Source organism: Actinoplanes sp. DH11, assembly GCF_020873875.1.
In the GTDB taxonomy this organism is placed as follows: domain Bacteria; phylum Actinomycetota; class Actinomycetes; order Mycobacteriales; family Micromonosporaceae; genus Actinoplanes.
The window spans coordinates 57,055-114,565 of the sequence record NZ_JAHWGU010000012.1; the positions used below are offsets into that span (position 1 = coordinate 57,055).

Sequence of the window (57,511 nt, forward strand, 5' to 3'; positions counted from 1 at the left end):
CCAGTCAGCTGTCAGTGGTCTCGCCGCCGGGCTGATCGCCTACGCCCTGCTGCGCCGGGCCCGCCGCCACGCCGACGGCACCGACGTGCGGTGGCCGCTCTACGCGCTCGCCGGCGCCGGCCCCGGCCTGGTCACGGTGATCGGCGAGATCCTGTCCCGGACCGCCGGGTCCGAGGTCCTCGAACTGGCCGGCAAGGTCAGCCCGCTCGACCAGCTGGCGCAGCAGATCCTCAGCACCGCGCGGCTCAACAGTGGTCTCGTCGTGATCTTCGTCGGCGCCATGACCGCGATGCTCGCCGTCGGGCGCACCATCACCCCCAAGCCGACCGAGCACGAGGACGACGAGGACGAGCCCGCCGAGGAGGGCGAACCTCAGGTCAGCTCGTCCAACTCCGAGACGGCGTACCACTCCAACTCGTGATCCTCGGCGCTGTCGACGGTGAACTGGGCGTCCGGGTCACCGGCCAGCGCCTCCTCCACCACGTCGGCGGCGGCCGCGACCACCTCGGCCGCGTCGGTGCCGTCCACATGGATGCTGGCGACGTCCTTCAACGCGATCGGCGCAGGCAGCCGGACCGTGCTGGACCCCAGCTCGGTGTCCTCCCGGACCAGCGTGGAGCCGGGCACGTCGGCCGAGACCACGACACGGCGGCGGGGCGCGGCCGGGTCGTGCCGCAGCAGTTGCAGGGCACCCTGTGCGGCGCGGGTGAAGGCGACGTACTCCAGCTCCTCCTCGTCGCCCTCCGCGTACCACTCCCGCAGCCCCGGCGTCACCGCGTGCGCGACCACCGCTGACTCCCCCAGCTGCCCGGTGCTCCGCAGGGCCGCCAGCAGCGGCACGGTGGCCGGCACGTAAACCCGGACCAGGTCGGTGATCGCCACGTCTTCCTCCTGCGTTCGCGTCCCGGTCAGTACACCGCCGCCGCGGTCCGGGAAGGCCCCATTTCACCAGGCGTCTCCGAATCGTGGCGACCCGGGACCGCCAACGGCCGCAAACGGTGGCAAACTCAGGCCATGGAGCCCCGATTCCTCCTGCTGGGCGACGTCGCATCCGAACTGAACGTGTCGGACTCGCAGGTCTACCACATGGTGCGCAGCGGCGAGCTGCCCGCGATCAAGATCGGTGGGCGCGGTCAGTGGCGCGTGGAACGCACCAAGCTCGAGGAATACATCAAGCACAAGTACGACGAGACGGCCGCCTGGGTCAAGGACAACCCACTCACGGAGCGCGAGCCGGACTGACGGTTTTGCCCCTTCCCCCGCATCGCAGCCGGGACATTGACCCCAGCGTCGCCGTTGACGAACACTGTCGAAGGCAAACGGAGGCAAACGCAACGAGCGGGGGGTTCGCGATGCAGTCCACCATCCATCTACGCCCGGTGCCCCGTTACGAGCCACCGTTCGACGACGAACTCGAGCCTCAGGTGTGGAGCCCGCCGCGGCAGCTGGCTCTGGACTGGAGCGTCCCCGCGCTCCCTTCGCCGGCCTCGTCCGCGCCCTCCCCGCCCTCTACCTCCTCTCCCGCTTCGTCCCCCGGTTCACCTTCGTCCCCCGGTTCGCCTCCGCCCCCTGGTTCGCCGCCTTCCACGGAGCGGCCCGCGGTCGCCGGCGCCTCCGGTGACGCACGGCTGGCCGTCCGGCGCTTCGTGCACCTCTGCGTCGAAGTGCTCAACGGCTTCCGCCCGGCCGGCCACCTCCGCCGGCTCAGCCGCCCCACCGACGCCGCCGACGTGGTGAACGCCGGCCTGGCCGGCGCCCGCTGGGTCACCGCCCTGCGCAAAACCCACCGCGAGGGCGGCCGCCGCCCCCGCCGCCCCGCCGCCGTCGCCGTGCTCCGCGTCAGGTTGTGCGAGCCCCGCCCCGGCGCCGTCGAGGCCGCCGTGGTGCTGGTGACCGGCGAGCGGACGTGGGCGCTGGCCCTCCGCATGGAGCTGCACCAGCAGAGCTGGGTGGTGACCACCCTGCGCATAATCTGAGCCACCCGCCAGCCGTCCTTGCCCGGGCAGCACCACAAACCTTGAGCACGCCACACCCGGGCGCGGAGTTTCCGAGCACGCCACACCCGGGCGCGGAGTTTCCGAGCACGCCACATCGGCGCGAACTCCAAGCTCACCGCGTCCCAGTGTCGCGGCGAACCCGGCACGCCCAGTGCTGCGGCGAACCCGGCGCGGGTAAGCCCAGCACGGCGGCAAATCCCCCGGGGCGCCCGGTGAGCAGCACAGGCGGCGGGCGTCCCGGGCTTTGCATCGCGGCCGCGAGCCTCCGACGCCACCTTGCAGTCGTCCCAGGCCCTGCGGGCAACTACGACGGCGGCCCTTCAGCGCCTGGTGGTCGGCACACATCCGGCGGTCGACCGGGGCCGGCCCTCCCTCGCCCGGCACGCTGCCGGAGCCTTGCCAGCCTGCTTCCGGCACTCACCCGGCTTCCGAGGTGCCGTAGCCCTCCCAACCTGCTTCTGGCACTCACCCGGCTTCCGAGGTGCCGTAGCCCTCCCAACCTGCTTCCGGCACTCACCCGGCTTCCGAGGTGCCGTAGCCCTCTTCCCGGCTTGGGCCAGGACGTCCGGGCACTACTCAAGCGTGCAGGTGCCTGACACCGCTTCAGAGATCGCCGGACCGAACCCGAACTGGCTTACGCCTGTGATCGCTGAAACGGCTGTCGGACGCCCACAAGCACAAACCGGCGCTGACGCCCCCAGCCGATATCGCCCACGCGCCAACTCGTGCCCTTACCAGCCCGGAGACGCCGAAAACGCCGCCTGCGCCCAGATGTTGATCTGCTAGCGCTACGAAATCGCTGTGATCATGGACCTGAAACCGCGATTTCGCATCGCTAGCAGATCAACAACGCCACGCGGGCCCACCGCAGCGGGTCGCGGCTGCTCACTCACTGACCACCAAGGCACCTGGGGGCGGCTTGACTGCACCACGGGGACGCCCTTCACCGGCCGCCCGGCGGTCACAAGCAGCGAAGCCGAGCGGTCGAATACAACCCGAACGCGCCGAGTCGCGGCCCGCCAGGCCGATCGCTGGCGCGAATAGGGAATCTGACGAGCAGACCGGCCTGGTGAACGTTCGCGATCGAAGTACTGGATGGCCACGCGGGCGCAGGCGCAGCGGCCAGCCGGCGGCGGCGGCGCAGCCTGTATCACGCAGTGGCCCACCGCGTCCCCACCCGGTGGCCGCCGGATCCCCACGAGTGGCATGCCGCGTCCCCCAGCGGTGACATGCCGCGTCCCCAAGCGGTGACACGCCGCGTCCCCCAGCGGTGACATGCCGCGTCCTCCACAGGGTGGACGCCGCGCTTCCCGCACCATGGACGCCGCGCCCGGGCGAGGGCGGGCGAGCGCTGGAACGGGAACGGCCCGCAGCCGGCTTGTGCCGGGCTGCGGGCCGCGTGGAGCCATTCCCTATTGCCTGTGGCCCTGGAGGGCCGTGAGGGCTCTGTCAGGCGGCGCCGGGGGCGCCGTGGCAGCGCTTGTACTTCTTGCCTGAGCCGCAGTAGCAGGGGGCGTTCCGGGACGGGCCGGCTGATTCCTGCTGGCCGGTGCCGCGGCCGCGCGGGGCGCTGTGTGCCGGGTTTGCCGGGACCGGGCTGCCGCCCGGGCCGATGTTGACCGGCGGGGCGGGCTGCTGGACGACCGGGCGGCCGTCGCCGGCCTCGCCGTCGATGGCGGGGGCCGTGTATTGCAGGTTCTGCTGGCGGCCGGGACCGCCGAGGCCCTTGGCGTGGACCTCGACGCGCTCCGGCTCGTCGTCGTCGGGGACGTTCGTGTCGTCGCCGCCGACCTTGGGCAGGGCGAACGCCTGGGACGGGTCGACCGTGACGGTGGGCTGTTCCTCGACCTGGACCTCGAGGTTGAAGACGAAGCCGACGGCTTCCTCCTTGATGCCCTCCATCATCTGGTTGAACATGTCGAAGCCTTCGCGCTGGTACTCCACGACCGGGTCGCGCTGCGCGTAGGCCCGCAGGCTGATGCCCTCCTGCAGGTAGTCCATCTCGTAGAGGTGCTCACGCCACTTGCGGTCGATGACCGCGAGCAGCACCTGACGCTCCAGCTCGCGCAGCCCCTCCTCGCCCAGTTCTTCCTCGCGGGCCCGGTAGGCCGCCTGCGCGTCCTGCTTGAGCTGCTCGGTGAGGAACTCCTGGTCGATGGTGTTGCGCTCGCCGCCGGACTCCTCGATGACGTCCTCGACGGTCAGTGCGACCGGGTAGAGGCGCTTCAGGTTGGTCCAGAGCTGGTCGAGGTCCCAGTCCTCGGCGAAGCCGTCGGAGGTGGCGGCCAGCACGTAGTCGGCGACGACGTCGTCGATCATGTGGGTGACCTGGTCGTGCATGTCCTCGCCGGCGAGGACCCGGCGGCGCTCGGCGTAGACGACCTGGCGCTGCTTGTTGAGCACCTCGTCGTACTTCAGCACGTTCTTCCGGATCTCGGCGTTCTGTGCCTCGATCTGGGTCTGCGCGCTGCGGATCTGCCGGGTCACCATCTTGGACTCGATCGGCACGTCCTCGGGGATGTTGAAGCGCTCCATCACCGCTTCGACGGCACCGGCCCGGAACCGCTTCATCAGGTCGTCCTGCAGCGACAGGTAGAACCGGGACTCGCCGGGGTCGCCCTGCCGGCCGGAGCGGCCGCGCAGCTGGTTGTCGATGCGGCGGGAGTCGTGCCGCTCGGTGCCGAGCACGTAGAGACCGCCGGCGGCCTGCACCTCGGCCGCTTCGGCCTCGCAGGCCTCCTTGACGACCGGCAGCACCTCTTCGAGGGCCTTCGCGTACTCCTCCGGGTTCTCCACCGGGTCGAGGCCGCGCTGACGCAGCTCGGCCGCCGCCAGGAAGTCGGGGTTGCCGCCGAGCAGGATGTCGGTGCCTCGGCCGGCCATGTTGGTGGCGACCGTGACGCCGCCCTTGCGGCCGGCCTGCGCGATGATCGTGGCTTCCTGCGCGTGGAATTTCGCGTTGAGCACGCTGTGCGGGATGCCGCGCTTGCGCAGCAGGGTGGAGAGGATCTCGGAGTTCTCCACGGAGACCGTGCCGACCAGGACCGGCTGACCGGTCGCGTGGCGCTCGGCGATGTCCTCGATGACCGCGTTGAACTTGGCCCGCTCGGTCTTGTAGATGACGTCCGGGTGGTCGATGCGGACCATCGGCCGGTGGGTCGGGATGCTCACGACGCCGACCTTGTAGACGCTGTTGAACTCGCCGGCCTCGGTCTGCGCGGTACCGGTCATGCCGCCGAGCTTGTTGTAGAGGCGGAAGTAGTTCTGCAGCGTGATGGTCGCCAGGGTCTGGTTCTCCTGCTTGACCTCCACGCCCTCCTTCGCCTCGATGGCCTGGTGCATGCCCTCGTTGTAGCGGCGGCCGGCGAGGATGCGGCCGGTGAACTCGTCGACGATCAGGACTTCGCCCTCGGCGCTGACGATGTAGTCCTTGTCGCGCTTGTAGAGCTCCTTGGCCTTGATCGCGTTGTTCAGGTAACCGACGAGCGGCGTGTTGACCGACTCGTACAGGTTGTCGATGCCGAGGCGGTCCTCGACCTTGCTGACGCCGCGCTCGGTGATGGCGACGGTGCGCTTGGCGTGGTCGACCTCGTAGTCGCCCTCGCCGTCCTTGCCGGGCTGGAGCCGGTTGACGATCTGGGAGAACTCGCCGTACCACCGGGCGGAGTGCTCGGCCGGGCCGGAGATGATCAGCGGGGTCCGCGCCTCGTCGATGAGGATCGAGTCGACCTCGTCGACGATCGCGAAGTTGTGCCCGCGCTGCACCAGCTCCGTCTTCGACCACGCCATGTTGTCGCGCAGGTAGTCGAAGCCGAACTCGTTGTTCGTCCCGTACGTGATGTCGCACTGGTACGCCGCGCGGTGCTCGGCGGCCGGCCGGTTCGGCAGGATCACGCCGACGGTCAGGCCGAGGAAGACGTGCACCCGGCCGACCCACTCGGCGTCACGCTGGGCGAGGTAGTCGTTCACCGTGATGATGTGCACCCCCTCGCCGCTGAGCGCGTTGAGGTAGGCCGGGAAGACACCGGTCAGGGTCTTGCCCTCACCGGTCTTCATCTCCGGGATGTTGCCGAAGTGCAGCGCGGCGCCGCCCATCAGCTGGACGTCGTAGGCTCGCTGGCCCAGCACCCGCTTGGCGCCCTCCCGGGCGACCGCGAACGCTTCGGGAAGCAGCGAGTCGAGTGACTCGCCGTCCGCGTAGCGCTCCTTGAACTGCTGGGTGCACTCGCGCAGCTCGTCGTCGGAGAGGTCGACATAGTCGTCCTCGATCGAGTTGACCGCGTCCGCGATCGCCTTGAGCCGTCGCACCATGCGGCCTTCGCCGGCGCGGAGGATCTTTTCCAATATCGACACGGGTCAACGCTCCCCTAGACAGTCTGCCGAACCATCGTAGGCACCTTCGCCCGAGACCTGTGACCCGAGCCTCCGGTGAAACTCGCAATCCGGGCGAAACGTGTCGGTAAGTTCGCTGACAGCGTCATTTCAAACCGGTTTGGTGTCCGGGCGCGTCACGGCAAGGATGGCTGAGTGGATCAGGACGAGGTACTGCTGCGGGAATGCCGGCCCGAGGACGCCCCGAAGATCGCCGAGGGCGAGGCGGACCCGGCGTTCCGGCGATTCCTCGGCGGCCGGAGATCCGGCGGGGCGCACGTGGAGCGCCGCGTGATCGCGAACGAGGCCACCGGCGAGTTCCTCGGCATGATCACGAAGAGAACGATCACGACAGGGATCATCACCGCAGGCATGATCACGGCGAAAATGATCACAGAAGAAACGATCACGCCCGGGGTGATCACGACTGAGGTGACCTTCTGGGTCCTGCCCGCCCACCGGCGCCGCGGCACGGCAACCGCCGCCCTGCGGAAGATGCGCGGCGAGCGGCTCGAAATGCTGATCGACGCGGACAACCCGGTGGCCCAGCGGGCCGCGCTGGCCGCCGGTTTCACCCGTGAGGGGGTCCGCCGCCTACCCGGTGGCGAGGTGCAGGCCTGGTCGCGGCTGGCCGGTGACCGGCTCGAGCCGGCCCCGCGGCTCCTGCCCGACCTGCCCGGCGGCGAGCTCAGCGACGGTGTGGTGACGCTGCGCCCGCTGGGCGAGCAGGACGTCGCGTTCTACGCCGAGTTGCATTCGCTGCCCGAGGTGGTGAACACCAGCGTGCCGCCGGTGCCACCGACGCCCGAGGAGGTGCACCGGCGCTGCTTCCACTCGGACGCGAACTGGCTCGCCGGCAATCGCGCCGACATGATCATCTTGGACGCGGTGACCGGCGCGGCGGCCGGTGAGATCGCGCTGCACTACCAGGAACCCCCGACCGGTCAGGCGATGATCGGTTACAGCATGCTGCCCGCCCACCGCGGCCGTGGCTTCGCGACCCGGGCGGCGCAGCTGGTCGGGCTCTGGGCCTTCGCCGAGACCGACGTGGCGCGCCTGATCGCGGGGGCGGCGCCGGACAACATCGGCTCGCAGCGGGTGCTGGAGAAGGCCGGTTTCCGGCGGGAGGCGTTCCTCCGGTCGCGGCTGCCCGGGCCGGGCGGGGTCCGGATCGACGACGTGCAGTACGTCCTTCTCGCTGGAGACCTGCTCGCGCAGGCCTCCAGCGACGCTTGACCACGAACGCAGGCCTCCGACGAAGCTTGTCCACGGACGCCAGCGTCCAGCGACGCTTGGCCACGGACGCCAGCGTCCAGCGAATCCTGACCACGGAGGCAGCCTCCGACGACGCGGCGGCGCGTGACCGGAAAGGCTCAGCGACCGGCGGTCACATGGCCAGGCTGAGAATCCCGTAGTCGTAGCCTCGGCGCCGGTAGACGACGCTGGGCCGGCCGCTCTCCTTGTCCTGGAACAGATAGAAGTCGTGGCCGACGAGCTCCATCTGGAAGAGCGCGTCGTCGACGGTCATCGGCTCGGCCGAGTGCTCCTTCTCACGGACGATGCGCCACGGCTGGTCCTCGTTGTGCTCGGCCAGGTCGGTCTCGACCTCCGGCTCGGCGACCAGCGTGGCGGTCCGGCCCGGGCTCACGTCGGTGGGGAGGTTGGCGGTGGCGGCGGCCACGGAGACCGGCGCATGACGGCCGCGGTGCACCCGGCGCCGGTCGGCGGAACGCCGCAGCCGGCCGTCGAGTTTGTTGATGGCGCAGTCCAGAGCTGCGTAGAAGTCTTGTGCCTGTGCCTCGGCGCGAACGACCGGGCCTCTCGTCATGACGGTGATCTCGACCCGCTGGCAGGTGTCCGCCTGGCGGGGATTGCGTTCGTGGAAGAGCTCCACGTCCACTCGCATCAGTTTCGAGTCGTAACGCTCGACCTTGCTCAGCTTTTCGGCGACGTGCTCTCGGTAATGATCGGGAACCTCTACGTTGCGGCCCTTGACGACAATGTCCACTCGTGACCTCCCCAACGTTGTGCTTTGCGGGCGCCGACGCACGGCGCTTCGTGCTCAGAGAAGTTGCCGCGTGACTAACCACCGCCGCGGCCTACGTGGGTGAGACGACTCCTTTCCGGCGCGGGGAACGGGGCCCATCCGGCGCTCCGGTGGCGGGTGATGCTTGCGCTTCACCCTCGTCACCTAGACGCTAACCTGCCGCTGCCTGTCCGTCACCACTCGTTGGGGATAACGAAAGGCTGACCTTCGCCTCTATCGGCAGCTCAGGACGGCATGGGAGTCAAATACCGGGAGTGATTTTCCGCAGTTGTGTCGCTGCCAGCACCGCGGCGCCTGTGACCTGCATGTCCGCCTCCTCAAGACGGCGTGCCACCGCGGCCAGAGTGGCACCGGTGGTGACGATGTCGTCCGTCACCACCAGCGTGCCCCTCATCGGGCCGCCGCGTCGGAGAACGCTGATTCGGGAATTGATTCGCAGGGAATTGACAGCTACCGCGTGCCGTGCGGCAGTGTCCAGTGACGTTGAGTCAGGCCGGGGCAGCGCACGCAGCGGTCGTACCATCACCGCGGTCCACCCCGCCGACCTCAGCCGCCGCACCGCGTGACCGGTCAGCCGCGCCATGTGGTCGCCGTGCCGCGCGCGCCGGGCGGCCGCCGTGGAGGGGACCGGGACCAGCACCACCGGGCGGTCGCGCGGCGCGACCGCCGCGACCGCGCCGGCCAGGAGGATGCCCAGCGGCGGGGCGAGGCGGTGGCGGCCCTTTTCCTTGTACGCGAGAAGCGTGCCCCGAAGAGCGCCCGAATAGGCACCCACCGTCACGCAGGCCGGAAAACCGGGCGGGGGCGGGGTTGGTGCCGCCGGATGCGGCCGCAACCCTTCCAGCTCCGCCACACAGACCTGGCACGTCCCGTACCGCAGGCGCACCCGCTCCGCGCCGCATCCGGCGCAGGCGCCCGGCAGGACCAGGTCGGCCAGCTCGCCCAGGAGCGCGGAGAGCATCTCAGTTCAGGAACAGGGGTGCCGTCGGCACGGTGCCGGCGGGCTGCTCCCCGGGCGGCTGGGCCAGGTCGGCCGCGTCGATCCGGACCGCGGTGGACAGCGCGTCCCAGGCGGCGTCGGCGGTCGTGTAGGACACCGAGTCGGAGTTGCCCAGCTCGCTCGGGCTCTGGTTGACCGGGTTCGCCGGGTAGGCGGTCACGTAGTTGACCGTGTCGTCGCCCAGGTCGTCCAGCCGCGGGTCGGACAGCGCACCGTCGATGGTGACGTCCAGCACGGCGACCCGCTTGCTGACACCGACGCCGGCCACGGTGAGCCAGCCCTCCCCGCTGAACGCGGCCGCGGTGACCGTGACCAGCGGCGCCTGGAGCAGTTCCGGCTCGCTGAGCGACACGCCGTCGCTGCTGACGGCGAGCACGGCCCGGTAGAGCCGGCCGCCCGCGACGATCGCCACCCGGTGCCCGTCGGGCGCCACGGTAATCGCACTGAGCTTGCCGGCGGCCCCGGACACCTGCACCGGCCGGGCCGGGCCGCCCTCCGGGTTGAAACTGAACAGCCCGCCGTTGCCGATGATCAGCCCGACGGCTCCGCCGGCCGTACGGTTCGGGGTGATCGCCCAGACCGGGTATCCGAGGCCCGCCGGCAGACCGCTCACCGTGCGCAGCGTGGCGTCCTGCCCGCTGGCGGTGGGTGTCGCACCGACCCGCAGCGTCTCACCGCGGCCGGAGCCGGTGACGAGCGCGGCGTAGGTGTGCGTGCCGGACGTGCTCAGCGCCGCGGTCCGGATGTCCTTGTTCGCCTGCGGCGGGATGGCCGGGATCGCCTCCACCGCGTGCGGGAAGCCGGACAGCCGCACGATCTTGCCGCCGTAGACCGCGAACCGCTCCGGGGAACGCTCCAGCCGGAACGAGGCGTTGCTGGTGAAGAAGTCGGTCCCGTAGTAGTTCTTCGTCTCCTGGTGCCCGATCTTCAGCGCCAGGTTCTCCGGGAGCAGCGGCCGCAGCGACCATTGGAGCTGCCGGCGCAGCCGTTCCAGCGCGTCCGCGGCGTTGTCGGTCGGCACGGCCTGGGCGCTCAGGTTGATGGCGAGCGTCTGATCCTGGATGGCGGGCACCTTGCCGAGCAGCGAGGTGCCCTCGGGCAGCAGCTCCACCACGCTCTTGAGCCACGGCGCCGGGCCCTCGATGAGCCAGCTGATCACGGTGGTCGGCACCTGCTCGATCGGCAGGTCGCGCAGCATGTAGCGGACGTCCGGGACGAGACCGCTGTGCTCGGTGTTCCAGAAGTAGATGGTCCGCTGCACGTAGTTCGCGTTCAGCGCGGTATCGCTGATCAGCAGGAACGGCGGGGCGCTCAGCACGTAGAGAGAGATGCCGTCCTCGGCCGTGCCGAGAGTCATCTCGTAGGTGCCCTCGACCGGCTCCTTCGGCGGCTCCAGCACGCCGTTGCGGCCGAGCGTGCCGACCAGCTCGTAGTCCAGCTCGATGACCGGCTGGCTCGGCGAGACCAGGGGCTTCTCGGTCAGCCGGATCACCCGCGGGATGGTCACCGGCTTGAAGGTGGACTTCGCCTCCGGCGACATGAACTCCTTGACCCGGTCCAGGGCGCCGTCGTAGTCACCGGCCGCCGCGGCCAGGTAGTTGTCGACGAACTCGGTGCGGTCACTCGTCGTGGTCCGGGTGGCCTGGTCGGGGGTGTTCTCGCTGCCCGACGTGATGCCGGTGGACGGACCGGGACCGATGACCGTGACGCCCGACTCGTCCGGGATGCCGCAGCCGCCCAGCACCAGCGCGGTGAGTGCCACCACGACGGGAAGGGTGTGTCGCCTCAACCTGCCACCTCCGCGGGCTCGCCGGTGGCCGCCGCGGGGCGGTCCCGGGGGATGAGCGTGAGCGGTGCCGCGACCAGCCGGTCGCCGGCACGGACCGGCAGCGTCAGGCGGAACTGGGAGCCCTCGCCGGGTGCGCCCCAGGCCTCCAGCCAGCCGCCGTGCAGCCGGGCGTCCTCCACGCTGATGGAGAGTCCCAGGCCGGTGCCGCCGGTCTGCCGGGCCCGGGACGGGTCGGCACGCCAGAACCGGTTGAAGACCAGCCGCTCCTCCCCCGGCTTCAACCCGATCCCGTGGTCGCGCACGGTGATCGCCACAGCCGCCTCGTCGGTCGCCATGGTCACCACCACCGGCTTGGCCTCGGCGTGCTCGATGGCGTTGCCGACCAGGTTGCGCAGCACCCGCTCGACCCGGCGCGGATCCACCTCGGCGATCACCGGGGTCTCCGGCAGGCGCAGCTCGATGTCGACGCCGGCCCGCCCGGCCAGGCCGGTGAGCCGGTCGGTCACCCGCCGCACTATCGGCACCAGGTCGGTGTGCTCGGCGTCCAGCGCGGCGAACCCGGCGTCGAACCGGCTGATCTCCAGCAGGTCGGTGAGCAGGCCCTCGAACCGGTCCAGCTCGGCCTGGAGCAGCTCGGCGCTGCGGGCCACCGCGGGGTCGAACTCCTCGCGCTCCGAGAAGATCAGGTCAGCGGCCATCCGGACGGTGGTGAGTGGGGTGCGCAGCTCGTGCGAGACGTCCGAGGTGAACCGCCGCTGGAGCCGGGACATCTCCTCCAGCCGGACGATCTGGCGCTGCAGGTTCGCCGCCATCTGGTTGAACGCCGCCGCCAGCAGCGCCAGGTCGTCCTCGCCGTCGACCTTCATCCGCTGGTCGAGCAGGCCGGCCGAGAGCCGCTGCGCGGTCCGCGCGGCCACCCGCACCGGGGTCACCACCATGCGGGTGACCAGGCCGGCCACCACGCCGAGCAGGATCACCAGGGCGATCCCGGTGACCAGGACAGTGGTCCGGATCTGGTCGGCGGCGCGATCCTCGGTGGTGAGCGGCACCATGTAGTAGAGCTCGACGCGCCCGAACTTGGTCGGCACCGGAGACCCGTACACCAGGTATTTCGTGGTTGTGCCCTCGACCTCGGCGGTCCGGATCTGCTGGGCCACCCGGCCCTGCTCGGCCACCGACCGGATCATGTCCGGCGTGATCAGGTCGCGGGTGTCCACGTTCGGCAGGGTGACCGCGGGCAACTCCCGGTGGTGCTCGGCCCGGATCGACACCACCGAGCCGCCGTCCTCGGCCTGATCACCGTCGAACAGCTCGTTGACCGTGTCGTTGATGGTGCTCGGCAGCTCCGGGTCGCGCGCTTGCGGGTGCACGGTGAGCTGCCGGTACGCATAGGCGACCTTGCCGTCCATGGACGACGAGATCTCCTCCTGCGTCCGGTGGAGCAGGATGTTGGCGCTCTGTGCCGCGATGAACCAGCCGAACGTGCCGACCAGCAGGCTGGAGCCGACCAAGGTCAGCGTCACCACCCGCAGGTGCAGCGAACGGCGCCAGGCCCGCCGGGCCGGCGCCGTGTAGTGCTTGCCGTGCCGGACGACCACGCGCCAGTAGCGCCGCACCACTCGCAGGGCACGGCGCACGGGCATGGGAAGCCAGGAAGGAGCACGCATCTCGCGGCAACATTAACCGCTCGTACGGCCTAGCCGGTCCCCGCCTTGTAGCCGACGCCGCGCACCGTGAGGATGATCTCGGGCCGTTCGGGGTCCGGCTCTATCTTGGCGCGCAGCCGCTGGACGTGCACGTTCACCAGCCGGGTGTCGGCCGCGTGCCGGTAACCCCAGACCTGCTCGAGCAGCACCTCGCGGGTGAAGACCTGGCGCGGCTTACGGGCCAGCGCGACAAGCAGGTCGAACTCGAGCGGGGTCAGCTTGACCTCCTCGCCGTCACGGGACACGGTGTGCGCCGGGACGTCGATGGTGATCTGGTTGCCGGGCGGGCCGATGGTGAGCATCTCCGGCGCGGCGTCCTCGCCACGCCGGAGACGGGCCCGCATCCGGGCCACCAGTTCCTTCGGCTTGAACGGCTTGACCACGTAGTCGTCGGCGCCGGACTCCAGGCCCAGCACCACGTCCACGGTGTCGCTCTTGGCGGTCAGCATGACGATCGGGATCCCCGACTCGGCTCGGATGGCGCGCGCCACGTCGATGCCGCTCATGCCGGGGAGCATCAGGTCAAGCAGAACGATGTCCGGACGGTTCTCCCGGAAGGCGGCCAGGGCACGCTCACCGTCCGCGACGAAGGAGGGCAGGAATCCTTCGCTGCGCAGGACGATGCCGAGCATCTCGGCCAACGCGGGATCGTCGTCGACGACCAGTACCCGGGCTCTCATGCGGTCCAATATTGCACTGTCCTCCGGGTCTCCGCGCTACCTGGGGGTCGATCTTGCCGAGGAGAGTGCCCGGGGAAATGGAAAACGGGCGGTCCCGACCGGGACCGCCCGCGGCGCACGAACTGCTGTCAGGCGCCGGGCCGGTCGAACTCTCCGGCTCGGACGCCGGCGATGAAGCCGGTCCAGTCGCCCGCACCGAACGTGAGTACCGGTCCCGTGACGTCCTTCGAGTCACGCACCAGCACAGCGGCCGGAACGTTGGCTACCTCGACGCAATGCCCAGCAGCGCCACTGCGGCTGCTCTTGCGCCAGGTGAGTACGGCGTTCTGCATGATCATCTCCTTCCGTGGAATGCCTGTCCATTGGACCCCACGGAAAGCGCTCACCGGGCCAATCGATCCCTCGTCTCAGCGATGGCCGTTCGGCTCTGTTCTGACGACAATGCGCGTTCCTGCAGGTCATCGAAGGCGTCTTGATAAACATCGATCTCCTCCGGCTTCACCCGGAAGAGGCCGCCGGTCAGCCCCTCGATGTGCACCACCGGGTTACGGGTGCCCGGCGCGAACTCCAGAACCAGGAAGGATTCGATCAGCCCGGCGTGCGCGCCGGCCTGGAACGGCAGGATCTGGAGCTCCACGCCGGGCCGGCTGCTCGCCTCGTAGAGCCGGGCCAGCTGGCGCTGCTGCACCTCACGGCCGCCGATCTCGCGGAGCAGGACACCCTCGTCGATGACGATCCGCAGGTTGGGCGGCGGATCCCGGGTCAGCACGGCCTGCCGGCCCATCCGCAGCGCGAGCCGGCGCTGGATGGTGGCGGTGTCGTCGATGTCCGCGCCGGTCTCGATCACCGCTCGCGCGTACTCGTCGGTCTGCAGCAGGCCCGGCACGACCTGGGCCTCCCACTCCGTGATCCGCACCGCCTCGGCCTCCAGGGCGAGGTACTCGTCGTACGGGTCCGGCACCGACGACCGGTACGGCGTCCACCACGCCCGCGCCCGGCCACGGCGGGCCAGGTCGCGCAGCCGCCCGCGGTCCTCCACGGCGACACCGTAAAGGGTCAGCAGCCGATCCAGGTCGGCCTCGTTGATCCCGGTGTGCGCGGTCTCGATCCGGCTCAGTTTGGACTCCGACCACCCCAGCGCGGTCGCCACGTCGACCGCGCGGCGTTCACCGCGGAGCCGGCGCAGCTCTCCACCTAGCTCCCGGCGTGCTGTCGATGTCGGCCTCGCCACGGAGCCACCATATCGGCGTAACAACAACCCGTTGCAACTTGCAGGCCACGCATTGCACTTGCAGTGCGGCGTCGCTGCGTGCCGTAATGGTGAGGAGAGAGCCGGCCCTGGCGGCGGCAACCGCCGGGGGACCGTCCTGCATCCGCCCCGAAAGCCGCCGACGTCGGCTCGGACGGACCTGGACGCAGAGCCCTCGCTCGGCGGGCGAGCGAGGGCTCCGGCACGTCTTGGCAGCTGTCTAGTAGCGGTAATGCCCCGGCTTGTAGGGGCCCTCGACCGCGATGCCGAGGTAGGCCGCCTGCTCCTTGGTCAGCTCGGTCAGCTTCACGCCGAGCGCGTCCAGGTGCAACCGGGCCACCTTCTCATCAAGGATCTTGGGCAGCACATACACCCCGACGGGGTACTCCTCGGTCTTGGTGAAAAGCTCGATCTGGGCGATCGTCTGGTTCGAGAAGCTGTTGCTCATCACGAACGACGGATGCCCGGTCGCGTTGCCGAGGTTCAGCAGCCGGCCCTCGGAGAGCACGATGATCGAGTGCCCGTCGTCGAAGCGCCACTCGTCGACCTGCGGCTTGATCGTCACACGGGTGACGTCCGTGCGGCGGGCGAGCCCGGCCATGTCGATCTCGTTGTCGAAGTGACCGATGTTGCCGACGATGGCCTGGTGCTTCATCCGGGCCATGTGCTCGTGGGTGATCACGTCGAAGCAACCGGTCGCCGTGACGAAGATGTCCGCGTAACCGACCACGTCGTCGATCGTCGCCACCTGGTAGCCGTCCATCGCCGCCTGCAGCGCACAGATCGGGTCCACCTCGGTGACGATCACCCGGGCGCCCTGTCCGCGCAACGACTCGGCGCAGCCCTTGCCCACGTCGCCGTACCCGAAGACGACCGCGACCTTGCCGCCGATCAGCACGTCGGTGGCCCGGTTGATGCCGTCGATCAGGGAGTGCCGGCAACCGTACTTGTTGTCGAACTTCGACTTCGTCACCGAGTCGTTCACGTTGATCGCCGGGAACAGCAGGGTGCCGGCCTGCTGCATCTCGTAGAGCCGGTGCACGCCCGTGGTGGTCTCCTCGGTGACCCCCCTGATCCCGGCCGCCACCCGGGTCCAGCGCCGGTCGTCCTCACTCAGGCTCCGCTTGAGCAGGCGCAGGATCACCGCGTACTCCTCGGAGGCGGCGCTCTCCGCCGGCGGCACCACGCCGGCCTTCTCGAACTCGGCGCCCTTGTGCACCAGCAGCGTCGCGTCACCGCCGTCGTCGAGGATCATGTTGGGCGACTCGCCGTCCGGCCAGAGCAGCACCTGCTCGGTGCACCACCAGTACTCCTCGAGCGTCTCGCCCTTCCACGCGTACACCGGCACGCCCTGCGGATTCTCCGGCGTCCCGTCGCGGCCCACCACCATCGCCGCCGCCGCGTGGTCCTGCGTCGAGAAGATGTTGCAGGACGCCCACCGCACCTGCGCACCGAGCGCGGTCAGCGTCTCGATCAGCACGGCCGTCTGAATCGTCATGTGCAGCGAACCGGTGACCCGCGCGCCCCGCAGCGGCTGGCTCGGCCCGAACTCGGCCCGCAACGCCATCAGCCCCGGCATCTCGTGCTCGGCGAGCTCGATCTCCTTGCGCCCGAATGCGGCGAGCCCGAGGTCCGCGACCTTGAAGTCGCCGTCGGCCAGCGTCGTCGGACGGTTCTCGCGCGTGCTCATGCACTCTCCCGGATCGGGTGTCGAGGTCGGTCGTTGACTCTACGCCGATTTGCCACGATAAACCCCGATCTGCCCCGGCTGGGGCGAGAGACTTTCGCTTTTCGGCGAGTACGGGCGGAGCGTGCCGTGACAACCGGCAGAAGGAGTGGCCGGGGCGCGCGGCCGGCAACGCACGGCGAGCCGGTCCGGCGGGAGGACGGGCGCACCCGGACGAGCGGGCGCACCCGGGCCGGGACAGCGAACGGGGCGACGAGCTAAGCTCGCCGCCCCGTTCATCCCCCCGGTTTGGTACCGCGCGCGTCCGTGGGACCCCCCGATCACCAATGACGCTGCGTGCTTTTAGATTCACACTCCGCAACCATCATGTCAAGCTATTTCGACAAATTCCGGACTAAAGCCGCTGCTGACAAGTGAGGTGAGCGGCAGCGCGCGATCAGACCGGGACCGAAGCCACGAAGAAGACCCCCACGCCGGCCGCGGTGAGCGGCCCCGCGCTGGCCGGTGCGTAGGCGGCCTCGCCCGGACGAACCTCGACCGGGACGCCGTGCCCTTCGCCGACGTGCACGTCACCGGAGGCGCCGAGGATCACCCGGGGGCCGCGACCGGGCAGCTGGGCCGGCGGTCGGTCCTCGGTGAGGGTGATCCGGTAGAGCTCGAAGTCGGGCACCGGCACCTTCCACGACGTGACGCCGGGGCCGATCTCGACGGGGTGCAGGAGCGGATCTTCGAGAACCTCGAAGCGCAGGACGCGGAGCAACTCGTCGACGTCGACCCGTTTCGGGGTGAGGCCGCCGCGCAGGACGTTGTCGCTGGAGGCCATCAGTTCGACGCCGAGGCCGCCGAGGTAGGCGTGCAGGTTGCCGGCCGGCATCCAGATCGCCTGGCCGGGTTGCAGCCAGACCAGGTTGAGCAGGAGCGCGACGAGGACACCCGGGTCGCCGGGATAGTAGCCGGCGAGGTCGACGGCGAGCACGTAGGACGCCGTGTTCGGGTGGTCGTCGGGGATCTGGCGGGCGGCCGCGGCCACCTGCTTGATCAGGTCCTCGCGGCCGGACTCGGGCCAGGTGAGCAGCAGCCGGACCGCCTCGGCCAGGTCGCCGGTGCGCAGCGTGGCGATCACCGGGTCCAGTTGCGGCAGGCCGAGCTCGCCGAGCACCTCCGCCGAGACGTCGGGCGAGCGGAAGCCGCAGAGCGCCTCGAACGGCGTGAGCGCCACCAGCATCTCGGGCTTGTGGTGCGGGTCGGTGTAGTTCTTCGGCGCGCCGGGGTCCAGTTCCTGCCGGGCGAACGCGGCCTTCGCGTAGGCGGCGTCCGGGTGCGCCTGCAGCGAGAGCGGGGCGCCCGCGGCGAGGACCTTCATGAGGTACGGCAGGCGTTCGCCGAAGCGTTCCACGACCGGGACACCGAGCTGACCGACGGGGTCGCCGGCGATGAGTTCGGTGAGCTTCACCGGACCGTCCGGGCCGGGGACGGTCGACGGGTCACCGGGATGCGCGCCGAGCCACAGCTCCGCCTCGGGGCCCTCGGGGGCGGGACGGCCCTGCAGCTCGGCGATCGCGGTCCGGGAGCCCCAGGCGTAGGCCCGGATCGCTCCGTGAAGCGGGTAGACGGTCATACCCGGCAAATTAGCAGCTAACCGGCGGTTGCGGGGGTGGCTGCCGAAGCCCGGTCGATGTCCGGCTCGATGTAGATGACGCGGGCGATCGGGACCGCCTCCCGGATGCGGGCCTCGGTCTCGTCGATGTGCCGGGCCACTTCCGCGGCGGTCTCGCTGCGCGGCACCGCGATCTTCACGGCGACCAGCAGCTCCTCGGGGCCGAGGTGCAGCGTCTTCATGTGGATGATCCGCTCGACGCCCTCGCCGGCGAGCACCGCGCGCTCGATCTGCCGGACGGCCTCCGGGTTCGCGCCCTCGCCGAGCAGCAGGCTCTTCGTCTCGATCGCCAGGACGATCGCGATGCCGACCAGCAGCAGACCGATCGCGGCGGTGCCGGCGGCGTCCCACCGGCCGTCACCGGTGGCGAGTGTCAGGCCGACACCGAACAGGGCGAACACCAGGCCGATCAGGGCGCCGAAGTCCTCCAGCAGCACCACCGGCAGCTCCGGCGCCTTGGCCCGGCGCACGAAGTCGACCCACGACGTCCCACCCCGGGTGTGGTTGGACTCCTTGATCGCGGTGCGGAACGAGTAACCCTCGAGACTTATCGCGACCAGCAGGACGGCGACCGGCACCCAGTGCCACTTGTCGATGCCGTGCGGGTCCTGCCACTTGTGGTACGCCTCGTAGAGCGCGAACAGGCCACCCAGGCTGAACAGCACGATCGACACGATGAACGCGTAGATGTAACGCTCCCGCCCGTACCCGAACGGGTGTTCCGGGGTGGCGGCCCGCCGCGCCCGCTTGCCGCCGATGAGCAGCAGCAGCTGGTTGCCGGAGTCGGCAACCGAGTGGATCGACTCGGCCAGCATCGAGGAGGAGCTGGTCAGCAGGTAGGCGCCGAACTTGGTGATGGCGATCCCCAGGTTGGCCGACAGCGCCGCCAGAATCGCCTTGGTGCCGCCCTCAGCGCTCACTGAAGCCCGTCCGTGATGACGTTGGACAGCTCCTTCATCTCACTGATCGCCGGCACCGCCATCGGGTCCAGCCCGTGCGCGAGAGCCAGGTAGAGCGAGGCGAAGTCGGGCACCGCCACGAGCGAGGCTAGCCGTTCCAGCGCCGAACCGCCCTCCGCGGTCAGCACGTCGCACCGCACCCCGCGCCGGTCGGCGAGCGTCTGGATCGCGTCGGCCCGCCGCTCCTCGACGGCGACCGGCTCGTCGGCGTCGTCCTCCGGGTTGAGCCCGCCGTCGCGGAGCACCACGAGACGCATCCGGGTCACGTTCTCCTCGGCCTCCTCGGGGTCGGCGAAGATGTCGCGCGACCCCTCGGCCAGACCGCCGAAGACACCGTCGAGCAGACCCACCCGGCCCCGGCCGGCCTCGCCGAGCGCACCGGCCATCACCGGGTAGCGCGCGTTGGCGGCGAGGGTGTCGCCGAAGCGCCGGGCCGCGACGGTCGCCAGCGGCGAGGAACCCCAGACGATCGGCACCGAGCCGGCCAGGCCGAGGGCGAGCGCCTTGGCCGGGTTGACGAACGAGTCGGCGGCCGGGCGGCAGCGTTCGGCGTCGTTGTCCAGCCGGGTCGCGGTCTCGGCGATGTCCGCCTCGGTGACCTTGACCAGGCCCAGCGCCCGGCCGGCCAGCAGCACCGGGACGGTGAGGCCCCAGAGCGTGGCGCGGGCCGGCGCCCGGCGGGGCACGCCGATGAACGGCGCGCGGGCCCGCTCGGCCATCGCCTCCAGCTCGGAGCCGGGGTTGCCGATGGCGACCAGGCGGGCGCCGCGGCGGGAGGCCGCCTCGGCGGCGGCTAGCGCCTCCGGGCTGCGCCCCGAGGCGGAGACCGCGATCACCACGTCCGCCGCGCCGACCCAGCCCGGCACGCCCGCGCTGCGGTGCCCGATGATCGGCACCGGGCAACGCGGACCGGCGACCGTGGCGAGGATGTTGCCGGTGAGGCCGGCGGTGCCGATGCCGGCGACCACGACCGCGCGGGGGCGGCCCTCGTCGGCGAGCATGCTCAGGTCCACCTCGGCGGCGAGCGCCGCGGACTCACGGACCTGCGCGCCGGCCGAGGCGGTGGCCCGCAGCATGCCGCCCGGGTCGTTCGCCAGCATCGACTTCTCGTCGTCCAGCAGCGACTCGTCGGCGACCCGGTGGCCGTTGACCCCGGCGGTGCCGTCCATCGGGTTCACCATCAGGAGGCCTCCGTGTCGACGCTGGGTTTGCGAGCCTCGTCCAGCAGCAGGATCGGGATGTCGTCCCGCACCTCGAAGATCAAGCCACACTCCGTGCAGGTCAGGGTCTGCGCACCGGCGTCGTAGTCGAGCGGGGCGTGATGCGTGTCCGGGCAGGCCAGGATCTCCAGCAACTGCTGATCGAGCGCCACCGATCTACTCCTTCTGACACCGAAGACGTGTGGTCGCAGCGATCCTATCCACGAACGATGGCCAGCACCTCGTCACGGAGGGCGGCCATCCGATCCGCGTCGGGGGCCTCCACGTTCAGGCGCAGCAGCGGCTCGGTGTTCGAGGCGCGCAGGTTGAACCAGGCACCCCCGCCGACCTGGAAGGTCAGGCCGTCGAGGTCGTCCACCTCGGCGTCCGGGAACGCGGCGCGCACTTCGGCGATCTTGGCGTTGGCGTCGGCCACGGTGGAATTGATCTCACCGGAGGCGGCGTACCGCTCGTACTCCGCGGCGAACTCGCTGAGCGGCAGGTCCTGCCCGCCGAACGCGGCGAGCACGTGCATCGCGGCCAGCATGCCGGTGTCGGCGAACCAGAAGTCCCGGAAGTAGTAGTGCGCCGAGTGCTCGCCGCCGAAGACCGCGTTGCTGGCCGCCATCTCCGCCTTGATGAAGGAGTGGCCGACCCGGCTGCGCACCGGCTTGCCGCCGTGCTCGGTGATGATCTCCGGAACCGCGGCCGAGGTGATCAGGTTGTGGATGATCGTGCTGCCCGGGAACTTCGCCAGCTCGCGGGCCGCGACCAGCGCGGTGATCGCCGACGGGGAGACCGGGTCGCCCTTCTCGTCCACGACGAAGCAGCGGTCCGCGTCACCGTCGAAGGCGAGGCCGATGTCGGCGCCCTGCTCCCGGACCGCGGCCTGCAGGTCGACCAGGTTCTTCGGGTCCAGCGGGTTGGCCTCGTGGTTGGGGAACGAGCCGTCCAGCTCGAAGTAGAGCGGCACGATCTCCAGCGGCAGGGCCGGCAGCACCTGGTCGCCGAGCACCGCGGGCACGGTGTAACCGCCCATGCCGTTGCCGGCGTCCACGATCACCTTGAGCGGGCGGATCCCGGAGAGGTCGACGAGCGAACGCAGGTGGGCGGCGTAGTCCTTGAGCGAGTCGCGCTGCTCGATCCGGGCCGGGCCCTCGGCCTCCGCGTTCAGGTCGGCGAGCAGCTGCTGGGCCCGCTGGCGCACGATCACGAGGCCGCTGTCCTGGCCGACCGGGCGGGCACCGGAGCGGCACAGCTTGATCCCGTTGTACTGCGCCGGGTTGTGACTGGCGGTGAACATCGCGCCCGGCAGGTTCATCGAACCGGAGGCGTAGTAGAGCTGGTCGGTCGAGGCCAGTCCGATGTTGATCACGCCGGCGCCGGCGGCGTTGACTCCGCGGGCGAACGCGGCGGCCAGCGCCGGGCCGGACTCACGCATGTCGTGGGCGATCACGATCTGGTCCGGCTCGGCGCCGGACTCCCGCAGCATCTCGACGAACGCCGTGCCCAGCGCCCGGGCCACCGGCTCGTTGAGCTGGTCCGGGACGATGCCGCGTACGTCGTACGCCTTGATGATCTGCGTCAGATCCGTCACCACAAAGCTCCTCAAGCGCCAGTCCCCTTTGGCCTGAGGGTATCGGAGCGATCAGGGCAGAAAGGCGGCAACTGCCCGGCCGCACCGACAAGGTCGGCAGCCACCGTTGTATCCGGGCGTGACCCGCGTCACGATGGACGGGTCTGGAGGTGCTGCTGGTGAACCCGTGGCTGGCCCTGACTCCCGGAGACGACCCGGCGGAGCGGATCCGTCAGGTCGGCCACGCCCACGAGCGGTTCCTGGCCGGTGACCCCCGTCCGGAGCGGATGCGCAGCGTTGTCGCCGACTCCTGGGTGCGCTCGGCGGCCTGGATCGACGCCGACAGCACCGCCCCGATCGACCTGGCCGACGACGATCTGGACGCCTACCGGTCCGCGCACCCACTGTCCCGGGTCCTGCCGATCTTCCGCGACCTGCTGGGCGGGCTGGCCGACGACGGCGACCACATCCTCGCGGTCTGCGACGCGCACGGCCGGATGCTCTGGGTCGAGGGGCACGCGGCCACCCTGCGCGGCGCCGCCTCGATGAACTTCGTGCCCGGCGCCCGCTGGGACGAGGCGCACGCCGGCACCAACGCGCCCGGCACCGCGCTCGCCGTCGACCACGCCGTCCAGATCTTCGCGACCGAGCATTTCAGCCGGACCGCACAGCGCTGGACGTGCGCGGCGGCTCCGATCCACGACCCCGGCACCGGCCGGCTGCTCGGTGCCATCGACGTCACCGGTGGCGACCATCTCGCCAACCCGCACAGCCTCGCCCTGGTCCGGGCCACGGCACTGGCGGCCGAGGCGTGTCTCGGGTCCGCCCGGCCGGTCCGTGACCGGCCGGCGGTCACCGCGCTCGGCCGGGACGAGGCCCTGCTCGCGGTCGGCGACCGGCGGCTGCGCCTCACCCGGCGGCACTCCGAGCTGCTGGTGCTGCTCACCACGTACCCCGGTGGTCGCAGCGGTGACCAGCTCGCCGTCGACCTCTACGGCGAGGACGTCAACCCGGTGACCGTGCGCGCCGAGTTGTCCCGGCTGCGCCCGCTGCTCGGCCCGGAGCTGCTGCACTCCCGCCCCTACCGGCTGCGCGCCGAGGTGGAGACCGACCTGGGCACGGTCCACCAGCTGCTCGATCGGGGGCGGGTGGCCGAGGCGCTTGCCGCGTACCCCGGTCCGCTGCTCCCCGGCTCGGACGCGCCGGGCATCGTCCGGCTGCGGCGGACGCTCGAGGACCGGCTGCGTGCCGCCGTCCTGGCCGCCGGCGACCGGCGCCTGCTCCGGGACTGGCTGAACAGCCCGCAGGGCGCCGACGATCTCGAGCTCTGGGAGGCCCGGGCCGCCCTGGCACCGACCGACCCGATCGCCGCCCGCCGCGTCGCCGAGCTGACCCACGAGTACGCGTGCAACGTTCGTGCAACCTGGCCGTAACTAGCGTCCGGGCATGACCGTCTACTCCCCGCCCGGCTCCGAGGGCTCGATCGTCAGCTATCAGTCCCGCTACGACCACTACATCGGCGGCGAGTACGTCCCGCCGGTCAAGGGCCAGTACTTCGAGAACCCCAGCCCGGTCACCGGCCGCCCGTTCACCGAGATCGCCCGCGGCACCGCCGAGGACGTCGAACGGGCCTTGGACGCCGCACACGGCGCCGCCGGCGCGTGGGGCCGCACCTCCCCCGCCGAACGGGCGATCATCCTCAACAAGATCGCCGACCGGATGGAACAGAACCTCGAGAAGCTGGCGGTCGCCGAGGCGTGGGAGAACGGCAAGCCGGTACGCGAGACCCTGGCCGCCGACCTCCCCCTCGCCATCGACCACTTCCGCTACTTCGCCGGGGCGATCCGGGCGCAGGAGGGCACCGCCGGCGAGCTGGACGAGGACACCGTGGCGTACCACTTCCACGAGCCCCTCGGCGTGGTCGGCCAGATCATCCCGTGGAACTTCCCGATCCTGATGGCGGTCTGGAAGCTGGCGCCCGCCCTGGCCGCCGGCAACGCGGTGGTGCTCAAGCCGGCCGAGCAGACCCCGGCCTCGATCCACTACCTGTTCTCGCTGATCGGCGACCTGATCCCGGCCGGTGTGGTGAACATCGTCAACGGCTTCGGCGTGGAGGCCGGCAAGCCCCTGGCGAGCTCGAACCGGGTCGCCAAGGTCGCCTTCACCGGCGAGACCACCACCGGGCGACTGATCATGCAGTACGCCTCGGAGAACCTGATCCCGGTCACGCTGGAGCTCGGCGGCAAGAGCCCGAACATCTTCTTCGACGACGTCAGCCGGGCCGACGACGAGTTTCTCGACAAGGCGCTCGAAGGCTTCGCGATGTTCGCGCTCAACCAGGGCGAGGTCTGCACCTGCCCGTCCCGCGCCCTGATCCAGCAGAGCCACTACACCGACTTCCTCGCGGCCGGCGTGAAACGGGTGGCGAACCTGCGCCAGGGCAACCCGCTGGACACCGACACCCAGGTCGGCGCCCAGGCGTCCAACGACCAGCTGGAGAAGATCCTGTCGTACCTGGACATCGGCCGGCAGGAAGGCGCCCGCGTGCTGGCCGGCGGCGCCCGCGCCGAGATGCCCGGCGACCTGGCCGGCGGCTACTACGTCCAGCCGACGATCTTCGAGGGCCGCAACTCGATGCGGATCTTCCAGGAGGAGATCTTCGGCCCGGTGGTCTCGGTGACGCCGTTCGCCGACTTCGACGACGCGATCAAGATCGCCAACGACTCGTTGTACGGCCTCGGCGCCGGCGTCTGGACGCGGGACGTCAACCAGGCGTACCGGGCCGGCCGCGCGATCCAGGCGGGCCGGGTGTGGACCAACTGCTTCCACCTCTACCCGGCGCACGCCGCGTTCGGTGGCTACAAGCAGTCCGGCATCGGCCGCGAGAACCACCGGATGATGCTCGACCACTACCAGCAGACGAAGAACCTGCTGGTCAGTTACTCCCCCAAGGCCATGGGTCTCTTCTAGACCATGGCCACCCGGGTAGACGTCACTCCCGCGGCTGCCGCCCTCCTGCGGCAACTGCGGGAGCAGCACGGTCCACTGATGTTCCACCAGTCCGGTGGCTGCTGCGACGGCAGCTCACCGATGTGTTTCCCGGCGGGCGAGTTCCGGACCGGCAACTCCGACGTGCTGCTGGAGTCTCTGGTGATCGAGGGGGTACCGGAGGCGATCACGTTCTGGATGTCGGGCAGCCAGTTCGAACTCTGGCGGCACACGCATCTGACGGTGGACGTCGTCCCCGGACGCGGCGCCGGCTTCTCGCTGGAAGCCCCCGAAGGCGTGCGTTTCCTCATCCGGTCACGCCTGCTCACCGAGGAGGAACTGGCCCAACTCCCCCGGTAAGTCGCACGTGTCCACCGGAAGGGCCGAGAGCAACGTGGCCCTTCCGGCCATTTACCCTCATGCGCGCCACTTGCGGGGGTGCGCAATGATACGCCGGCAAACCTTCGCGCGTACCCGTTTCGGGTCGAAGCATGCGCACGAGGACTGGCGGCCGGCGAACTTCCGAGGCATCGTCGTCAGTTCCGACGAACCTGGGGAGGATTCTCGATGCGGCTGTCGCACACCAGAAAGGCACTCACGATCAGCACTCTGCTGATCATGACCGCCCTTCTCGGGCAGGCTGCGGCCGCTCAGACGACGGCCCGGCCGGCCCCCACACCGGCGCCTCCGGTCGTCGCGCAGGCAGCCGTACCCGTTCCGCAGTCCTCGTCCCCGCCGTCAACGCCCTCGGACCCGCCGTCGTCGCCCGCGGACCGGTCGTCGTCGCCCTCGGACCGATCGTCGTCGCCCTCGGCGTTGCCGGAGTCCGCTGACACGGCCACGCCGCCCGGGTCGCGCACCGAGCGGGCCGGCGCCGACAAACGGCACGTCCGCGTCAACGGGCCGGCACACAGCATCACCACCACCGGCAGCACGGGCGTCGCGCTGACCTTCGACGACGGTCCCGACCCGACATACACCCCGCAGCTGCTCGAGATGCTCGCCAAGGCGAAGGTCAAGGCGACCTTCTGCGTCGTCGGCACCAACGCGAAACGGCATCCGCAGCTGATCCGCGACATCGTCAAGGCCGGTCACACGCTCTGCAACCACTCCTGGAACCACGACCTCAAGCTCGGCAAGAAACCACCCGCCAAGATCAAGGCCGACCTGGAGCGGACCAACGCCGCCATCCGTGCCGCCGTGCCCGACGCGAAGATCCCCGTCATGCGCGCCCCGGGCGGCAACTTCACCCCCCGCCTCGTGAAGGTCTCCGGCAAGCTCGGCATGAAGTCGCTCTACTGGCAGGTCGACCCGCGCGACTGGGAGCACCCCAAGGGCGAGTCGCACCACGACCACCGCAAGAAGATCATCCGAATCGTCAAGAAGCACACCCGGCCCGGCGCCGTGATCCTGTCGCACGACTACGCCCAGCCCGACACGATCGCCGCCTACCAGGTGCTGCTCCCCTGGCTGAAGCACCACTTCGAGCTGATCGCCCTGTAGGGGGCGTTCGTGTGGGGGTGTTGATCTGCTGGCGGTGCGAAATCGCGGTTTCAGGTCCATGATCACAGCGATTTCGTAGCGCCAGCAGATCAACATCTCGGCTGCTGGTTCCATTACTCCAGGACTGCCGCCGGGCCAACACCGCCCGCTCCGGCAATACCGGCCGCGGGCCACCTGGGTCGCCTTCGGCCGACTCTCGGCGATTCGGGGCCGGTGGCCGCGGGCGGGGGCAGGGGCGCGGCGGGTCAGTGCGAGGGCGGGATCACGCGCAGATGACCGCGGCGCCCGGTCTGGTGGCCCGGCGCCTGGTCGGTCTCGTCGGGGCGCAGCGGTGCCGGGCGGGCAGCCTCGCGGACGGCCTCGGCCAGGGCCACGAGGTCGTCCGTGGTGGGGGGCGGTGGGGCGAAGTCGCCGTCGTGGCGGACCAGCTCCCAGCCTCGCGGGGCGGTGAGGCTGCGGGCGTGCGGCTCGCACAGGTCGTACGTGTGCGGCTCGGCGAAGGCGGCGAGGGGGCCCACCACGGCCGTCGAATCGCTGTAGACGTAGGTCAGGGTGGCGACCGCCTGTCGGGGACAGCCGTTCCGGGAGCAGCGCCGTGGTGACCTCACGGCGGCACGTTATCGCTCCATCGGCCGATCTGGGGAGCGTTGCCTCGCGACACGCCGACCTGCGATGCATCACGATTCGGCCATGGAACCTCGACACGCCGCCTCGTTGGGGCGAATTACCCGCTGGGACACACGACGAGTACGGCCTGACCACGTATGCAGCCCGGGTAGGGATACGCTGGCCGCGTGACCACCAGCCCTGAACGCCGCCGGACGGACCCGAAGGCGACGCGCAGCACCGGCCCGGGTCATCCCGCGCGGCGTGACCGGCACGGGCGTGGCCTGCGCGGCCGTCTGGTGCCGGCGACCGTCCCGCTGGCCCGCACCAAGGCGGAGATCTTCGACGACCTGGTGCTGGACACGGTGGAGGGCTTGGAGCGGCGTTACGCCAAGGAGCTGGCCGGCGTCGAGTTCGCGGTCGAGGACGTGCCGCCGGACCTGAACGTCTACGACTCCGATGTGCTCGAGGACGGCGAGGTGCCTCTGGCCCGTCTGCTTCCCGGGCGCCCGGGCCGGCACGAGCTGCCGCCACGGATCGTGCTCTACCGCCGCCCGCTGGAGTTCCGGGCGATGGATCGGGAAGACCTCGCCGACCTCGTCCACGATGTGATCATCGAGCAGGTAGCCAACCTTCTCGGGGTGGATCCCGACGAGTTGGCCTAGGCCACCCGCCGCTTCAACTTGCGACGTTCACGTTCGGACAGTCCACCCCAGATGCCGAACCGTTCGTCGTGCCCCAGTGCGTACTCCAGACAATCGGCCTTCACGTCGCAGCGACCGCAGATGCGCTTGGCCTCGCGCGTCGAGCCGCCCTTCTCCGGAAAGAAGGCTTCCGGGTCGGTCTGCGAACACAGGGCTCGCTCCTGCCACTCGGGGGCGTCCCCGAGCAGGTCGAACCCTTCAACCTGCGCTTCCATCGGCGTGCCTCCATTTTCCGCGCCGGCTACGAAGCCGACGCTGACCCCCCACGCACGCGGCGTGTTTCTGTGGGTTCGTTGGGAAAAGTCCCACAACGTCCCCACAACCCCACCAAAATTACACGCGTGTAAGACGTGCGTCGTCAAGCCGAACCTGCTAAATAGGCCCGTTTCCGTCAGCGTCGAGGACGCTTGACGGTCCCGTTCCTGCCCTATCTCCCGGAGCCACCGGGAGGTAACGCGGGCGCGGGCACTCACGTCCAATTTAACCCGTTTTGTGACCTAGTGGCAGGGGGTCCCCCGGACCGGGTCCGCTGAATGGATCATGTGGAGCCGGAAATCAGCGACGGGCGAGGCCGTCCGACGAGGCCAGCGCGGCCACCGGAGCGATCATGGCGGGGTCGAGCCAGCCCTCGCCGGCGCGACGGACGTACTCCGGGTAGACCGTGAGCCGCTCCCGCAGCTCGAAGCCCGATTTCTCGGACATCTCGGCGAGGATGTCGATCTGTGGCCAGGGCCGCTCCGGGTTCACGTGATCGGGGGTCACCGGGGACACGCCGCCCCAGTCGTCGATGCCGGCGCGCAGCAGCAACGAGAACTCGTCGTCGATCAGGTTCGGCGGCGCCTGGATCCGGGCACGCGGGCCCATCACGATCCGGGCCACGGCCACCGTGGCGGCCAGCTCCCGGAGCTCGGCGTCGGGCATGCCGCGCATCGCCGTGTCCGGCTTGGCGCGGAAGTTCTGGATGATGACCTCCTGGATGTGCCCGTGCTCCCGGGCGGTCCGCCGGATCGCGAACAACGACTCCACCCGCTCGGTGACGTTCTCGCCGATGCCGATCAGGATGCCCGTGGTGAACGGGACACCGGCCCGGCCCGCGTCGTCGAGCGCCCGCAGCCGGACCGCGGGTTCCTTGTCCGGCGAGCCGAAGTGCGGGCCGCCCCGCTCCGACCAGAGCCGGGTGGCGGTGGTCTCCAGCATCATGCCCATGCTCGGCGCGACCGGCTTGAGCAGCCGCAGCTCGTCCGGGGTCAGCACGCCGGGGTTGAGGTGCGGCAGCAGGCCGGTCTGCTCGAGCACCGCGGCCGCGCAGGCGCGCACGTAATCGATGGTGGAGCCGTAACCGCGCTCGTCCAGCCACTGCCGCGCCGCCGGCCAGCGGTTCTCCGGCCGGTCGCCGAGCGTGAACAGCGCCTCCTTGCAACCCTGCGCCGCACCCTCCCGGGCGATCTGGAGGACCTCGTCCATCTCCAGGTAGGCGGCGGGCAGGCGGTGCGGCACGGTGGCGAAGGTGCAGTAGTGACACCGGTCCTGACAGAGCCGGGTCAGCGGGATGAAGACCTTGCGGGAGTACGTGACCACGCCCGGCCGCCCCGCCTCGAGCAGACCCGCGTCCCGGATCGACCCGGCCACGGCCAGCAGCTCGTCGAAGTCGTCCCCGGTGGTCGCGAGCAGCGCGGTCGCCTCGTCCACGCCGATCTCCGCGCCTGCGGCGGCCCGGTCCAGAGCCCTCCGGACAGCGGCCCGGGACGGGCCCCCGGACGGAACCGGAGGAAGAGCCGGAGACGGTACGAGTTCCACGTTGACCTTCACCACGACAGCAGCCTAGGCCGGATTCCGCCCGGCCGCCGCCGTGGTCAACGGGCATCGCAGTGTCGTGGGACACCCCGCCCGGTCACTGCCGCGGCGGGTCCTGCGCGGCCGGGCCGAAGCCGGGACGGTCGGCGGGCACCCCACCGGGACCGGGGATGACCTGGGTCGGGTCGACGAACGGGGCCGGCGGCGGGTAGTACCCGGGCGGGGGCGGCGGCTGCTGCCCGTACTGCTGAGGCGGTTGCCCGTACACCGGCGGCTGCTGCCCGTACGGCGGCATCGGCTGGTAGGCGCCGTAGACGCCCGGCTGCGGCTTCGGCGCCGGTGGGAAGACGCCGCGCCAGATCTGCCACACCGCGAATCCGGCCAGCGCGAACGGGCCCAGCCACGCGGCACGGACCAGCAGCTCCAGGAAGGCCGAGCCGGGCGAGGTGGAGGCGATGTTGCTGACCCCGAACAGCACGCCGAAGATCAGGCCGAAGAAGGCGGCCACCGCGTACTCCGCGAGGGCCACCTGGGTGATCAGGCGGGCCTTCGGATGGACCGGCCCGACACCGAGCGCGAGCACCACGGCGGCAATCGGGAAGAAGATCGTGGCGAGGTTCACGAAGCTGCCGAAGCTGTACTGGGTGCGGCCGAGGAAATCCGCGCCGAACAGGTCGAGCACGGCCACCAGCAGGAGCACCGCAGGCACTCCGGCCAGCGCGTACGCGGCCAGGTCACGCAACGGCCGCAGGAACTGCCCGATGGGTGGCGGTGGTGTGCTCACAGTTGCTCCCGGTGCTTGCTGACAAGTCGGCCCAGCGTAAACCGACACCCGCGCCCCGCCCGGCCGACGCGAGTGCGCAAGGATGTACGAATGCGGATCGTGGTCCTCACCGGGGGTATCGGCGGCGCCCGGTTCCTCCTCGGCGTGCGTGAGCACGCCCGTGCCATCGGCGCCGACGTCACCGCGGTGGTAAACGTCGGCGACGACGTACGCATGCACGGCCTGCAGATCTGTCCCGACCTGGACAGCGTCATGTACACGCTGGGCGGCGCGGCCGACCCGGAGCGTGGCTGGGGCCGGGTCGGCGAGACCTGGGTCGTCAAGGAGGAGCTCGCGAAGTACGGCGTGGAGCCGTCCTGGTTCGGGCTCGGCGACGCCGACACCGCCACCCACCTGGTGCGCACCACCATGCTGAGCGCCGGATACCCGCTCTCCGCGGTCACCGCCGCCCTCTGCGAGCGCTGGCAGCCCGGCATCACGCTGCTGCCGGCCACCGACGACCGCCTGGAGACCCACGTGGTCGTGGACGTCGACGGCGAGCGCAAGGCGATCCACTTCCAGGAGTGGTGGGTGCGTCACCGGGGCAACGTGCCGACCCACAACTTCGTCTTCCGCGGCGCCGACACGGCCAAGCCGGGCGCGGGCGTGCTGGACGCGATCGGTCAGGCCGACGTGGTCCTGGTCGCGCCGAGCAACCCGGTGGTCAGTATCGCGCCGATTCTGGCCGTACCCGCGCTCAAGGACGCCGTGGCCAACGGCCCGGCACCGGTCGTCGGGGTGTCGCCGATCATCGGCGGGTCGCCGGTGCGCGGGATGGCCGACAAGTGCCTGGCCACGCTCGAGGTCGAGGTGAGCGCCGGCGGCGTCGGCCGGATGTACGGGCCCCGCGCCGAGGGCGGCCTGCTGGACGGCTGGCTGGTCGACACGTCGGACGCGCAGGCGCAGGTCCCGGGCGTGCGCACGAAGGCCGTACCGCTGTGGATGAAGGACCCGGCCACCACCGCCCGGATGGTCGCCGATGCGCTGGAGCTGGCCCGATGAGCCTGGAGATCATCCCGATCACCGGCATCGGCGATGTCACCGCCGGTGACGACCTCGCCGAGCTGATCACGAAGGCCGCGCCCTGGCTGGCCGACGACGACGTGCTCGTGGTGACCAGCAAGATCGTCTCGAAGGCGGAGGGCCGCCTGGTCGAAGTGCCCGCGGACGGCCCGGAGCGGGAAGAGGCCCGGCAGCGGGTGCTCGCCTCCGAGACCGCCCGCGTGGTGGCCCGCCGCGGCCCCACCACGATCGTGCAGACCCACCACGGTTTCGTGATGGCCGCAGCCGGCATCGACGCCTCGAACGTCGACAAGACGCACCTGGTGCTGCTGCCCGCCGACCCGGACGCCTCGGCCCGCAAAATCCGCGACGACCTGCGGAAACGAGGGCTGGACGTGGCGATCGTCGTCTCCGACACGATGGGCCGGGCCTGGCGCAACGGGCTCACCGACGTGGCGCTCGGCGCGGCCGGCATCGAGGCGTTCCGCGATCATCGGGGCGAGATCGACCCGTACGGCAACGAGCTCACCCTCACCCAGATGGCCGTGATCGACGAGCTGGCGGCGGCGGCCGAACTGGTCAAGGGCAAGAGTGACCGGGTGCCGGTGGCGGTGGTCCGCGGCCTGCCCCGGACCGGTGCCGGCTCCGGCGCGCGCGAACTGGTGCGCGACACCGCCGGCGACATGTTCAGCCTGGGCACCGCCGAGGCGCGCGCCGCGGGCCTGCGCGACGCCGCCCTGCTCGCCACCACGCCGGACGACGAGGCGGCGGTCCGCCGGGTGCTCGCGCTCGACGCGGCGAACACCGGCACGCTGCGCCTCACCCCCGCCGGCCCGGCCCCGGCCGATCTGATCCGGCTGGGCGCCGAAGCCCATCGAGTACGGGCGGTGCTCGCCGCCACCGGCCTGACCAGCACCGCCGACGCCGACGACGAGGGCGTCACCATCACCGTCGGAGGCCCCGCATGAGCAGCCCGCTGTACGAGGACACCGTCCGGGTCCTGACCGGCTGGACCGCCACCTCGGAGGACGCCGAGCTGGCCCGCAAGCGCACCCTGAACCTGCTCGCCGACGGCCCGGACGCGACGACCCGCGCACACCGCGCCGGCCACGTCACCGCCAGCGCGCTCGTCGTCGACGACGCCGGCCGGGTGCTGCTCTGCCTGCACGGCCGGCTCGGCATGTGGATGCAGCTCGGCGGGCACTGCGAGCCCGGCGACACCACCCTGGCCGGCGCCGCGCTGCGCGAAGCCACCGAGGAGTCCGGGATCGCCGGGCTGGTCGTCGACCCGGAACCGATCGACATCGACATCCACGAGGTCCGCTGCGGCAGCGCCGACGGCGCGCCCGCCGAGCCGTCGGTCCACTTCGACGTGCGGTTCCTGGTGCGCAGCCCGGCCGGCGCGATCGAGCGGGTCAGCGAGGAGTCGGCCGAGCTGGGCTGGTTCACGCCGGAGACGCTGCCGAGCCCGCTGGCCTCGGGAACGGTGCGCCAGATCGCTCCGGCGCTCGCCCGCCTCTGAGGCCCGGCGGGCCGGTTCACCGTCGACGACCGGGCGCGGACCTCAGATGTAACCGTGGTGGCCGAGCTCCTTCAGCTCGTCCACCAGGTGCTTGACCTCCTGCGCGCGCTCGCGGGGGCAGACCAGCACCGCGTCCGGCGTGTCCACGATGATCAGATCGCGGACGCCCATGGCGGCCACCAGCCGGCCCGACTGCGGGAGCACGACCAGACTCTCGGTGTCACGCAGCAGCACGGTGGGCCGCTCCGCCTGACCCTCGTTGCCGACGATCACGTTGCCGGCCGGGTCGGCGGTCAGCACCTCACCGAGGGTGTGGAAGTCGCCGACGTCGTTCCAGCCGAAGTCACCCGGGACGGTGCCGACCCGGCCGGCGGCGGCCGCGCCCTCCATCACCGCGTAGTCCACCGAGATCCGCGGCAGGGTCGGCCAGACCTCACCGAGGACCTCCTCGCGGGCCGCCGAGTCCCAGGCCTGGGCGATCCGGCTCACCCCGGAGGCGAGCTGCGGCTGCTGCCGGGCCAGCTCGTTGAGGAAGACGTCGACGCGCCACACGAACATGCCGGCGTTCCACAGGTAGTTGCCGGACTTCACGTAGCTCTCGGCCACCTCGTACGACGGCTTCTCCTTGAACTCCTCGACGCGCAGGAGCGGGCCGTCGGCGGCCGGACCACCGCACTGGAGGTAGCCGTAACCGGTCTCCGGGCGGGTCGGCGTGATCCCCAGGGTCATCAGCAGGCCCTGCTGCGCGCCGGCCATCGCACTGCGGATCACCGAGACGAACTCGGTCTTGTCCGACACCAGGTGGTCGGAGGCGAACGAACCCATGATCGCTTCCGGGTCGCGCCGGGCGATGACCGCGGCGGCCAGGGCGATCGCCGCGCACGAGTCACGCGGCGACGGCTCCACCAGGACGTTCTCCTCGGGCACCGAGGCGAGCTGCCGGGAGACCGCCGCGGCATGTGCCACACCGGTCACCACAAACATCCGTTCGGGGGACGTCAGAGTGTCCAGCCGGTCCACCGTGGCCTGCAACAGAGAGGCCGAGGTGCCGGTCAACGGGTGGAGGAACTTGGGATGACCGGCGCGGGACAGTGGCCACAGACGGGTTCCCGTGCCCCCTGCCAGAACCACGCCGTAGAGCACAGCCTGTTCGTCAATCATGTGCGGAAAGCTTAGTGGGTGATCAGGCCACAACCCGATTCCATGTCGCCACGTGAACCTCCGCGCTGGACAGCCAGGTGAACTCCTTCGCCCGGTCGAAGCCCGCCTTGGCCAAGGTCTCCCGGCGCTCCTGGTCGTGCAGCAGGTCGGCCAGGTCCTCGGCGATCCGGTCGGGTGCCTCCGTGGTGTAGGCGACGGCGTCACCACCGACTTCCGGGAGCGACAACCGCGGCGTGGTCAGCACCGGGGCGCCGCACGCCATCGCCTCCAGGATCGGCAGGCCGAAGCCCTCGCCGAAGGACGGGTAGCAGGCGACGAGCGCCCCACCGAGGAAGCCGGGCAGGTCGGTGTACTTCAGGTAGCCCGGGCGCAGCAGCCGCAGGTGCGAGGGCACGTCGGCGACCGCCCGGTCGATGTCGTCGTCGTGCCCCTGGCCGCCGGCGATCACCAGGGCCGGCGGGTGCGGCCAGTCGGCCACCGCGCGGGCCCAGCCACGGATCAGGTTCGGCACGTTCTTGCGGGGCTCCTTGGCCCCGAGGAACGCCACGTAACCGGAGTCGCCGAGACCGAGACGGGCACGGACCCGGGCCTTCTCCTCCTCGGTCGGCCGGTGGAAGGCGGCCTGGTCGACGCCGTGATAGGCCACGTCGATCCGGGTGGGGTCGGCGTCGAGCAGGCGGATCAGCTCGTCGCGGGTGGCCTTGCTGGGCACGATCACCCGGGCCGCCCGGCGCAGCGACGTCTTGATCGCGCTGCGGAAGAACGTCCGCTTGGTGTTGTCGTAGTGCTCCGGCTCGGTGAAGAACGTCGCGTCGTGCACCGTGACGGTGACCGGGCAGCCGGTGCGCAGCGGGCACGTGTAGAACGGCGAGTGCAGCACCTCGGCGCCGACCTGCTGGGCGAGCAGCGGCAGACCGGTCTGCTCCCAGGCCAGCCGGGCCGGGCGGTGCACGATCGCGGCGGGCCCGGGAATGATCTCGGCGGTCGGGAGCATGCGGCGGTAACGCTCCGCATCGGCTCGCTGGGCCACCACGGCCAGGTCCAGGCGATCGGCGCTGAGCTGCCCGAGGGCGCCGAGCAATCCGTCGACGTATCTGCCGACACCACCTCTGTCAGCGGGAACACTAGTGGCGTCGACCAGCACTCGCGGGGGGCGACCGGGGGTCACGAGGCATCTCCTTGGCATCTCTGACGGACCGATGCTGCGGTACAGCTGTCGACATCGTGGTCGGCAACGTCACTGTCGAGGGTACGCCCGGAACGCTTCGAGCAAGTGTCCGCGACACCGCGACATCAAGGACGTTCCACCGCCGTCACGGACAGTGATCCATCTATCGTGAGGGCGGTGACGAACACGATCCCGCAGGCGTTCGCGGACGCAGTCCGGCGTGACCCGGCCGCTCCCCTGCTGACCTGGTACGACGACGCGACCGGTGACCGCACCGAACTTTCCGGCGCCACCCTGGAGAACTGGGTGGCCAAGACCGCGAACCTGCTTGTCGACGGCGTCGGCCTGGGTCACGGCGACACCGTGGCACTGTTGCTTCCGCCGCACTGGCAGACCGCCGCGCTGCTGCTGGGCGTCGCCGAGGCCGGTCTCGCGGCCGACCTGGGCCCCGAACCGCAGCCCGTCGAGGCGATCTTCACCACGCCCGAGCTGGTCGAGCGGGCGGCCACCTGGTCCACCCTCGACCGCTACGCCACCGGTCTCCTCCCGCTCGCGATGCCGCTGCGCACCGTGCCCGACGGGTACACCGACTACGTCGCCGAGGTCCGCAACTACGGCGACCACTTCCGGGGTGCGCCCGTTGCCGCCGCCGACCTGGCGCTGGCCGGGTCGTACGAGCTGAGCCACGCCGAAGCGATCGAGGCGGCGCAGGCCCGGGCCGGCGAGCTCGGCATCGCCGCCGGCGACCGGGTGCTGATCGACACCGCGCTGCACCCGGACCCGGCCGACTGGCTGCTGGCGCCCCTGGTGGCCGGCGCCAGCGTGGTGCTCTGCGCCAACCTGGACCCGGCCAAGGTGGATTCGCGCAGCACCGCGGAGAAGGTCAGCGTGACTCTCGTGCCGTAGCGGGCGCCTCTCCTGCCGTGGCCGGCGCCTCTCGTGCCGCGGCCGGCGCCTCTCGTGCCGCGGCCGGCGCCTCTCGTGCCGCGGCCAGCTCCGCGAAAGCGGTCAGGGAGTCCGGATTGGACAGGGCTCCCTTGGCCGCGGCCGACTCCACCGGAGTGCCGGTGAGTATCCGCTTCACCGGCACCTCCAGCTTCTTGCCGGACAGGGTGCGCGGCAATGCCCGTACCTGATAGGCGGCGTCCGGGACGTGCCGCGGCGAAAGCGCCGCACGCAGCTCCCGCGCGATCCGCCCGCGCAGGTCGTCGTCGAGTTCGGCGCCTTCGGCGAGCACCACGAAGAGCAGCAGCTCACCGTTCGGGTCGCCGGCCCGGTCCAGGTGCACGACCAGGGAGTCGACGACCTCGGGCAGGCTCTCCACCACCGAGTAGAACTCGGCTGTTCCCAGGCGTACCCCGCCCCGGTTCAGCGTGGCATCCGACCGGCCGGTGATGACGCAGCTGCCGTCCGCACCGATCGTGATCCAGTCGCCGTGCCGCCAGACTCCCGGGAACACGTCGAAATAGGCCTCCCGGTACCGGGAACCGTCGGTGTCACCCCAGAAACCGACAGGCATGCTCGGCATCGGCGCGGTGATCACCAACTCGCCCAGCTCGCCGATGACCGGCCGGCCGGTGGGGTCGAAGGCCTCCACCCGGGCACCCAGCATCCGGCCCGCGATCACACCCGCGCGGACCGGCAGCAGGGGCGCGCCGCCCACGAAGCCGGTGCACACGTCGGTGCCCCCGGAGAGCGAGAGCAGCTGCAGGTCCGGGCCGACCGCCTCGTAGACCCAGGCGAAACCCTCCGGCGGCAGCGGCGCACCCGTCGAACCGACACCCTTGAGCCGTTTGCGCGGAGTCAGCCCCGCCTTGCGGCAGGCCATCAGGAACGGCGCCGACGTGCCGAAGTACGTGATCCCGGCGGTGTCCACCAGGTCCCACAGCGCCGCCAGGTCCGGCCAGCCCGGATTGCCGTCGAACAGCACGATCGACGACCCGACCGCGGGAGCGCTGACCAGGAAGTTCCACATCATCCAGCCGGTCGTGGTGAACCAGAGGAAGCGATCCTCCGGGCCCAGGTCGTGGTGCAGAGCGAGAGCCTTCAGGTGTTCCAGCAGGATGCCGCCGTGACCGTGCACGATCGGTTTCGGCAGGCCGGTGGTGCCGGAGCTGTAGAGCACGTAGAGCGGATGATCGAACGGGACCGGCTCGAAAGCCATCCCCTCGTCGCCGGTCAGGTCGCCCCAGTTGCCGGCGGCGCCGTCGAGGTACCCGACGGTGATCACGTGCTCGATCGACGGGATCGCCGCCGCGATCTCCGAGATCTCGGCCTCTCTGCTGATCGCCTTGTCGCCGTAGCGGTAGCCGTCCGTCGCCACCAGCACCTTCGGCTCGATCTGACTCCACCTGTCGATCACGCTGCGGGCGCCGAACTCCGGCGCGCACGACGAGAAGATCGCCCCGAGACTGGCCGTCGCGAGCAGCAGGACGTAGGTCTCCGGGATGTTCGGCGCATAGGCCGCGACCCGGTCACCCCTGCCGACACCGCGGGCCTTCAGCCCGGCACGGACCCGGCGGACCTGATCGCGCAGCTGCCGGGCGGTCAGCAGGACCGGCTCACGGCTCTGCGAGTACGCGAGAACGACCGTGTCGTCGTCACCCCGGCCCGGCATCCGCAGCACGTTCTCCGCGTAGTTCAGCGTCGCGCCCGGGAACCACGTCGCCCCCGGCATCGTGGCGTCACCGAGCACCGCCGACGGCTGATCGTGGGCGACCACCCCGAAGTGGTCCCAGATCGACTGCCAGAACCCGGACAGGTCGGTGACCGACCACTCCCACAGCGCGGCGTAATCGGCGAAGACCAGGCCGCGCTCGCTCTCCAGCCAGGCCAGATAGCGGCCGATGCGGGACGTCTCCCGGACGTCCGCGGGCGGCTCCCACAACACTGTGTCCGTCGTCACCGTCATCGGCTCACATTAACGCTCCGCGCGGCTGCCGATACTGCGCAGTTGATCACTGTGGCTGGGCGTTGACGTTTCGCCCCCCGGCCGTACCTCGGCCCGCCTGTCCGTTATTCCTGGTCGTCCGCGTGCTCGGCGCGGGCCTTCTGGATCGCCGCGCGCCGGGCCAGCCGGTGATCACGGCGGATCTCCGCCTCCTGGAAGCGCCGCCGGTCCGCGCTGTCCGACGGCAGCACCGGCGGCACCTGCCGGGGGCGGCCCGCCACATCGATGGCGACGAACACCAGGTACGCCGTGGCCACCGGGATCGGCGACGGCTCCACCGCGTCCCAGCGCTCCGCGGTCAGCCGCACGCCGACCTCCATCGACGTCGAACCGGTCCAGTTCACCTGCGCGTACGCGTGCACCAGATCGCCCACCCGCACCGGCTCCAGGAAGACGATCTCGTCGATCGCCGCGGTGACCGCGGTGCCGCCGCTGTGCCGGGCCGCGCTGGCACCGGCGACGTCGTCCACGAACTTCATCAGCACACCGCCGTGCACCGTGCCGTACAGGTTCACATCGATCGCGCTCATGATCCGGCTGAGCGTGACCCGCGAGCGCGCGGTGGGGCGTCCTTGTTCCATACGGGTACGGTACGACGGCGTTCGCGACCCCTTGCCCCATCGGGGTAGCGTGCCGGATCATGCGCCACCTCAGGTCGATCTTCTATGCACTCGTGCTGGGCCCGTCCATCTGGATCCTGGCCGGCGTCGGATTCACCCAGGACCTGACAAGCCGGGGCCGCGAGTTCTTCGCCGAGGAGTCGATCGCCGGCCTGCTGCTGCTGCTCTTCTGCGGCATCCTCTTCACGATCCTCACGTACGCCCCGGTCTCCCCCGCCGGCCCGGCACTGACCGGCGCGGTCTACCTGGGCGTCGCCATCTGGGCGTGGAACTCCCCGGAGTCGTACGCCGCCCTGTGGTCACCCGAGATCTCCAAAGACGGCTTCGACCTGAGCCGCCCCGGGTACGGCCTCGCCGCCCTGCTCGCGATCCCCCTGCTCGGCACCGCACTGAGCGGCCGCCGCTGGGCCCGCTACGAGCCGCCGGTCCTGCCCATCATCGGCGAGATCGGCCGCTTCCGCGGCAAGGCCACCGTCCCCGGCGTCCCGATGTCGATCGCCGAGACAACGGTCCTGCGCGACGGCGTCCCGGTCACCGCCGCCCCCGCCGACCGCACGGTGGCCTTCCCCACCAACGACCGCACGGTGGCCGTCCCCTCCGCCGACCGCACCGCGGCCGTCCCCTCGGCCGACCGCACCGTGGCCGTCCCCACCAACGACCGCACGGTGGCCGTCCCGTCCGGCGGCCGCACGACGGTCGTCGCGAACAACGACCAGACCGTGTCCATGCCGTCCAACGGCCGGACCGCCGCCGCCTCGCCGTCCAACGGCCGGACTGTGACCATGCCGGCCGCCGACCGGACCGTGGCGATCCCCAGCTCCGACAAGACCGTCGCGGTGTCCACCACCGACCGCAAGCCGTCGGCCTCGACAGTGACGGCCCCCAGCGACGATCACACCGTGGTCTTCGCCGCCGCCACCGGCAACGAGCCGCCCCTGCCCGCCGAATCGGACCGCACACAGGTACTCCCCACAGCAAAAGCCGTCGCGGATTCCAATAAATCCGGCATTACCACCAATCCGGAAAAGTCCCCCGAACAGCTGCCCGACAAGTCGGACAAGCCCGCCCGGCCGCTGGACGCGCGGACCGCGGCAGCCCGCCAGGCAGAACCGGCCACTTCCGCCGCGCCCGCTGCACAGACCGCTACGCAGGCCTCAACCGCTGCGCCTGCCCAAAGTTCCGCGCATGCCTCGACCGCCGCCGCCCAGGGTTCCGCGCAGGCCTCGTCGGCCGCCCCCGCCCAGAGCTCCGCGCAGGCCTCAACCGCCGCCCCGGCCCAGAGCCCTGCGCAGGCCTCAACCGCCGCCCCGGCCCAGAGCCCTGCGCAGGCGTCAACCGCCGCGCAGGCGTCAACCGCCGCGCAGGCGTCAACCGCCGCGCAGGCGTCAACCGCCGCGCAGGCATCAAGCGCCGACCACGCCTCAACCGCCGCCCCGGCCTCGACCGCCGCCCAGGCCGAGACTGGCGAAGAGCACGCGCCGAAGGCTGCCGCCGAACCAGCCACGCCCAAGACGGCCGCCGCCGAGGGGGCCGAGGCTGGAAGTGTTGGCGCCACCAAGCCGGCTGACGACGAGGAGACTCATCGGCTGTCGCGGGAGGAGATCGTCCCGGCGAAGGCTGTCGCCGACCCCACCGCGTTCATCCCGGCTCAGCGCAAGCCCTCCGCCGACTCCTGAGGCAGACGACCGAGGGGTGTCCCTATGGTCTTGTCAAGCAGGCGGTGCGAGCTCTTCTGTCGGTTTGCGCTGGTAGAGGTCGCGAAACATGGCGCACCGGAGGTCGCTGCGGCGGCGGGCGAGGCATTGGGGGCGGCGTGGTGTTGTCTGCCCTCGGCTCGGATGCGGTCCCTGGACAAGGGGCTGCGGTCGGTTGCATTGGCTCCGCGCAGCGGTGTTGATCTGCTAGCGGTGCGAAATCGCGGTTTTGACCCCATGATCACAGCGATTTCGTAGCGCTAGCAGATCAACATCTCGCCAGGGGCGGCGCGTTCGGCGCCACTGGGGCCGGAACCGGGGGGACGCGGGGTCGGTGCGCGGTCGGCGGCGGCTAGACGGCGATCGGGGCGCGGCGCCCGCACGGACGGCGACCGGAACCCGACGCCCGCACGGACGGCGACCGGAGCCCGACGCCCGCACGGACGGCGGAAGCGGCGTGAGCGGCGGGCGCGGCGGGCGCGGCGGGCGCGGCGATGGTGATTGAGGCCGGGCCCATGGTCACTTTTCGGTTACCGAGTTTCGAAAAAGTGCCTTCTTCCCAGCTCAAGGCTGGTCACTTACGGTTTCTGGGTAACCGTAAGAGACTGAGGTGGGAGTACGACATGGCCGTGACCCTGGTGAACCCGAGCGGACTGCCGGAGATCCCCATCTACAAGCAGGTGTCGGTGGCGACCGGCTCGAAGCTGATCCACGTCGCCGGGCAGGTGGCCTGGGACGCCGACGGGAACAACATCGGCGTGGGTGACCTGGCCGCCCAGGTCGAGCAGTGCTACGTCAATGTCGGTGCGGCCTTGGCGGGCGTCGGCGCCACCTTCGACGACGTGGTGAAGCTGACCATGCATGTGGTGGACTGGCGCCCGGAGCAGATGCCGCAGGTGCTCGACGGCATCGCCCGCGCGGCGGCGAAGCTCGGCGTCACCCCGGCCGCCCCGGCGTCGCTGTTCGGCATCGTCGCCCTCGATGTGCCGGAGCACCTGGTGGAGGTCGAAGCGACGGCCGTCCTCGAGTGACCCTGGCGGACGGCGAGTTCGTGTTCCACGGCGAGCCGTCCGGCGCCTCCCGCGACAACGACCGCAGAAGCTAGCGGCGGCTGTTGCGGGAGGCCTCGATGTGGCTCAGGTATTGCTGGGTCCAGCCGCACATGCCGTCGACCACGGCACGTAACGCCTCGCCCGCCTCGGTCAGGTTGTAGTCCACCCGGGGCGGGACGGTGGGGTGCACGGTCCGTTCGATCAGGCCGTTGTGCTCCAGCATGCGCAGGTTCTGGGTCAGCATCTTGTGACTGATGCCGCCGATCTCGTCGCGCAGTTCGCTGAACCGCATCGTCCGCTGGCCGAGGAACTCGATGATCAGCAGCGCCCATTTGTTGGCGATGTCGGAGAAGATCTCCCGGGCGAGCGAGTCGGCCCGGGCCAGATCGGCCTCCGGCGGCAGGGCACTGATCTCCTGGCGGGTTCCCACCAGCCCACTCTCCATCAGTTCCCGGCCGACCACAAAACCGGCAGGGCCCGGGCGGCCACAAACCGGCAGATCCCAGGCGACCAGAAACCGGCAGACCCCGGGCGACCACAAACCAGGCGACTACAGAGCCGGGGACTCGGCGCGGCGGGCGAAGAGGGCTGCGGCGGCTGCTCCGACGCAGAGCAGGGAGCACATCAGCCAGACGGTGATGTAGGCGCCCTCGGTGGGCGTACTCCCGCCGGCCTGGACCAAGGCGGCCAGGATGGCGGCAACCACCGCTCCGGCGACTGCGCCGCCCAGGGTTTTGACGTTGTTGTAGAGGGCCGTCGTGATCCCGGTCCGGGACGGGTCGGCGGTTTCCGCGATCACGGTGGGCATGGCGCCCAGGGCTACGCCTGCGGCCAGGCCGACCGGCAGTTTGAAGAGCAGGAGCTGCCAGAGCTCGTCGTGCAGGAGCGCCTGGGCCAGGAAGGTCGCCCCGATCGTCAGGAACGCGGCGATCAGGGTGGGCCGGTAACCGAAGCGGCCGGCGATCACCGCGGTCAGGTTGGATCCGACCACGGCGGCGACGGCGGCCGGGAGGGCGACCAGGGAGATCTGCAGCGCGGTGAAGCCGAAACCGTAGCCGGTGGTGTCGCGGTCGGCGGCGAGGAACGTGGCGTCCGGGGCCTGGCTGCCGAAGTAGACGATGCCGAACACGAACGAGCAGAGGAAGAACGGCGCCACGTGCCGGCCGGCCAGGGCGCGCAGGTCGACCAGGGGTTCGGCGGTGCGCAGTTCGAGCAGCACCCAACCGGCGAAGCCGGCCACCCCGAGCAGGGTCAGCAGCGCGCCGGCGGCGGTGGACGAGCTGAGCAGCGAGATGCCGGTGAGCAGCGCGACCATGGAGACGCTCAGGGCGGCGACGCCGGGCACGTCGAGTTTGCCGGTGGCGAGCCGCGAGGTTTCCGGGACGGCGAGGAACGACACGGGTACGCAGATGACCGCGAGGACGGCCGGGATCGCCAGCGTGAGCCGGGCGTCGCCGATCAGCTGGTGCAGGCCGGCGGTGATGACGCCGCCGAGCAGGCCGCCGAGGGCGAGCGCGCCGACCAGCCGGGCGATGGCGCGCCGGGCCAGGTCGACCGGCAGGCGGTCCCGCACCAGCGCGATCTCCAGGGGCAGCAGCGCGGCGAGCGGGCCGAGCAGGGCGCGGCCGGCGAGCAGGACCGGCAGGTTCGGGGCGATCACCACGAGGACGCTGCCGACTGCCACGCAGGCCAGGGCGACGCGCAGCATCCGGCGGTGGCCGTAGAGGTCACCGAGCCGGCCGAACGCCGGCACCGAGACCGCCGCCGCGAGCAACTGGACCGAGATCACCCAGTTCAGGTTCGCGTCGGAGATGCCCATCTCGGCGCCGAGGTCGGGCAGCAGCGGCGCCACCGCGCCCTGGATGAACCCGCTGGTGATCTCGAAGAGGACGAGCAGGCCGACGACGGCTGACACTTTCTGCCGGTCGAGCACAACGGCGCTCACGACGTGGCCGCCGTCCGCAGGCGGGTGGCGGCGAGGGAGGCGAGCGCGACGGCGGCCTCGGGCACGGCCCGGTCGTCGAAGACGGCCTGCGGGGCGTGGTTCATGGGGGCGGTGACCGGGTCGGTGCCGGGCGGCACGGCGCCGAGCATGAGGTACGCCCCCGGCACCTCGTCGAGGACGAAGGAGAAGTCCTCCGAGCCGGCGAGCGGCCGCGGTGCCAGCAGTACGCGCTGCTCGCCGAAGACCTCGCGCATGGTCCGGTACGCGAAGTCGGCCTCGGTGGCGTCGTTCACGGTGACCGGGTAGTTCTCCTCATAGTCGATCTCCACCTGGACACCGTGCGCGTCCGCGAGGCCGCGCACGACGCGTTCCACGCCGGCCCGGATCGCCCGGTGCGTCTCCGCCGAGAACGTCCGCACCGTGGCCTGGAAGGTGCCGCTCTCCGGGATCACGTTGAAGGCCGATCCGGCGTGCACGGAGCCGACGGTCAGCACGGCCGGGTCCCAGGCGTCGGCCGTCCGGGTCACCATGGTCTGCAGGGCGGTGACCATCTCGCAGAGCGCCGGCACCGGGTCGGCCGCGAGGTGCGGTGACGACCCGTGCCCGCCACGGCCGGTGACGGTCACGGTCACCGAGTCGGAGGCGGCCAGGACGGTGCCGGGCCGGGTGGCGATCAGGCCGAGCGGCAGGGCGGTGGCGGCGACGTGCAGGGCGTACGCGGCGACGACGCGCTCGCCGGCGGCATCCAGCACCCCCTCGTCGATCATGATTTTGGCGCCCCGCTGGCCCTCCTCCCCCGGCTGGAACATCAGGACCACGTCGCCGGCGAGTTCGTCGCGCCGGGACGCGAGCAGGTGCGCCGCGCCGACCAGGCCGGCCGTGTGCAGGTCGTGCCCGCAGGCGTGCATCACGCCGGGGATCTCGGAGGCGTACGCGACCCCGCTCTCCTCCTGGACCGGCAGCGCGTCCATGTCGCCGCGCAGCAGCACTGCCGGGCCGGGGCGTCCGCCGCGCAGCACAGCGGTGACCGAGGTGAGCGCCTTTCCCGTGGTGATCTCCAGGGGCAGCCCGCGGAGGGCTTCGAGCACCTTGGCCTGGGTCAGCGGAAGGTCGAGCCCGAGTTCGGGCTCCCGGTGCAGCGCCTGCCGCAGAGCGATGAGCCGCTCCGCGTAGGGAAGAGCGTCGGAGGAGGTGAACATGGCGGTATGGTCACCAGAGTGACCGCACCGGGCCGGGAATTGCAGAGATCCGCCACCGATGACCGCTGAGACGCCGGAAACGCTCACCCTCGACGAACTCGACTACCAGTTGCTCACCGCGCTGCAGCTCGCGCCGCGGGCCGACTGGCAGCGGATCGGCGCCGCGATCGGGGTGGACGGTTCCACCGCCGCGCGCCGCTGGAACCGGCTCTACCGCACCGGGCACGCCTGGATCGGCTGCCTCCCCGCGCAGCTCGCACTCCCCTCGGTGGTGCTCGCCCTGATCGAGGTGGACTGCGTGGCCGGCCGGCTGCCCGAGGTCGCCGCCGACCTCGCCGACGACCCCAACATCGTCACCCTGGAACACGTGACCGGCGCGCGGGACCTGCTGATCCAGGCCGCCTTCCCGGACCACGTGCAGCTCGGCCGCTATCTGAGCCTGCGACTGGGTCTGCTGCCCGGGGTGGCCGCGTCCCGCACCCAGATCGCGGTCACCGTGCACAGCGAGGGCAGCCGGTGGCGGCTGGACCGGCTCAGCGACCCCGCCCGGCAGGCACTGCTCGAAGGCCGGCCGGCGCCGCGCGGCACAAGTCACGTCTACACCGACGACGACCTGCGGCTCATCAAGGTGCTCAGCGAGGACCCGCGGCAACCGGCGGTGCGGATCGCCGAGCGGACCGGGCTCAGCCCGACCACGGTCCGGCGGCGGCTGGACCGGCTCGACGCGGACCGGTCGATCGTCTACCGCTGCGAGGTGGCGCGGTACGTCTCCGGGTACCCGATCTCGGTGTCGCTCTGGTGCACGCTGCCGCCCGGCGACACCGGCCGGGTCGTGAGCAAGCTCAGCGGGATGCGGGAGACCCGGTTCTGCGCCACGCTCTCCGGCTCGGCGAACCTGATCCTGATCGTCTGGCTGCGGTCGGTGCAGGAGATCGCCGCTTTCGAGGCCCGGCTCAGCGCGCAGGTGCCGGAGGTGACCATCGCCGACCGGGCGGTGGCTCTCTGGGTGCTCAAACTGGGCGGTCAGTTGCTCGATCCGCACGGGCGGCGGCTGCGGACCGTACCCCTCGGGTTCTGGAGCGACCCGGTCTCCGACGCTGCCGAAGACGAGCTTGTGGCCCGCCTCCGGCAGTCGGGTGGCTGACCGGCCCCTACTCGGTCAGCCGCAGGTAGTCCAGATTGAACCCACCGGCTTCACAGTAAACCGTGAGTCGCTGGGCGCCGGCCGGCACGGTGACGGGCACCCGGACCGGCCGGAAGGTTCCCCAGCCACCGGTGTCCGGCACGGTGACCGTGGCCAGGACCGTTCCCGAGGCGTCCCGGACGGAGATCGCGTCCGGGACGGCGGCACCCAGTCCGGTGGCGGCGCCGATCTCCAGCTGGTACGTGCCGGCGGCGGCCAGGTCGAAGTCGTAGCTCAACCAGTTCCCGGGCGCGGTCCACCCGACGTTGCGGCCGCCGCTCGCCGACGGGTTGTTCTCGACGAAGTTCGCGCCGCCCTCGGTCCAGCCGTGCTGCTCGGCGTAGGCCTCGGCCTCGACCGTGGCACCGGCGGGCGCACCGTGCGGCCGGACCGTCACGAGCACTGTCGTCTCGTCGTACCCCCGCCCGTCGGTGACCGCGACCGTCAGGCGCACCTGGCCCGCCACCGTCGGGGTGAGGGTGATCAGCCCGGTGTCCGCGTCGAGCCGGACGCCGGCCGGGAGGTCGGTGGCGTAGAACGAGAGCCGGTCCTGGTCCCGGTCGGTGGCGCGCAGCGGGATGCGCACGCTCGCGTACTGGTCGGCGGTCACGGCGGGGACCGCGGCCAGGCGCGGCGCCTGGTTGTGCCGCGCGGGACGGCCGGTGTCGGTCCAGCGATAGGTGGCGTACGAGCCCGCGGGCACCGTCGCCACGAAGCAGCGGTCGCCGAGCGTCACCCGTACCCTCGTGTCCTTGTCGTTGCTGTTGCCGACGACCGCCACGTAGCCCGTGCCGTGCCGCGCCTCCTGCCGGAACACGACGTTGCTGATGCCGGCGGCCGGTGCGCTCGACTGCACCCGCACATGGCCGGGCCCGAGGTGACGGGCGAACTGGCCGAGCTGGTAGGGCTCGTCCCGCACGGTGAACGTCTTCGTCGTGGTGTCCACCTTGACCATGCGGTTCGGCCACTTGCTGGTCCGGCCGACCTCGGCCCAGTCGACGTTGTTGTCCCGTTTGTCGGTCCAGTGCAGGGTGCCGCCGTCCTGGTCGGTGGCCTGCGCCCAGAGGATGTACGAGCTGGCGTCGAGCCGGAAGTCGTTCAGCACGGTGGCCGGTGACAGGTCGCTGGTCTCGGTGAGGTGGACCGGTTTGCCGAACTCCTCGTAGGCGTCCCGCATCACCGCCGGGTCCCCCCAGTAGGGATGGAAGGCGATCCCGTCGGCCGCACGCCGCGCCGCGGGGTCCTCGAAGATCCGGTGGTAGTTCTTGGTCGCCGTGCTGTTCGGGTCGCGCCAGTCCCAGAAGTTGAAGTCGTGGACGTACAACTCCGTGCTGAGCCGTGCCTTGCGCAGTTCCCGCTTGATGGCGGCGGACAACTTGACCTGTTGATCAATATTGATGTCCATCGCGGGGTACACCACGTCCATACCTGGCTCGTTCAGTAACGTCAACGCATCGATGTTGATGCCTTGACGTCGGTACGCCTGTATGTACTTGACGTAGTACCGCGCGAACACGTCAATACAGTCATCACGAAGCTTGCCCACCTGGTAGTACTCGGTCGCGCTGCCCGGCTTGAGTGCCACCTCACCGGTGAACCTGTTGTTCGTCTTCATCCAGGCCGGTGCGCTCCACGCCGACGCCAGGAACGTCGCCTTCGGGTTGTATTTCCGGATCAGCTTGATCGTGTCGACCATGTGCAGATCGATGTCGCGCTGGATGGAGAAGTACTTGAGGTCCCAGTCCGACGTGACGCCCGGCGGCAACTCGTCGTAGGACCAGAACGGCAGGTGCTCGATCAGGTCGGGGCTGCCGATGGTGAGCCGGAACCGGTCCAGGCCGGCGCCGGTGCGGGGATCGACCAGCAGGCGGATCGCCCGGTCCCGTTCGGCGGGCGTCAGCTTCCACAGGTTGGAGACGCTCGTCTCGTCGATCGAGATGCCGATGCCGGTGTACTTCTGCCGGGTCCGGCTCGGGTCGATCACCACGGTGGTGTCGGCGGTCTTGGCCGACCTGTCGAACAGTGCCGGAGGCAGCGGGGCCCACTGCGCGCCGCCGCCGGAATAGGTGCCGGTGACGACCGCGGCCTTCGCCGAGGTGCCTGCCGCTGACGCCGGTGCCCCGGTCAGGGCCGTCCCGGAAGCCGGCGCGCCGGTCAGGGCCGTCGCGGAAGCCGGCGCCCCGGTCAGGGCGGTCGCGGCGACCGTCGCCGCGACGAAGGACTTGAGCAGCATCAGTTCAGCACCCACTTCTGGTTGGCGCCGGCGCCGCAGGCCCAGATCTGGAGCCGGGTCCCGTCCGCGGAGTTGTTGCCGGTCACGTCGAGACACTTGCCGGAGAACTGGTTGACCAGCCGCTGGGTGGCACTGTCGTAGGTCCACTTCTGCGAACTGCCGGTGTGGCAGTCCCAGAGATGCGTCACGGTGCCGTCGGCGCTGCTGGGCCCGCTCACGTCGAGGCATTTGCCGAGCGACCGCAGCGTCCCGTCTGCGGCCCGGGTCCACCGCTGCGCGGCGCTGCCGTTGCAGGTGTGGAGCTGCACCGCGGTTCCGTTCGCGGTTGCCGCGCCGGCCACGTCGGCGCACTTGCCGGCCAGGCCGGTGATCGCACCGGTGGGCTGCGGTGCGGCGGTGCCGGACCAGGTGAACGTCGCGGTGGTACGGGCCGGCAGGGTGTACACGAAGGACTGCCCGGACCAGTTGACCCGGACGGACTGCGCCGACGTCCCGCCGTTGTGCGCGATCAGGGCCTTGGAGCCGTCCGGGTTGCGCCACGCGACGTTCTGCACGGCCGTGTTGTTGGACTCGATCCGGACCGCGCCCGGCCGCACGAACTTGGTGAGGTGCCCGGTCGTGTAGTACTCGACGGTGTAGTCGACCTGACCGGCCCGGCTGCCGCCCTCCTGCACGGTGATCAGCCCGGTGCAGGTGCCGCAGCCGCCGTTGTGCGGACCCATGTTCTGGTTCAGCGCCAGGCTCCACTTGACCAGGCTGCTGCTCCAGTTCCGGGCGTAGTTCACGATGTCGGCGAGGTCCTCGTTGTGCTGGTTGGTGATCCAGGTGCCGCCGGAGTGCTCGGTGCTGAACTGCTTGACCGACGGGTACGCGTCGTGCACCTGCGAACCGACGACCGGGTCACCGAAGTAGCCGTGCCAGGCGATGCCACCGAAGAGCGGATCGTTGCGCACGCCGGCGTCACCGAGGATGGCCGCGCCGAAGTTCGCGTAGTCGCCGTAGTTCCAGTCGTGGATCAGCACCTTCGTGGTGATCCCGGCGGCCCGGAAGGCGGGGTAGACGAAGTTCTTGGTGAACTCGACGAGCCCGGCCGGGTTCCAGCTCATCCCGGGGTAGTCCATCGCGGTCGGGTTGGCGGCCTGGCAGCAGTTCGGCTCGTTCTGCACCGAGATGTAGTTCATCGGCACGCCGGCGGCCTGGTAGCTCTGGATGTACTTGACCAGGTACTGCGCGTACGTGGGGTAGTGCTCCCACTTGAGCCAGCCCATCTGGTCCATCCGGCCGTTGTCCTTCATCCAGCCGGGCGCGCTCCACGGGACGCCCTTCACCCGCAGTGCCGGGTTCAGCGACCGGGCCTGCTGGGTCAGGAGACGGACGTTCGTGTCGTACCCGTTGGCGCCGAAGTCGTTGAGGTCGCAGCAGGTGTCGTCGAGCGAGACGTTGCCGGGCCGGGACAGGTCGGACGCGCCGATCGGGTTGCGGACGAACGAGAGACCGATCCCCTCGGCCGGGCTGAACAACTTGGTCATCACGCTGTCCCGGGTGGCGGCGCTGACCGGCCCGCCCCGCAACAGGTACGCGGTGGTGTCCGTGATCGACGCGCCGCCGCCCTCGAAGGTCTGGTAGGTGACGCCCTCGTTCACGGTGATCGTGTGGCTGGCGGTGCCGCCGGCCGGGCCGAACGCGACGGGGGCCTGCTGCTGGAGACCGCGGGTCACGGTGCGGCCGCCGCTGTCCGAGGTGGTGGTGAGGTGGATGTTGACGGTCTCGCCGGCGGCGAGCGCGGGGGATGCGGGGGACGCAAGGAAGGTAGTAGCGCCGACCACCGCTGCGAGCAACAACCTCATGGGGGACTCCCTGCTACGAGATGTAACAGGAAGGAAACCTTTGACAATCCAGCGGGGTCAATGAGTTCCGGTTCCGGATTGCGCTGTTCCGGTTCCGGAACCGTGAAACACGTCAGACACGGCCGGTGGAACCGCGAACCACCAGCTCGGTGGCGAGTTCCACATGCAGCGCGTCGAGCCGGTGGCCGCCGAGCATCCGCAGCAGCAGGTTCACCGCCATCCGCCCCATCTCGCCGAGCGGCTGCCGGACCGTGGTCAGCGCCGGCTCGCTGGCCTGGGCCAGCTCGATGTCGTCGAACCCGGCCACCGACAGGTCCGCCGGCACCCGCAGCCCGCGCTGGGCGGCGGCCCGCAGCGCACCGATCGCCATCTTGTCGTTGAACGCGACGAGCGCGGTCGGCCGGTCCGGCAGGTCGAGCAGCTCCGCCGCGGCCCGGTGACCCAGCTCGGCGGTCGGCTCGGCCACGAACCGGTTGAGCTCCGGCGCCTGCAGCACCCCGGCGTCGGCCAGCGGTGACAGGTAACCGGCGAACCGGTTCTCGCTGGCCAGCCAGTCCCGCGGGCCACCGATGATGCCGATCCGGCGGTGACCGAGTTCGATCAGGTGGGCGGTGAGCAGGCGGGCACCGGCGAAGTGCGCGGCGGAGACCGCGGCGATGTTGCGCGGCGGCGGGGTGCGCGGGTCGACCACCACGAACGGGAAGCCCCGGTCACGCAGCCGGACCAGCTCGGCGCCGGGTTCCGGCGGCAGGATCAGCACCGCGCCGGCCACGTCGCGGCGGCCGGTCAGCTCGCCCAGCACCCGTTCGCGCTGCGCGGACACCCCGGCGTTGAGGATCACCTGGAGGCCGTGCGGCTCGAGTGCCTCGGCGAGCGCGGAGACGATCAGTCCGAAGTAGTCGGTCAGCACGTACGGGCAGCGTACGAAGATTCCGGTGGCCCGCTCGCCCCGCCGCCGGGGCGCCTGCCGGCCGAGCCCGCCCATCGCACTGAGCACCCGGTCGCGGGTGTGCGGCGCGACGTTGGCCCGCCCGTTCAGGACCCGGGACACGGTGGCGATGGAGAGCCCGGTCTGTGCGGCCACGTCACGAACGGTGACGCGCCGGGATTCTGTTCCATCCCCCTGTTTCATCGATCGAAGCATAGACGGTCATACCTGGGTGCTAGGGGACATCCGGCTCCGCGGACTGACGATCGGCACCCCGTCGCGTACCTACCTTCACTCCCGCATCGAACGAACGCGTCAACGGGCGCGTCGACGGACCCGTCGACGGACGTGTCACCCGACGCGTCAAGGAGCCGGCTCTTGTCCGGCCGACCGGGAGGCCCTGATGAATCGCATGTGGATCGTCGCCGCGCTGCTGCTCGCCACGCCCGCGCTCTGGCTCTTCGGCCCCACCCAGGCGGTCGCGCCGGTGCCGCCCCGGGTCGCCGGCTGGTTCGGCCCCGACCCGGCGACCGCGACCACCGGGCAGGTGGCCGCGTACTTCGCGGCGCTGCCCCGGCCGGCCACCGACGACCTCGTCCGCCGGTACCCCGCGGTGGTCGGCAACCTCGACGGCGTACCCGCCGGGTTGCGTTACGCCGCGAACCGGGACCCGGCCCAGCCCGAGCGGCAGTACCTGGTCGCCGACCGGCACGGCGACGGCCGCGTCGTGGAAGTGCTGGGTGACCTCGGCACCGCGCGCCGGGTGACAATCCTGATCCCGGGCGTCGACACCAACCGCGCCAACTTCGACACCGGCCTCGGCGGGGTGGTGCGGCGCGCGCCGGCCTGGCAGGCACGCCGGCTGCACGCCGAGATCTCCGCGCTCCGGCCGGGTGCGCCGGTCGCGGTGATCGCGTGGCTGGGCTACGACACTCCCGAGGGCGTACGCCGTGACGCGCTCCGCGAGGACCGGGCGGCCACCGGCGCGCTCGCCCTGCGCCGGTTCGTCGCCGGCCTGCTCCAGGACCGGCCGCAGCTGGAGATCACCTTGGTCGGCCACAGCTACGGGTCGATCGTGGCCGCGCACGCCGCGGCCGAACTGCCGGCGCAGGTCACCGACATCGTGGCGATCGGCAGCCCGGGGATGGGCGTGCCGGACCGGGCCGCCCTGCGCACCGGCGCCCGGGTCTGGGCGGGCAGCGCCCCGGACGACTGGACCCGGCGCCTGCCCGGGGTGCGGCTGCTCGGCGTGGGGCACGGCCGGTTGCCGATCGACCCCGCGTTCGGGGCGCTGCGGTTGCCGTGCGCGGACGTGGCCGGGCACGACGGCTACTTCCTGAGGGGTACGTCGTCCCTGCGCGCCATGGCCCACCTGTCCCTGCCCAGCACCCCGCCCGCCGCCTCCACGTCTGCCGCCTCCGGCACCGCCACCGATCCTGCCGCCTCCGGCACCGCCACCGATCCTGCCGACTCCGGCACCGCGACCGATCCTGCCGTCGCCGGCCTCGCGTCCGGTCCTGGGTCCGTGCTGTGAGCGCGACACTCAAGTCTCGATCGCGGCGACCGCGCGGCGGATCCTCTCGTTACCGGCCCGGACGGCCTCCAGCCCGTACCGGTTCTCCTCGACCTTCCGCTGCTGGTAGGCCGTCTCCACGGCGGCACGGACACCGATGTAGTTCGTCTCCCGTTTGCAGCGCAGGTCGGCGGTCGCCACCGCGATCTCCGCCTCGGTCGCCGCCGGGGTCGCGAACGCCGGATCGTCGTTGGCCGCCGGCGGGTCGGCGTACTCGTGCCCGGAAGCCCGCATGCAGACACTCCACGCGGCACTCACCTGGCGCACCCGGCTGTCCGCGAGGCCCTGCTCGTACGCCTCGTGGCTGAGCGACTGCACCAGACCGGAGACCCCGGTGCCACCCAGCTGCTGTACCGCCTCCGCGTTGCATCCGGCGCCACCCTGCGGACCGTTGAGCACGACCTCCTCGGCCGCCGTCATGTCCTGCTCAGCACCGAGCTCCCGGCTGCGCTCGTCCGCCTCCGGATCGTGATAGCCGACCGTGGCCGCCCGCCCCGGATCGGCGAGCGTGTACCGCTTCTCGTTACGCCCCAGGAACTCGGGCAGGCTCGGCGGCAGCGGATAGGCGTACCCGGACCGCCGCATGCACCGCTGCACCAGCAGCAACCGCGCCCGGTCGAAGGCCCGGAACTCCTCGTCGCTGAGCCGGTAGGCATCCAGCGGGAGCGCGAACTCCCGGACGTCCCCCACCCGGAACGACATGTCGACGGGCGGCTCCGGTGGTGGCCCGACCGGCCGCGGCTCGGCGCCACAACCGGCGACCAGGGCGAGCGCGACAAGGACGATCATTCGTGGTGTCCGCACAGGCCGGAGCCTGCCAAGCCGTCCGCACATCGAGCACCGTCGAGGTCGCAGGGTGGCACGATCCCGGTACTGCCGGGCCCGTCCCGGTAAGAAACCGCCTCCCCGGCGCATTCCCCGGTGACAGAACACCTTCGACTGAGGACGGCCCATCAGTGGCAGAGCCTGAGAACGCGCAGGAGTTCACCGCGCTGTACGCCCAGAACCACCGACGCGTGTACGCCTACGCCGTGGCCCGCGCCGGCAGATCGCTCGCCGACGAGGTCGTGGCGGAGACGTTCCTCGTCGCCTGGCGGCGCTTCGCGCAGATGCCGTCCGGAGCGGCGCTGCCGTGGCTTCTCGGTGTCGCCCGCAACGTGATCCGCGAGCGGTACCGCGACGAGGAACGACAACGAGTCCTCGCCGCCGAGATGCTGACGTGGGCGGCCGACACACCCGACGTCGCCGACGGCGTCGCCGAACGGTCGGCGGTCCTGACGGCGCTCGCGGCGCTGTCCGAGAACGACCGTGAAGTGCTCACCCTGATCGCCTGGGACGGGCTGTCGCCACGCGCGGCCGCCCGGGTCGTCGGCTGCTCCACCCCGACGTTCCTGGTCCGTCTGCACCGGGCCCGCAACCGGCTCACGCGCGCCGCCGCGTCCGCGGAGGAGCCGGTGGCCCCTGCTGCCACTCCGCCGCCCGCCCGCACTGCGCCCGCCACCACTGCGCCCGCCACCACTGCGCCCGCCACCACTCGGCCCGCCACCAATCCGCCCGCCCTGAGGGAGCCGATCAGATGAAGCACACCGACGTCATGAAGTCCCTCGCCGACGCGCGGCCGGCCCGGCTCGACCCGCCCGGCGGCCCGGCGCCGCTGCCCTTCGCCCTGACGACCGCGCCCACCGCCGCCCGCCGCACCCGGCGGTTCCGTCCCGCCACCCTGATCCCGGCCGCCGGCCTCGCTGCCGCGGCCGTCGCAGCGGTCGCGATCAACACCGGCGGCCCGGCGCCGGCACCCGGCGGGGCAGCGCCGGCACCGGGCGGGTCCGCCACCGAGGCGGTACGCCCACCGACCGCCGCCCAGCTACTCCTGACGGCCGCCGAGCGCAGCACCCGCGACACACCCGCCGCCGGGCGCTACCTGATCGTCCGGACGGAGAGCGGTTCGGTGCTCACCGTGCGATCCGGCACTTCGACGTACGAGATGACAGACCGGACGGCGTACGAGATCTGGTTGTCCCGCACCGGCCAAGAAGCCACCCGGACCGTCTCGCAGGACCTCGGCATGACACCGCTCACCCCGGCCGACGACGCCGCCTGGCGTGCCGCGGGACAGCCCGGGACGGTGCTGGTCGGCAAACCACTGCCGACCGGCGACCTGGGCCCCGCATCCCCGGTCAGCACCTCAGGCGGTCCGCGGCAGACGTCCACGCTGGACAGTCGGGACATCTACGCGCTGGGTGACGCGGGCGTCTCCGTACCCGATCTGGAAAAGCTCCCGGCAGACCCGGCGGCGTTGCGCAGCGCGTTGCTCAAGCACTTCGACGGCGGAGGCGGCGACCTGCCCACCGACCGCGAGCAGTGGCTGCTGAGCGTCGCCACCGGTCTGATCACCGACATCCCGGTCAGCGGCCCGGTCCGCGCGGCAGCCTTCCGCCTGATCGCCGGCCTCCCGGGCGTACGCCTGCTGGGCACCGTCACCGACCAGCGCGGACGCCAGGGCGACGGCTTCGCCTTCACCGCGGCGACCCCCGCCGGCGGCTCCATCGAGCGCCGCTTCATCATCGACACCGCAACCGGGCGCGCCCTCGGCGAAGAATCCCACGTCCTGCGCCCGGCGGGCGCGACGGCCAGGCTCAAGCCCGGAACCCTGCTCGGCTACACCCTCGTCCTGGCCCAGCAAACCACCGACCAAACCCCTCCGAAGTAACCGACCGCAAGCGGCGGGGTGTGGGCCAGCCTCCAACCTCACCCCGCCGCCGGCCGGCCGGGCCACGCGACCGCTTCAGCAGCATCGTGGAAACGGATGCCATCGACGTCGTCGGGCCTGCTCGAAGCCCGAAGCGCCGCTACCGATGGATCGGGCACGTCGACTGACTTCCGACGTCAGCGAGCCGGCGATACAACGACTCCGTCCCGGCAGGTCGCGTCGGAGCAGGCGCCCATAGAACCAAGGAAGCACTCGTAGACGGCGAACGGGGCTGGCTGCAAAGAGCCAACCCCGCGCCGGCGCGTCTCAACACGCCTGGGGCGCTAGAAGAAAATCGATATCGTTATCAATATCGAGGCCGATCCGCATCGTCACCCTCCACGCAGCGTGCTAGCGTGCCCCCGAAAACGGAAGTCATTTTCAAGTAAATGACTGTCCAGAAGGGAGATGATGCGTGGCTAGACCCGACATACGAGTCACGTCCGCCGTAATCGGTCTCGCCCTCGCCGCTACCACGCTCTTCGGCGTTGCGCCTGCGATGGCTGCCGACACGGTGGTGCTGTCGAAGGGACACACCGATGCCATTGACGTGCGTTATGAGGGCGGCGCACTGAAGCTGAAGGTCAAGGACGACACGGTGAGCCCTGCTGTGGTCCGCGACCCGGCCGACGTGACCTTCCAGGTGCTACCCGCGGCCGAGACGACGGTGCCGGATCTCCCGGCGTTCTCGTTCCTCGGCGCTCCGGGCAGCAAGATCTGGATGCTGCCGCAGGTCCAGGATGCGAACCTGCTGTGGCCGGGCTGGAACACCGGCCAACTGGACGCCGGTGTCTTCGCCGGCGACAAGGTGAGCCTCAGCCTGGTCGGTGTGGACGGTCCCGGTGACGTGACGCTGTTCGACACCAACTCGCTGGGCACACCGAACATCAAGTTCCGCAGCAACGACGGGCTGCCCGACCGCCTGGACGTGCCGGTGCACACCCACGCGCACGCCGGCTGGGTGTTCTCCGCGACCGGTGCGTACACGCTGAAGTTCCAGGCCGACGCCACGCTGACCAACGGCACCAAGGTCAGCACCGGGCCGGTCGACCACCGGTTCGTGGTCGGTGACCTCCAGTCCGGTGGCGGCGATCTCAGCCTGGGCATCTCCGGCATGAACGAGGGCGAGTACCAGCCCGGCGACGCTGTCACGCTGCAGGCCGTCCAGTCCCCGCAGGGGCCGCTGACGAAGTACCAGTGGTTCAGCAAGAAGCCTGCCGAGGACGGCTTCACGGCGATCGAGGGCGAAACCGGCGCGTCGTACGGCTTCACCGCGACGCGCGCCCTCAACGGCACCCAGTACGTCGTCAAGCTCTACGACGGCGAGAAAGCCGTGGCAACCTCTACCGAGGTCTGGCTGTGGGTGGCCTTCCCGCCCGAGGGCAGCAGCACCGCCAAGACGGTGACCGCCACCATCAAGGCATCCGAGGGCGCTCTCGTGATCAGCGTCGATCCCGAGGATCGGGCCGTCGCTCTGCCGGCGGCCGAGCTCTCCGCAGCCGGTGACCGCTGGGAGAGCAGCGGCGCGCTCAAGCCGGTGAAGGTGACCGACACCCGCGCGGCCCAGCCCGGCTGGACCGCGTCCGGCCAGGTCGCTGACGGATTCCGCACCGACGACGGCAAGACGTTCACCGGTGGCTACCTCGGCTGGACGCCCAGCATCACGTCGCAGGGCAACCAGCAGGGCGTGGTGGCCGGGCCGGTGTCGCACCCGTACGGGACCGTCCAGCCCCACACCGGTCTCGGCGGCAGCGCGGTGCTCGCGTCGGCGCCGAACGGCAAGGGCCTGGGCACCGCCGAACTCGACGCGGCGCTGAAACTCAGCGTCCCGACCGACACGGCGGCCGGCACCTACATCGGCACCCTCACCCTGACCGCCATCTGATGACGTCGCGGGGCGACTCGGGATCCCCTCCCCGGACCGCCCCGCGACCTCGGTCACGAAGTGAAAGACCCCTCATGCGTACCCGCGCCATCACGGCCGTCCTGGCCGTAGCCGCCCTCCTGAGCCCCGCGCCCGCCCAGGCCGCGCCCGCGAGCGACTCCCTGACGTGGTCGGTCGCGCCGTCCGGGCCGAAAGGTCCGAACGGGCGCCCGGCGCTCGACTACAAACTCGACCCAGGCGCCACCGTGACGGATCGCGTCGCGGTCACCAATCACTCGGAGCGACCGCTCACCCTCCGGCTCTACGCCCACGACGCCTTCACCACTGCCGGCGGCGGCTTCGATCTGCGCGCCGGCGATGACGCGCCCACCGACGCCGGAAGCTGGATCAAGCTGGCGCAGTCCACGATCACGCTGCCGTCGTCGTCGCGCGTCGTGGTGCCGTTCACGGTGTCCGTGCCGGCCG

The 57,511-nt window shown here is 71.0% G+C and carries 48 protein-coding genes and 4 pseudogenes (2 of these 52 running past the window's edge); 21 read left to right on the forward strand and 31 right to left on the reverse strand.

Annotated elements, in window-relative coordinates; all coding sequences use genetic code 11:
- A protein-coding gene (locus LPA41_RS18955) for a hypothetical protein (RefSeq protein ID WP_229071971.1) crosses the window boundary here: on the forward strand, nt 1–421 show its end. It extends 572 nt beyond the left edge of the window; 421 of the gene's 993 nt are visible here — the last part of the coding sequence; its start codon lies beyond the left edge, outside the window; it ends in the stop codon at nt 419–421.
- Here the strand turns inward: LPA41_RS18955 and LPA41_RS18960 are convergent.
- Entirely contained in the window at nt 373–876 is a 504-nt protein-coding gene (locus tag LPA41_RS18960) for a hypothetical protein (protein WP_229072121.1), read from the reverse strand. The two genes, LPA41_RS18955 and LPA41_RS18960, sit on opposite strands and share 49 nt — an antisense overlap.
- A 138-nt stretch (nt 877–1,014) precedes the next feature.
- Between LPA41_RS18960 and LPA41_RS18965 the strand changes: the two genes are divergently transcribed.
- Complete coding sequence (locus LPA41_RS18965) at nt 1,015–1,242, forward strand: helix-turn-helix domain-containing protein (protein ID WP_229071972.1); 228 nt, start codon at nt 1,015–1,017, stop codon at nt 1,240–1,242.
- A 110-nt stretch (nt 1,243–1,352) separates the two neighbouring features.
- Nucleotides 1,353–1,976, forward strand: a complete 624-nt coding sequence (locus tag LPA41_RS18970; RefSeq protein ID WP_229071973.1) for an Rv3235 family protein — start codon at nt 1,353–1,355, stop codon at nt 1,974–1,976.
- 1,470 nt (nt 1,977–3,446) lie between these two features.
- On the opposite strand, the pseudogene LPA41_RS43295 reads toward LPA41_RS18970, so the two are convergent.
- Nucleotides 3,447–3,545: pseudogene (locus tag LPA41_RS43295) on the reverse strand (SEC-C metal-binding domain-containing protein); the annotation flags it as partial.
- Nucleotides 3,546–3,836: 291 nt separating this feature from the next.
- Nucleotides 3,837–6,350: pseudogene (gene secA, locus LPA41_RS18975) on the reverse strand (preprotein translocase subunit SecA); the annotation flags it as partial.
- 174 nt (nt 6,351–6,524) lie between these two features.
- Between secA and LPA41_RS18980 the strand changes: the two are divergent.
- Nucleotides 6,525–7,604 carry a GNAT family N-acetyltransferase gene (locus LPA41_RS18980; protein WP_229071975.1) on the forward strand — a complete coding sequence of 360 codons (1,080 nt, stop codon included), beginning with the start codon at nt 6,525–6,527 and terminating at the stop codon, nt 7,602–7,604.
- Between the two features lie 151 nt (nt 7,605–7,755).
- Here LPA41_RS18980 and hpf read toward each other — a convergent pair whose 3' ends face one another.
- From hpf to LPA41_RS19045, 13 genes are all read right to left on the reverse strand, one after another.
- Entirely contained in the window at nt 7,756–8,376 is a 621-nt protein-coding gene (gene hpf / locus LPA41_RS18985) for a ribosome hibernation-promoting factor, HPF/YfiA family (RefSeq protein WP_229071976.1), read from the reverse strand.
- A gap of 280 nt (nt 8,377–8,656) precedes the next feature.
- On the reverse strand, nt 8,657–9,376 hold the full coding sequence (locus tag LPA41_RS18990; protein WP_229071977.1) for a ComF family protein: 720 nt from the start codon (nt 9,374–9,376) through the stop codon (nt 8,657–8,659).
- 1 nt (nt 9,377) lies between these two features.
- On the reverse strand, nt 9,378–11,204 hold the full coding sequence (locus LPA41_RS18995; protein ID WP_229071978.1) for an LpqB family beta-propeller domain-containing protein: 1,827 nt from the start codon (nt 11,202–11,204) through the stop codon (nt 9,378–9,380).
- A complete protein-coding gene (mtrB, locus tag LPA41_RS19000) occupies nt 11,201–12,847 on the reverse strand; it encodes an MtrAB system histidine kinase MtrB (RefSeq protein WP_229071979.1) in 1,647 nt (548 codons plus the stop codon). Before mtrB ends, LPA41_RS18995 begins: the two co-directional genes overlap by 4 nt.
- A gap of 53 nt (nt 12,848–12,900) precedes the next feature.
- Nucleotides 12,901–13,590 carry an MtrAB system response regulator MtrA gene (gene mtrA / locus LPA41_RS19005; RefSeq protein ID WP_014688036.1) on the reverse strand — a complete coding sequence of 230 codons (690 nt, stop codon included), beginning with the start codon at nt 13,588–13,590 and terminating at the stop codon, nt 12,901–12,903.
- Nucleotides 13,591–13,718: 128 nt separating this feature from the next.
- On the reverse strand, nt 13,719–13,922 hold the full coding sequence (locus LPA41_RS19010; protein ID WP_374238179.1) for a DUF397 domain-containing protein: 204 nt from the start codon (nt 13,920–13,922) through the stop codon (nt 13,719–13,721).
- A 50-nt stretch (nt 13,923–13,972) separates the two neighbouring features.
- Nucleotides 13,973–14,821, reverse strand: a complete 849-nt coding sequence (locus LPA41_RS19015) for a helix-turn-helix transcriptional regulator (RefSeq protein WP_229071981.1) — start codon at nt 14,819–14,821, stop codon at nt 13,973–13,975.
- 238 nt (nt 14,822–15,059) lie between these two features.
- On the reverse strand, nt 15,060–16,529 hold the full coding sequence (gene ahcY, locus LPA41_RS19020) for an adenosylhomocysteinase (protein WP_229071982.1): 1,470 nt from the start codon (nt 16,527–16,529) through the stop codon (nt 15,060–15,062).
- 433 nt (nt 16,530–16,962) lie between these two features.
- Nucleotides 16,963–18,144: a mannose-6-phosphate isomerase, class I gene (gene manA / locus LPA41_RS19025; RefSeq protein WP_229071983.1), complete on the reverse strand. Its 1,182-nt coding sequence runs from the start codon at nt 18,142–18,144 to the stop codon at nt 16,963–16,965.
- A 17-nt stretch (nt 18,145–18,161) separates the two neighbouring features.
- On the reverse strand, nt 18,162–19,103 hold the full coding sequence (locus LPA41_RS19030) for a cation diffusion facilitator family transporter (RefSeq protein WP_229071984.1): 942 nt from the start codon (nt 19,101–19,103) through the stop codon (nt 18,162–18,164).
- The gene (locus tag LPA41_RS19035) at nt 19,100–20,311 is read right to left on the reverse strand and encodes an SIS domain-containing protein (protein WP_229072122.1); all 1,212 of its coding nucleotides are present in this window, start codon (nt 20,309–20,311) and stop codon (nt 19,100–19,102) included. Before LPA41_RS19035 ends, LPA41_RS19030 begins: the two co-directional genes overlap by 4 nt.
- 11 nt (nt 20,312–20,322) lie before the next feature.
- A complete protein-coding gene (locus LPA41_RS19040) occupies nt 20,323–20,514 on the reverse strand; it encodes a Trm112 family protein (protein ID WP_229071985.1) in 192 nt (63 codons plus the stop codon).
- Nucleotides 20,515–20,558: 44 nt separating this feature from the next.
- On the reverse strand, nt 20,559–21,938 hold the full coding sequence (locus LPA41_RS19045) for a phosphomannomutase/phosphoglucomutase (RefSeq protein ID WP_229071986.1): 1,380 nt from the start codon (nt 21,936–21,938) through the stop codon (nt 20,559–20,561).
- Between the two features lie 155 nt (nt 21,939–22,093).
- Here LPA41_RS19045 and LPA41_RS19050 point away from each other — a divergent pair, with 155 nt between their 5' ends.
- The 4 genes from LPA41_RS19050 (at nt 22,094) to LPA41_RS19065 (ending at nt 26,408) form a co-directional block, all read left to right on the forward strand.
- A complete protein-coding gene (locus tag LPA41_RS19050; RefSeq protein ID WP_229072123.1) occupies nt 22,094–23,350 on the forward strand; it encodes a GAF domain-containing protein in 1,257 nt (418 codons plus the stop codon).
- Between the two features lie 13 nt (nt 23,351–23,363).
- Entirely contained in the window at nt 23,364–24,887 is a 1,524-nt protein-coding gene (locus tag LPA41_RS19055) for an aldehyde dehydrogenase family protein (protein ID WP_229071987.1), read from the forward strand.
- A gap of 3 nt (nt 24,888–24,890) precedes the next feature.
- Nucleotides 24,891–25,265, forward strand: a complete 375-nt coding sequence (locus LPA41_RS19060) for a DUF779 domain-containing protein (RefSeq protein WP_229071988.1) — start codon at nt 24,891–24,893, stop codon at nt 25,263–25,265.
- Nucleotides 25,266–25,523: 258 nt separating this feature from the next.
- Nucleotides 25,524–26,408: a polysaccharide deacetylase family protein gene (locus LPA41_RS19065; RefSeq protein ID WP_229071989.1), complete on the forward strand. Its 885-nt coding sequence runs from the start codon at nt 25,524–25,526 to the stop codon at nt 26,406–26,408.
- Between the two features lie 245 nt (nt 26,409–26,653).
- On the opposite strand, the gene LPA41_RS19070 is transcribed toward LPA41_RS19065, so the two are convergent.
- Complete coding sequence (locus LPA41_RS19070; RefSeq protein ID WP_229071990.1) at nt 26,654–27,016, reverse strand: DUF3499 domain-containing protein; 363 nt, start codon at nt 27,014–27,016, stop codon at nt 26,654–26,656.
- A 186-nt stretch (nt 27,017–27,202) separates the two neighbouring features.
- Here LPA41_RS19070 and LPA41_RS19075 point away from each other — a divergent pair, with 186 nt between their 5' ends.
- Nucleotides 27,203–27,679, forward strand: a complete 477-nt coding sequence (locus LPA41_RS19075; protein ID WP_374238180.1) for a metallopeptidase family protein — start codon at nt 27,203–27,205, stop codon at nt 27,677–27,679.
- Here LPA41_RS19075 and LPA41_RS19080 read toward each other — a convergent pair.
- From LPA41_RS19080 to LPA41_RS19090, 3 genes and pseudogenes are all read right to left on the reverse strand, one after another.
- Nucleotides 27,676–27,933 (reverse strand): WhiB family transcriptional regulator, encoded by a 258-nt coding sequence (locus LPA41_RS19080; RefSeq protein WP_014440974.1) that lies wholly within the window; start codon nt 27,931–27,933, stop codon nt 27,676–27,678. The two genes, LPA41_RS19075 and LPA41_RS19080, sit on opposite strands and share 4 nt — an antisense overlap.
- Before the next feature lie 346 nt (nt 27,934–28,279).
- Nucleotides 28,280–29,515 (reverse strand): annotated as a pseudogene (gene cofG, locus LPA41_RS19085) (7,8-didemethyl-8-hydroxy-5-deazariboflavin synthase CofG); the annotation flags it as partial.
- A 94-nt stretch (nt 29,516–29,609) separates the two neighbouring features.
- Nucleotides 29,610–30,296: a hypothetical protein gene (locus tag LPA41_RS19090; protein WP_229071991.1), complete on the reverse strand. Its 687-nt coding sequence runs from the start codon at nt 30,294–30,296 to the stop codon at nt 29,610–29,612.
- A gap of 90 nt (nt 30,297–30,386) precedes the next feature.
- On the opposite strand from LPA41_RS19090, the gene cofD reads away from it, so the two are divergent.
- The 3 genes from cofD to LPA41_RS19105 are packed head-to-tail and all read left to right on the forward strand — an operon-like array spanning nt 30,387 to nt 32,859.
- A complete protein-coding gene (gene cofD, locus LPA41_RS19095) occupies nt 30,387–31,337 on the forward strand; it encodes a 2-phospho-L-lactate transferase (RefSeq protein WP_229071992.1) in 951 nt (316 codons plus the stop codon).
- Nucleotides 31,334–32,305: a coenzyme F420-0:L-glutamate ligase gene (locus LPA41_RS19100; protein ID WP_229071993.1), complete on the forward strand. Its 972-nt coding sequence runs from the start codon at nt 31,334–31,336 to the stop codon at nt 32,303–32,305. Before cofD ends, LPA41_RS19100 begins: the two co-directional genes overlap by 4 nt.
- Entirely contained in the window at nt 32,302–32,859 is a 558-nt protein-coding gene (locus LPA41_RS19105) for an NUDIX hydrolase (protein WP_229071994.1), read from the forward strand. The genes LPA41_RS19100 and LPA41_RS19105 overlap by 4 nt, the downstream gene beginning before the upstream one ends.
- Before the next feature lie 42 nt (nt 32,860–32,901).
- Here LPA41_RS19105 and LPA41_RS19110 read toward each other — a convergent pair whose 3' ends face one another.
- Both LPA41_RS19110 and LPA41_RS19115 read right to left on the reverse strand, forming a co-directional pair.
- Nucleotides 32,902–34,020 carry a sugar phosphate nucleotidyltransferase gene (locus tag LPA41_RS19110; protein ID WP_255689938.1) on the reverse strand — a complete coding sequence of 373 codons (1,119 nt, stop codon included), beginning with the start codon at nt 34,018–34,020 and terminating at the stop codon, nt 32,902–32,904.
- 22 nt (nt 34,021–34,042) lie between these two features.
- The gene (locus LPA41_RS19115) at nt 34,043–35,188 is read right to left on the reverse strand and encodes a glycosyltransferase family 1 protein (RefSeq protein ID WP_229071995.1); all 1,146 of its coding nucleotides are present in this window, start codon (nt 35,186–35,188) and stop codon (nt 34,043–34,045) included.
- 177 nt (nt 35,189–35,365) lie between these two features.
- On the opposite strand from LPA41_RS19115, the gene LPA41_RS19120 reads away from it, so the two are divergent.
- A complete protein-coding gene (locus LPA41_RS19120) occupies nt 35,366–36,094 on the forward strand; it encodes a TIGR03089 family protein (RefSeq protein ID WP_229071996.1) in 729 nt (242 codons plus the stop codon).
- A gap of 73 nt (nt 36,095–36,167) precedes the next feature.
- Here the strand turns inward: LPA41_RS19120 and LPA41_RS19125 are convergent.
- Nucleotides 36,168–38,099 (reverse strand): annotated as a pseudogene (locus tag LPA41_RS19125) (acetoacetate--CoA ligase); the annotation flags it as partial.
- A gap of 104 nt (nt 38,100–38,203) precedes the next feature.
- The gene (locus tag LPA41_RS19130) at nt 38,204–38,719 is read right to left on the reverse strand and encodes an acyl-CoA thioesterase (RefSeq protein WP_229071997.1); all 516 of its coding nucleotides are present in this window, start codon (nt 38,717–38,719) and stop codon (nt 38,204–38,206) included.
- Nucleotides 38,720–38,778: 59 nt separating this feature from the next.
- Here LPA41_RS19130 and LPA41_RS19135 point away from each other — a divergent pair, with 59 nt between their 5' ends.
- A complete protein-coding gene (locus LPA41_RS19135) occupies nt 38,779–40,434 on the forward strand; it encodes a hypothetical protein (protein WP_229071998.1) in 1,656 nt (551 codons plus the stop codon).
- Nucleotides 40,435–41,075: 641 nt separating this feature from the next.
- Nucleotides 41,076–41,483 carry a RidA family protein gene (locus tag LPA41_RS19140; RefSeq protein ID WP_229071999.1) on the forward strand — a complete coding sequence of 136 codons (408 nt, stop codon included), beginning with the start codon at nt 41,076–41,078 and terminating at the stop codon, nt 41,481–41,483.
- A gap of 70 nt (nt 41,484–41,553) precedes the next feature.
- Here the strand turns inward: LPA41_RS19140 and LPA41_RS19145 are convergent, their stop codons facing one another.
- The 3 genes from LPA41_RS19145 to LPA41_RS19155 all read right to left on the reverse strand — a co-directional run bounded on the left by LPA41_RS19145 (nt 41,554) and on the right by LPA41_RS19155 (nt 44,648).
- Nucleotides 41,554–41,934 (reverse strand): helix-turn-helix domain-containing protein, encoded by a 381-nt coding sequence (locus tag LPA41_RS19145; RefSeq protein ID WP_229072000.1) that lies wholly within the window; start codon nt 41,932–41,934, stop codon nt 41,554–41,556.
- Nucleotides 41,935–42,054: 120 nt separating this feature from the next.
- Complete coding sequence (locus tag LPA41_RS19150) at nt 42,055–43,449, reverse strand: MFS transporter (RefSeq protein WP_229072001.1); 1,395 nt, start codon at nt 43,447–43,449, stop codon at nt 42,055–42,057.
- Nucleotides 43,446–44,648, reverse strand: coding sequence for a M20 family metallopeptidase (locus LPA41_RS19155; RefSeq protein WP_229072002.1), 1,203 nt, complete (start codon nt 44,646–44,648; stop codon nt 43,446–43,448). The genes LPA41_RS19150 and LPA41_RS19155 overlap by 4 nt, the downstream gene beginning before the upstream one ends.
- A 58-nt stretch (nt 44,649–44,706) precedes the next feature.
- Here LPA41_RS19155 and LPA41_RS19160 point away from each other — a divergent pair, with 58 nt between their 5' ends.
- Nucleotides 44,707–45,792 carry an Lrp/AsnC family transcriptional regulator gene (locus LPA41_RS19160; protein WP_229072003.1) on the forward strand — a complete coding sequence of 362 codons (1,086 nt, stop codon included), beginning with the start codon at nt 44,707–44,709 and terminating at the stop codon, nt 45,790–45,792.
- Nucleotides 45,793–45,799: 7 nt separating this feature from the next.
- On the opposite strand, the gene LPA41_RS19165 is transcribed toward LPA41_RS19160, so the two are convergent.
- The 3 genes from LPA41_RS19165 to LPA41_RS19175 all read right to left on the reverse strand — a co-directional run bounded on the left by LPA41_RS19165 (nt 45,800) and on the right by LPA41_RS19175 (nt 50,995).
- Nucleotides 45,800–48,064 (reverse strand): carbohydrate-binding protein, encoded by a 2,265-nt coding sequence (locus tag LPA41_RS19165; RefSeq protein ID WP_229072004.1) that lies wholly within the window; start codon nt 48,062–48,064, stop codon nt 45,800–45,802.
- Nucleotides 48,064–49,911, reverse strand: coding sequence for an RICIN domain-containing protein (locus tag LPA41_RS19170; RefSeq protein ID WP_229072005.1), 1,848 nt, complete (start codon nt 49,909–49,911; stop codon nt 48,064–48,066). The genes LPA41_RS19165 and LPA41_RS19170 overlap by 1 nt, the downstream gene beginning before the upstream one ends.
- A 112-nt stretch (nt 49,912–50,023) precedes the next feature.
- Nucleotides 50,024–50,995 (reverse strand): LacI family DNA-binding transcriptional regulator, encoded by a 972-nt coding sequence (locus LPA41_RS19175; RefSeq protein WP_229072006.1) that lies wholly within the window; start codon nt 50,993–50,995, stop codon nt 50,024–50,026.
- Nucleotides 50,996–51,242: 247 nt separating this feature from the next.
- On the opposite strand from LPA41_RS19175, the gene LPA41_RS19180 reads away from it, so the two are divergent.
- Nucleotides 51,243–52,373 carry an alpha/beta hydrolase gene (locus LPA41_RS19180; RefSeq protein WP_229072007.1) on the forward strand — a complete coding sequence of 377 codons (1,131 nt, stop codon included), beginning with the start codon at nt 51,243–51,245 and terminating at the stop codon, nt 52,371–52,373.
- 9 nt (nt 52,374–52,382) lie between these two features.
- Here the strand turns inward: LPA41_RS19180 and LPA41_RS19185 are convergent, their stop codons facing one another.
- Nucleotides 52,383–53,216, reverse strand: coding sequence for a hypothetical protein (locus LPA41_RS19185; RefSeq protein WP_229072008.1), 834 nt, complete (start codon nt 53,214–53,216; stop codon nt 52,383–52,385).
- A gap of 152 nt (nt 53,217–53,368) precedes the next feature.
- Here LPA41_RS19185 and LPA41_RS19190 point away from each other — a divergent pair, with 152 nt between their 5' ends.
- The 4 genes from LPA41_RS19190 to LPA41_RS19205 form a co-directional block, all read left to right on the forward strand.
- The gene (locus LPA41_RS19190) at nt 53,369–53,992 is read left to right on the forward strand and encodes an RNA polymerase sigma factor (protein ID WP_229072009.1); all 624 of its coding nucleotides are present in this window, start codon (nt 53,369–53,371) and stop codon (nt 53,990–53,992) included.
- Complete coding sequence (locus tag LPA41_RS19195; RefSeq protein ID WP_229072010.1) at nt 53,989–55,122, forward strand: CU044_5270 family protein; 1,134 nt, start codon at nt 53,989–53,991, stop codon at nt 55,120–55,122. Before LPA41_RS19190 ends, LPA41_RS19195 begins: the two co-directional genes overlap by 4 nt.
- A 538-nt stretch (nt 55,123–55,660) precedes the next feature.
- On the forward strand, nt 55,661–57,046 hold the full coding sequence (locus tag LPA41_RS19200; protein WP_229072125.1) for a choice-of-anchor M domain-containing protein: 1,386 nt from the start codon (nt 55,661–55,663) through the stop codon (nt 57,044–57,046).
- 74 nt (nt 57,047–57,120) lie between these two features.
- Nucleotides 57,121–57,511: the 5' portion of a WxL protein peptidoglycan domain-containing protein gene (locus tag LPA41_RS19205; protein ID WP_229072011.1), read on the forward strand. Its footprint extends 656 nt past the window's final position; only the first 391 of its 1,047 coding nucleotides appear in the window; its start codon is at nt 57,121–57,123; the stop codon falls past the right edge of the window.

Excerpts from the sequence above, each read along its gene's own strand:
- LPA41_RS18965 (WP_229071972.1), top strand. The coding sequence starts at position 1,015 with ATGGAGCCCCGATTCCTCCTGCTGGGCGACGTCGCATCCGAACTGAAC.
- LPA41_RS18970 (WP_229071973.1), top strand. The coding sequence starts at position 1,353 with ATGCAGTCCACCATCCATCTACGCCCGGTGCCCCGTTACGAGCCACCG.
- LPA41_RS18990 (WP_229071977.1), bottom strand. The coding sequence starts at position 9,376 with ATGCTCTCCGCGCTCCTGGGCGAGCTGGCCGACCTGGTCCTGCCGGGC.
- mtrB (WP_229071979.1), bottom strand. The coding sequence starts at position 12,847 with ATGCCCGTGCGCCGTGCCCTGCGAGTGGTGCGGCGCTACTGGCGCGTG.
- mtrA (WP_014688036.1), bottom strand. The coding sequence starts at position 13,590 with ATGAGAGCCCGGGTACTGGTCGTCGACGACGATCCCGCGTTGGCCGAG.
- LPA41_RS19010 (WP_374238179.1), bottom strand. The coding sequence starts at position 13,922 with ATGCAGAACGCCGTACTCACCTGGCGCAAGAGCAGCCGCAGTGGCGCT.
- ahcY (WP_229071982.1), bottom strand. The coding sequence starts at position 16,529 with ATGAGCACGCGCGAGAACCGTCCGACGACGCTGGCCGACGGCGACTTC.
- manA (WP_229071983.1), bottom strand. The coding sequence starts at position 18,144 with ATGACCGTCTACCCGCTTCACGGAGCGATCCGGGCCTACGCCTGGGGC.
- LPA41_RS19035 (WP_229072122.1), bottom strand. The coding sequence starts at position 20,311 with ATGGACGGCACCGCCGGGGTCAACGGCCACCGGGTCGCCGACGAGTCG.
- LPA41_RS19055 (WP_229071987.1), top strand. The coding sequence starts at position 23,364 with ATGACCGTCTACTCCCCGCCCGGCTCCGAGGGCTCGATCGTCAGCTAT.
- LPA41_RS19060 (WP_229071988.1), top strand. The coding sequence starts at position 24,891 with ATGGCCACCCGGGTAGACGTCACTCCCGCGGCTGCCGCCCTCCTGCGG.
- LPA41_RS19065 (WP_229071989.1), top strand. The coding sequence starts at position 25,524 with ATGACCGCCCTTCTCGGGCAGGCTGCGGCCGCTCAGACGACGGCCCGG.
- LPA41_RS19080 (WP_014440974.1), bottom strand. The coding sequence starts at position 27,933 with ATGGAAGCGCAGGTTGAAGGGTTCGACCTGCTCGGGGACGCCCCCGAG.
- cofD (WP_229071992.1), top strand. The coding sequence starts at position 30,387 with ATGCGGATCGTGGTCCTCACCGGGGGTATCGGCGGCGCCCGGTTCCTC.
- LPA41_RS19100 (WP_229071993.1), top strand. The coding sequence starts at position 31,334 with ATGAGCCTGGAGATCATCCCGATCACCGGCATCGGCGATGTCACCGCC.
- LPA41_RS19105 (WP_229071994.1), top strand. The coding sequence starts at position 32,302 with ATGAGCAGCCCGCTGTACGAGGACACCGTCCGGGTCCTGACCGGCTGG.
- LPA41_RS19110 (WP_255689938.1), bottom strand. The coding sequence starts at position 34,020 with ATGATTGACGAACAGGCTGTGCTCTACGGCGTGGTTCTGGCAGGGGGC.
- LPA41_RS19130 (WP_229071997.1), bottom strand. The coding sequence starts at position 38,719 with ATGGAACAAGGACGCCCCACCGCGCGCTCGCGGGTCACGCTCAGCCGG.
- LPA41_RS19135 (WP_229071998.1), top strand. The coding sequence starts at position 38,779 with ATGCGCCACCTCAGGTCGATCTTCTATGCACTCGTGCTGGGCCCGTCC.
- LPA41_RS19140 (WP_229071999.1), top strand. The coding sequence starts at position 41,076 with ATGGCCGTGACCCTGGTGAACCCGAGCGGACTGCCGGAGATCCCCATC.
- LPA41_RS19155 (WP_229072002.1), bottom strand. The coding sequence starts at position 44,648 with ATGTTCACCTCCTCCGACGCTCTTCCCTACGCGGAGCGGCTCATCGCT.
- LPA41_RS19160 (WP_229072003.1), top strand. The coding sequence starts at position 44,707 with ATGACCGCTGAGACGCCGGAAACGCTCACCCTCGACGAACTCGACTAC.
- LPA41_RS19165 (WP_229072004.1), bottom strand. The coding sequence starts at position 48,064 with ATGCTGCTCAAGTCCTTCGTCGCGGCGACGGTCGCCGCGACCGCCCTG.
- LPA41_RS19170 (WP_229072005.1), bottom strand. The coding sequence starts at position 49,911 with ATGAGGTTGTTGCTCGCAGCGGTGGTCGGCGCTACTACCTTCCTTGCG.
- LPA41_RS19180 (WP_229072007.1), top strand. The coding sequence starts at position 51,243 with ATGAATCGCATGTGGATCGTCGCCGCGCTGCTGCTCGCCACGCCCGCG.
- LPA41_RS19195 (WP_229072010.1), top strand. The coding sequence starts at position 53,989 with ATGAAGCACACCGACGTCATGAAGTCCCTCGCCGACGCGCGGCCGGCC.
- LPA41_RS19200 (WP_229072125.1), top strand. The coding sequence starts at position 55,661 with ATGGCTGCCGACACGGTGGTGCTGTCGAAGGGACACACCGATGCCATT.